The following is a 57671-nucleotide window of genomic DNA, read 5'->3' as shown; positions in this document are numbered from 1 at the left end:
ACACGTCTGCAAAGCCAGCGCTCGCTCGTCACTCTTCATCGAAACACCGATTGCCGCGTCCGCGATTTTCTCAAGCAGTTGGTCGTTGAAGCGAACCTTACTGCTAGCCGCCTTGCGGCGATAAGTGAGGACGCGATACCTAGCGATCGAAATTCCCCAAGCGGTGAAATCAGTATTGCGTTCAAATTGATCGAACTTGCGCCACATGATCGAACAGGTCTCTTGCAGTAAATCTTCGGCATCGGCCAAGTGAGGGACCAACGCCAAGATGAATCCAAGGATTCGTCTTTCCGATTGCAGGAACAATTGCATGAACACCTCTTCGCTGGCGATATCGGTTTTCAGATCTTCAGGATTATTCATGAAGACAACATCTCAAGACCACGCATCGTTCCGGTGGCGCTAGCGAATGCGTCGACTTCGAGATCGAGACGCTGAAGCATCGAAGTGTAGAGGTTGGGCAGCGGATAATTGTTGGTGCGATCGAAGGCAAGATGTTGGCCGTGCTTGAATCCGCCGCCGGCAACGACGACTGGCATGTTTTTGGTGTCGTGCGCCGAAGCGTTACCGAGATTCGAGGTGAGTAACAACATCGTGTGATCGAGCAGCGTTCCATCGCGTTCCTGTGTCTCATGAAGCCGTCGGACTAAACCGCCCCAAGATCTCATCTGGGCTTCTTCAATGATGGCTAGCTGCGCGATCTTTTCTTCATCGCGCCCGTGATGACTGAGCTGGTGATATCCCTGCTCGACGCCATCGAGCGGAATCCGTTGGCCGTTCCCGGCAGTGTGCATCGTGATGAAGCGTGTGCTATCGGTTTGCAATGCCAGAAAAATGACGTCGTGCATTGCCGTTTGCATCGCGATCGTATCCGAGTTGTCACGAACGGGAGCCGGTGCCTTTGCGTCCACTTTGGGTTTGGGACGCTCCGCCCAGCCCTGATTCACGACGAGGCGACGTTCAAGATCACGAACGCTGGTAAAGTAGGCGTCCAACTTATCGCGATCGCCTGGGCCAAGCCGACGCTGCATTGCCCTCGCTTCGTCGCCGACAAGATCCATGATGCTGCGGCCTTCGCGGATCCGCTGCTTTTGAGCGATACGGGACGCGGGTGTGTCGTCCGTGAACATTTGAGCGAAGAGTCGCTGAGGAGAGTTTTGCGGCGGAATCATCGACCCGTTCGCCGTATACGAAGTACTCGTCGTTCCGTCGGCACTTAACACCAGCGACGGGTAACGGGTCTCGCCCCCGAGTTCCCGGACCATGACTTGGTCTAACGAAATCGTGTTGCGAAAGTTCGATCCGCTGTAGGGTGCTGCCGACAAGATGCACGGCTCCGCCTTATGGCCACCGCCCACGCCCGGGTGCGAGGCTCCCGACACAATGGTGAAATGCTCACGTAGGTCCTCGATCGGCTTCAAGTATCGCGTCGTTTCGTAGTCGCGCCCGGATTTCTTTGGGAACAGAAACGGACCGTGGAATCCTAACGCGTTACTGATCCCCACGAATCGACGTGGCGGCGACTCGGCCGAAGAGGCTTCTCGGCCGAACGCCGGAACCATCGAGCTGAGCCAAGGAAGAGCCAGCGACACGCCTGCACTACCGCGGATCAGTTTGCGCCGGGATAGCGAGCTGTTCTTTGCAAAATGGGTCATGTTTCGGTCGCTACTTCTGTTGGAACAGTGAACTCTGAATAACTTCGTGTATCAGCGACCGCACGCCGTAGTTCGTGGACTCGGTGGCGGCAACGATCGCATCAAGCGTCTCGCGATCCGCAAACGTGGGTGCGGCTCCCGTCGAATAAGTTGCCAGATGCGTCGCCAAGGCCCTGGCGAGTTGCTCTGGTCGCGAGCTGACAATCTGTTTCAAGCCCTCGATACTGTCGAACGACTCTCCGCTGGCAAATTCATGACTTGGGTCGACTGGCATTCCATCCACCCACTTCTTGCCCTTGCCGCTTGAAACCGCTCGGTAACGCTCACGCCACCCGCCGATCACATCGTAGCTTTCCAATGCGAAACCTGGAGGATCAATTTTAACATGGCAGGCAGCGCAGCTATCGAGACTCTTGTGCTTATCAATCTGATCACGGATCGACGTCGCACCGCGGATGTCAGGTTCGACCGCTGACACATTCGCTGGCGGCGGAGGAATATGCTCTCCCATCACTCTCTCGAGCATCCAGACGCCGCGAATGATCGGAGACGTGGTGGTTCCATTCGCCGTTACCTTCAACACACTCGCGTGTGTGATGATGCCACCGCGTCGGCTCAGCGGACCAAGTTTCACTCGCTGCATTCCCATCCCACCTGGCCACTCGATGTCGTAGTGGCGGGCCAGCCTGCTGTTGAGGAAAGTAAAATCGGAATCCACGATGTTGCGGACAGGCAGGTCATGCTCGATCAGTCCGTGAACGAACGCGTAGGTTTCCATTGGCAGCGTATGATGAAGCACATCGTCGTACTCCGGATACAGCTTGCTGTCCGGCGTCGTGCTATTGATTTCATGCAACATCAACCATTGGTCGGTGAACTCTTCAACAAAAATCTTGGATCGAGAATCGTCAAGCAACCGATCCGTCTGACGGCGCAGCTCGGCTGGATCACTGAGCCGGCCCGCCGCAGCCCACTGCCGTAGCTCTTCGTCAGGTCCGATTCCCCACAGGAAATGACTAAGCCGATTCGCCAACGCGTAGTCGTCGAGTACACCGGGTGCTTCCTCGAAGTAGAGAAATTGTGGCGAGCAAAGGATCGTTCGGTACGCCGCTCGCAAAGCATCGAGCATGCTGCCCTCGTCCTGCAGTCGCTTCAACGCGAACTCAATCGTGGGCCTCAATTCGGCTTGCGTGACGGGTCGACGAAACGCTCGCTGGGCAAACGACTCAACCGTATTGCGTAAATCCTGTTCAGGGTTTTTCGATTCGATCTCAAATCGTTGCGGTTCGTGTTGATCATCTTCCGAGACGTCTGTCGCGATCCGGCGCAACTCTAGGTCGCCAAGCAACGCTCGCTGAACATCGGCACGATCGGCCTCAACGCGTCGTATCTCGATCCACTTGATCGAGACACCCGGCATTCCCAGCGGCTCGACGGTTCCCGCTGGATCGTCGATCATCGGCACGGGAACTTGGCGAAGACCGCGGTCATTCGGAACGACGCGCAGCATATGTCCTTCGCGAATCCAGGCTTCCAATTCGTACTCGCTGGTTTCGCCAGTCGCCTCGAAGCTTCCAACCCAATACATCGTTGAAGCCGTGGCATTGCAAACACCACTTTGGACGCTGCACCAAACGCGACCAGCATCCGGCGGGTGAACTGAACGAACCCTCATCCGGACTCGGTAGCGACCCGTCGTGGGGACGCTGGTGGCCGGCATCCGTCCATAGAAGTTCTTCCGCGTCGACCAGGAAACAATGTCTTGATGTTGAGGGCGTCCCTCCGGTTCACGATCTGTACGCTCTTCATCACGTCGTAATTGATTCCAGTCCAAGCGAACGTTCAGTGGTTCCGTTTCCGTCAGCAGTCGGTTGAATGAGGCCTCGAGCGCTGCATCGGCAGCTTGCAGGTAAGCTGCCATCGAGTGATCAGAAACCTGTTGGCTTTTAGAAACCGTGTCGAAGATTCTGGTATACGACTCCTCAGGTAGGAAATCGCGGAGCGGAATGTCGATGGCCAGCAATTCGCACACATTGCGTTCGTACTGAGAGCGTGTCAGTCGTCTTGCAGACACACGTCCCTCGGATGCAATCCGAGCAGAATCGGTTGCTTTCAATCGTTGGTGGAGACTCGCAAGGAATGGTGTGGTTTCCTCTTGGTCGAGATCCTCGTCCGGCGGCATCTCGCCCGTTCCAACGCGATCGAACACTCGCTGCCAAAGGTGAAAATTGTCGGGATCTTCGAGCGTCAGAGTGAGCGAATCCAGGTCCAGGCCACCTTCGTGCGTGCTAGCGTCGTGACACCCAGTGCAATTCAAATCTAAAAATTCCGCAATGCTTGCAGGCGGCCCGGCAGCGTTCGCATTGGCCGCCACCCCAAACAGCAGCAAGCAGCAAATACCGCGCAGCGTCGCGAATGAGAAGCTGAAGGCTTCTTTGAAGTTGGTAGGTTCAGTCACTTCAAGCGGTTTGAGCACGATTCGATGGGAACAATGAGGTGGCAGGTCAATTTTTCGACCACAATGGTCCGACGGGCAACGGTGGTTCGCCATCCGATGATAGGTAATCGCGGCAACCCGTTCATTTTGGAAGAAATTCCAAGAATAAATTCCAAACTTACGTTGGAGCTGCGATTACCACTCATCGTTGTCCCTGATGCTGATTCCCGCAAAACCTCGTTCTGCGTCGAGACAGCACGAATGCTTCCAAATTTCATGAAGGTCTGAATGGTGACGCAATCTATTCGCCTAATTGCTTCCGTCGCTTTGTTTCTGCTTGGGGGGGGAGCTGAACACCTCAGTCGCGGAGCGACCGAACATTTTGTGGATCACGATTGAGGACTGGTCACCCGATCTGTCTTGCTACGGCACGAAGGGGATCGCGACGCCAAACGTCGACAGGCTTGCTTCCCAAGGCATTCGATATGAACGGGCCTTCACGACCTCGCCCGTTTGCTCGACCTCTCGATCAGCGATGATGACGGGGTTTCATCAGAACTATATCGGTGCGCACCAACACCGAACCGAAGACAAGCAGCCGCTACCCTACGGAATTCGGCCGATCCCGCAACTGCTTGCCGACGCAGGGTACTACACCGTTTTGATGAGCTGGAAGACGGACTGCAACTTCCTGCCCGATCAAAAGGAAGAGTTGTTCATGGATGTGAAGGACTGGAAGAATCGTGACGCCAATCAACCGTTTTTCGCTCGCATCACGTTCGGCGGCACTCACCGCAAGTGGGCACGCGACCCCGAACGCCCCATTGATATAGAGGACGTTGAACTTCCGCCCTACTATCCCGACACGCCTTTCATTCGACGCGACTGGGCCAATGGGCTCGAGCAAATGCAACTGGTCGATCGTGAAGTGGGAGCGATTTTGAAACGTCTCGATGACGAGGGCCTGGCCAACAACACGATTGTGTTCTTCATCGGCGACCACGGACGCTGCCACATTCGTGGCAAGCAATTTCTGTATGACGAAGGAACTCGCATACCGATGGTCATGCGTTGGCCCGGTAAGGTTCAGCCTGGGCAGGTGAATGGCGACCTGGTGATGTCGATTGATATCTGTGCGACAGTCCTCGAAGCAGCCGGGGTGACTCCTCCGGTGCCACTTCACGGAAAGAGTCTATTCAGCGATGACGTAAAAAGTCGTCAGTACACCTTTGCCGCCCGTGACAAGATGGATACGACGCACGACGCGATGCGAAGCATCCGGTCAAAGGACCACAAGCTTATTTTGAATCTGATGCCGGAGCGGGCTTACTGCCAATTCAGTTTCTACAAAGAGGGTGCGTATCCGCCGCTGGCCGAATTAAACGTCTTGAATTTGGAAGGGAAGCTCACACCGGAACAAGCCGCGTTCATGTCACCCACGAAGCCACCTATCGAGTTGTTTGATCTGCGCGACGATCCACACGAAGTCCACAATGTCGCTGACGATCCAAAATACGCTGACGTGAAGTCGAAATTGCTCGCGGAACTCAATCGTTGGCGAGACGAAGTCATCCGTGACCAGGGAGTCTCCGAAGCATTCCGTGCCGAGAACGTCTTTCCTGCTGAACGCACAGCGGATCAAACGGTCGGTCAGTGGTCTGTCGAGCACGCAGGCGAATATGATTTCCTGGACAATGGAGTTCCTCCTTGGTACCCAACACGAACGCTTCAGCAGTGGCGAGAAGTGCGGAAGACTTGGGAGCCATGGGTGTTTCGTGATGTCAACAGCGACATGAAACGCCCTGAGATCCCGTTTACGAAAAAACCGAAAGTTCGCGAGAAGTGATTCGCGAAACTCCATCCGACTGCAAACTCATGAATGATTTCCAACATTGCCTCACCCGCCGACGATTCTTAAAAGCCGCGAGCGCAATTCAGGCTGGCTCACTGATTCCTTGGACTGCACCAACCCGTCAAGCATTGGCAGCGTCGCCCAACGAGCGACGACGATTTGCATTGATTGGGGTTGGCGGCAATGACACTCGCACGGCTCCGGTCGGTCAGACGTTTGCCGATCTGGTCGCGTTGTGCGATGTCGATTCGTCGCACCTGGCACACGGCAACGGAATTCTGTTTGAAGGTGAGTTGGAACGCATCTTTGTCAATCGAGGCAAGTTAACGGGGAAGCCGGTCGAAGAGCTGGCGGGCAATCCAGTTCCGGAAGACGCCAACGCGGCCTCTTTTGGCGATTCGACCGGAACCATCGATGAACTGTTTGACGCATGAAACCGTTGCCGGGCCAATGTGCCGAAGCCAGGAGCGATCCACGGCATTCATTTTCCCCGAACTTATCAACACCATTGTTTACCAACGCCATGAACTGCAACGATTTATTGAGAGTTCTCATTCTCGGGTTGGCTTGCTTAGCCATGTCAACAGCCGCCACGTCAACAGTCGCCGCAGAAACCATTGACGTCGCCGACCACGGCATCGTACCTGGCAGAGATGTGACGCTCGCAGTCAGGGATCTGCTGGAATCAGTGCGGGACCGCAAGGACGTCACGCTCTCATTTCCCAAGGGTGTCTATGACTTTCACCCCGACAACGCCTTCGAGAGCTACCGAGCGGTCGCCAATCACGACAACGGGCTGAAGCGGTTCGGATTTCCAATATTTGGTCGTGATTCACTGACCATCGATGGCGGCGGCTCCACGTTTCTATTTCATGGACGCATGGTGCCGTTCACCGTCGACGGTGGCAGCGAAGTCACCTTGAAAAACTTCACGATCGACTGGACTCAGTCCTTTCACGCCGAACTTCATGTCGTCGGGAGCGACGCCGCGGAGAAACGCTGCGTGGTCGAGACCGATGCCGAAGCCTATCCCTACACGATTGCGGGCGGCGAGATCCGCTTTCACCGATACGGTCAAGACGATCCCGTCGGTTCCAACATCGTCTTCGACCCTAAAACGAATTCGCCGATCTATCGAACCAACGAATATCGTTTGAATGAAAAGAAAGCGAAATTCACTGCCATCGGACCGGGTCGTTTTGCAATCGAGAAGGGCTTCAAGCAGCCACCGCCGGTGGGCAGCGTCCTGGTCGTCTACGGCGTCCACCCGACCAGTCGCCTTTGCCCTGCGATTCATGTCACCAACTCGAATGATCTGCGGATTGAAAACGTCACGGTCCACGAAGCCGGCGGAATGGGGCTGATCGTCGAACGAACCGACAACATCTCCCTCGACGGCATGGTCGTGACATCCAATGAGGAACGATTGGCGGCAACACGTGCCGATGCCACTCACTTCATCGGCTGCAAAGGAACGGTGCGGATCGAAAATTGTCTCTTCGAGCACATGCTCGACGATGGCATCAACGTTCATGGTGCGTACGTCAAAGTCATCGAGGGTCTTGGCGAGCGAAGGCTGCTGTGCGAGATCAGTCACTTTCAACAGTGGGGACTCACCTTTGCTCAACCGGGCGACAAGGTCGCCTTGTTGTCACGCGAGACGTTATTGCCTTTTCATGAAACCACGATCGAGGCTGTTCAACCGCTCAACGAACACCGCTTCGCTATCACGCTTGCCGACCTTCCCGACGAATTGCCCGACGTTGCCCTCTCAGTCGAGAATTTGACGTGGTATCCCGATCTTGTCGTTCGCAACACCACGATCCGCGAAAACCGGGCTCGCAGCATCTTGGTGACGACGAAGGGAAAGGTCCTGATTGAAGACAACCTATTCTCGTCACAGATGCACGGCATCCTGATCGAAGGCGACAATAACAAGTGGTACGAGTCAGGCGCGGTCGACGATGTCACCATTCGGCGCAATCGCTTCGAGAACATTGGCTTTTCGGTCAATCAATGCTATCCGTTGCTGGCATCGCCGCTGCTCACGTCCGAACAACGTTGGGGTGACCAAAGGTACCACCGAAACATTCACTTCACAGACAATACCATTTCTGGATTCAATGGATTGATCGCCAAAGCGGCCTCCGTGTCAGGACTCACCATCACTGGGAACCAGGTCGTTTTGAACGACGACTACCCCGGAGCGAACGAGGGGCCGTCGATTGACCTGGAGTATTGTCAAAACGTCACGATCAACAGCAATGATGCGGACGGATTCGATCGAAACCTCAGCGTCATCTCTTCCGAGAACAGCGAGGATGTGCAACTTGATGCGAACCAAGGGATCGATGCTGCATCGCCGTCTGCGGATGACAATGCCCAAGCGAAGGCGAAGAATCCGAACATCGTTTTGCTGTTCGTCGATGATTTGGGTTGGAACGACCTGGGATATCGCAACGCAAAATTTGAAACACCAAACATTGACCGATTGGCGGGCCAGTCGCTGGATTTTCAACGAGCTTACGTCGCCAGTCCAACCTGCAGTCCAAGTCGAGCGACGCTACTGACCGGGCAACATCCGGCGCGACTACAGATGGTTCGGCACATTCCGACAGGATCGAAGAACGAGGATTTCGACACGTGGGGACGCACCGATGTCGAGTACAACCACTGGGAAGGTGATCCAGCCAGGTTCCCCTGTCGCAACTGGCTGCCGCTTGAACACACAACCTATGCCGAAGCACTCCGCGAACTGGGCTACTACAACCAATTCGTCGGCAAGTGGCATTTAGGTCACGAGCCGTACCATCCTGTTCATCAAGGCTTTGACTCGCAGTTTGGAACCACAAACTTTGGCCACCCGAAGTCATACAACTCGCCATTCTTCAAAAACACCGACGTACTCACGGACGCCAAAAGCCAACATCTCACGGATGTGCTCACCGACGAATCAGTCCGGTTCCTATCCGAATACGAGCGTGATCAGCCATTCATGCTTTCGCTGTGGTACTACGGTGTCCATCGGCCACCGATTGGACGGCCCGACCTAGTCGAATATTTTTTGGACAAGGGTTACGCGGAATCAGACGCGATCTATGCAGCCCAAGTCAAAGCCGTCGACGAGTCGGTCGGCAGGATTCGAGAGGCGATTTCAAGTAAGGGAATCGAGAGGGAAACGATCCTCGTGTTCCTTTCGGATCAAGGAAGCTGGTACGAGAACCTTCCACTTCGCGGCAATAAACGAGTCGACACGCTCTGCGAAGGCGGAGTCCGCGTTCCCATGATGATTCATTGGCCTGGCAAAACGGATGCTGGCGCGAAATCCGACATACCGGTTCAATCGACCGATCTTTTCCCCACCATCGTTGAAATTGCGGGCGGCGATCCTGAATCTCACAGCGATCTTGATGGCGTTTCACTGGCCCCGCTTTTGAATGGAAAGCATTCACTGGAACGCTCGAGTCCACTGTTTGGCTACCGCGCCTACCAGGATCTTTATGCGTCCGTTCGGAAGGGCGACTGGAACATGTTGGCTTACCGAAGCGGCAAAGTAGAGCTTTACGACGTGGTGAAAGATGTCTCTGAGAAACACGACGTCGCGAGTGAAAACCAATCGGTAGTTCGCCAACTCACTGACGAGCTGATCCAATGGGAACAGAAGATGAGCGTGCAGCAATACTCAGGCGTCCAATGATCAATAAGTCGACGCTCTCTCGGTGCAACCAAGTCATGCGGACACTCGCGACGTTGCTGTTCACGCTCTCGCTGATGCCAGCGGTGTGTGCAGAAGAAACCGACTCGCCGCCGAACGTCTTGTTCATCATGGGAGTCTTGGACCAAAGTCGGCTCATCCGACGGAAGCGTGCGCCCGAGGTTTTCAAGGCATGGCTCCCGTATCCAAGGATTGATTTGTGGGATGTGATTATCAATGTTAGACTGGCACTGCCGGGAGAAACGGAGCCGAGCTCTGCAGAGGTGCTGGCTTGGCAAGGGATATCTCGGTCGCCAGCGTTTCCCTGCAAAAGCGGTACGACAATGGTGTTGTCGGTCCCTGGCGAGCGTTTGTTCGTCAGGGACGCATTTTTGAACGATCATTGGATACGAGAGCCATGCCTGGTATGTCCCCAAGTTAGCCTAAAAAACTACCAGGGGCGCATTCTGAGTGCTTTCATTGAAGGAATTCACTTTCCCTTCAATCAAGGAACTCCGATATGGCAATCGCCACCAAGAAACGTTCGTCAAAATCGTCAAAATCCAATCAGGCCCGTTACATCGGCAAGCCAGCTGGGGTGATTCAGCAGCGAGTCGAGGCGGTCGGTCCCTCTCACTTTGGTGTCGTTTCGGTCGACTGCGCCAAACGCAGATCCAAGTCTTGGACACTGTCCAAGAATCATCGAGGCCAAGAAGATCACGGTAATGTTCGTTGAGACTGTTCATCCCACCAGTTTACAAAAACCAGCTAAAATCGGCTATCTGCCACTAAATTCCGAGAAGAACCCTAATTTCTATCGCACACACTTGAGAGTCCTTTTCCCAGATGTCTGAAACACGATCAAACCGCAGTGGGCGTCACGAGAAGCACCTCGAGTTGGCCGCAGAGTTAATCCGAAAGAATCGCCGACCGTCTGACGGTACAACTACGTCGATTGCTTTTAGTAGTACTGAACCGTATTTCCAAGACGTTTGCGAACTGCTGAGCCACAGCTACAGGTTTCATCACGACGTGTCGGCGCACAATTGCCACAACATCATCCAGAGCAGCCTCTTCGAAATTGCGAAGGAATCAGACAGCAATAAAATCACACCGAAAAGCATTGACCATTGCATTGCCGCTAACGAACGGAAATACCGTCGCACACGAAGGACGCCGCACTTTCTTTTCACGCAGATATCGATAGATATTGGAACCAAGTTGCCGCAGAGGGTGAAGGTTGCTGATGGGACTGTGTGTTTTTCTGAAATCCGCCAAAAGCATGCACCGACTTCGGAGCATTATTCGCGTCAACTCAAGTCACTTGGGATTCATCAAGACCAACCGGAGTGGTACTACGCGACGATACGGGTGGATGCGAGAGACTCGGCCGAAGCAGCGTCAAAAGCTTTTCGGTCAATCAATCTTCTTAGATCGATTTGGAACTTCTCTGCACAAGCGGGCTTGCAGTCACGCCACTCGTCACCAACTCCGACGCCGATAAATCCCATCCGGCTAGGGCCACTGCAGACGTCTCACGCGGAAGCGTCAGGGCCGGTCATTCAAAATTGGTGGTACCAAAACCCATTTGTTGCGATGGACTACCCGGGACGACCGAGTTATTACACCGACGACGAAGTCGTATTTTACCGACAGCAAGAGAAGTGGTTGCTGCGAAACCTTACCAAATGTAGCTATGCCGACATCATTGAGACCAACCTCATCAACTACACGATTGCTCTGGATTCATCGCACCATTTGGAGATTTACCCCAATCTCTGGGCCGTGCTCGAAAGCCTTTCTGGCTGCGGCACTGATGGGCAAATGAACTATGATCGGCTGATAAAGCGAACCGTAAACGCTTTCGCCCATCCGAACGAAAAGAAGACAATCCTCGCTCACCTCCGGATACTTCGGAATCAGATGATTCATGACTTGCGAGGTGCAACTACGCCGCAGTCGATGTTCATGTTACTTCGTTGTGTCCATGGCCTGCTCTTCTTTTGTCTTAGAACGTGCACCCAATTCAAGAACGTCTCCGAGCTCCACACATTCCTCGATCTCCCATCGGACGGAGATAGACTTAAAACCGATATTCGCTTGAGGAAGATGAAGCTGAAGCAATTGTCTGCTGACCGCCAAAACTCCGACGCCGTCGTCGAGCACGAACATAAAAGTCGTGGTCCAGAACATATTCGCATTGAACGTGCCACCGACAGCGGTAACGTAGAGCAGACCAAAGAGTAGCTAAATCAAACGGTCTGAAAACTTTGGTGTCATTTTTATCATCACTGCTCAGCCCCTTACTTCGCACCGCCACTCACCGACTCTCGACAACCTCAATTGAGCTGACCATGTACGAGGTTTGAACATAGCGGAAAGTGCTGCATCCTTCACGTGGGTTGCAATTCACACACGGAGGCTTTTGAAAGTGGCTGAGGGACACAGCACTTTTACCCGGAATTTGACATCACTCAGTTGATGGGTGGGCCGAGATTTTGCCTTGCGGCAAAGTTCCTGGGAAGGCGCGGTGGGTAATAGCTTCGAATGCCACGCTGAGAAATCGTTGTTCCCGATGAGGTCGCCATCGTCCCTGATTCCACCCACGTTTGCCGCAGGTGCTTTCCGCTGAGGGAGGATCCACTCTCCGGCGAGCACTTCGACAACCGGAAGGTCTCGATCGAAGTATATTTGCAACAACTCGTCGCCAATTTCGGGATCGACTCACGCTTGTCCGGTTAATCGTGAGGTTGTTAGGAACTGGAGTACAGGGGGGGACGTGCTGAGGTCGGCGCGCCCAGTCAAGAACGAGGTGCGAATCGTTACGCGCGAACACCGCTGGCACTACGGTCACCCCAACGCGCACATCGTTCAATTACGCCAGCGTCGACTAACTTGCCAAAGTGCTCTGTCCCCATCCAGTTTCCGTCCCCATCCAGTTTCCTTCAAGTCGCAGTGCGTAGACAACTTGCAGAAGGAAAGGATGAAGAAGACGACGCAGGTGTGTCACCGGTTCTGGTCCGACTTGGCCTGGATTTGGCGAAGTGATGTGAACTGGTGAGCGATTGTTTTGTAGCGTGGCCGGGTGGTCCTAGTGTGTCGACTCGATGCAATGGTCCGAGGGACACAGCACTATTGCCAGGAATTGGACTTTATTCAGTTGAGAGGCGGCTCAGTTCTAGGCTTGCGGCAAAGATCTGGGAAATGCAAGCTGGGTGATTCGATATAAACTGCATGAGTGTCTGGTAGCCAAGACTCGAAGAACACTCAGTGACAGGGGCAATTTCCATTTCCTGCGAATGCCTCGCAACCGTATGCTTCTTGCGCGGAGACGATTTGGGAAACCTCGCTTTTCTTTTTGAACCTGCGAACGGTCCTGCCACCACTCATCGCCTGGCGGCAAAGTGTCGCGTACGAGTCTCGGTTGTCTGATTCGATATCAACGTGAAGTCGATTGGCAGCAACACACCCCAGTTCTCCGGGAACGTCCGATAGAACCGTGATGCCTGCCGACACCAGTTCGGCGTGTGTGAAGACGATGACGTCAATGTTCTGGCGCGGCTTCTCGCGGTTGGCGGGTAATCCTGCAATGACACTCGATAGTTCTGGGTAAGATCCGATTTGATAGAGACTGAATGCGGAGTCGTCCGGACGAAAAACAGCAGCGACGGCTGACTCAACCCGGGTATCGATTGGGTCGGTTTCGTGTCCCCAGTCGCTCTGTCTGCCCAACTTTTGAAGATACAGCGTTTGCGATCTGCCTGCTTTCGTTGCTTCATCAAGCCAGAGACCGCCTAAATCAATCGATTTTTCGTCAAACATCATCTCACACCGAGTCGTTAAGTCACCCACCCAACTCAAACGCGTTACTCGTCGAGAGCATTTTGCGTCAGTTCCGCGATAAAGCGGTCTTGCTCGGTCGTCAGCCGACGCAATGCATCATAAGCAGCCCCTGAATCGATATCTCCTAAAGCCTCTACCACGGCTTCGGCGATTCCGCGGTTGCTTTCGATTAAACACGACGTAATGAACATCAGCTTGGTTGCTTCCGCGATGTCTGCTTGTCCAACCGATCTCAATAGCACAAACCAGTAATCGTCATCGGGCTCGTAGGCGCGACTCGAATAGACCTGATTCCAGCGATCAACATCGCGAATCAAAAACGTGTGAGCGTACTCGAACAGTCTGTCGCCAAGCTGTGGCAGAATATCGATTGCGAGGTACAGGCGGTCCGGAGAATGATGGTCAACGGCGAGAGCGATTAGCTCCGTGATGAGGGACTCGCTTTGTGGGCTGAACTTCAAGTACTCGAGCAATTCGTTTCGCAATTCACGTCGTCGATCCCCGGAAGCTGCTGCATAGTGACGAAAAATCATACAGAAGCGACCATGCTCTCCTTCGAGCTCCCCATCTCGAGTCTGTTCGTCATTCATCCACTGGTCAGCTGGATCGTCGAGTACGGAAGACATCGGTTGCTTTGGCGAAAGAGAGGAAGGGATTACCGGAGTATCAATGGAATGTAGAGCAGTTGGACGAAACCTGCGTTGGGCTAAGCGGAGGGACGAGCCATGTCACGGATCAGTTGTTCGGAGACGTCGCGATCGCCAATGAACTTGTTGCCCGCCTGCCTCGCTTCGTTTGCGGTTCGAGCAGTACGGCGATGGTTCACCGCAACGGTCACGCCTTGCTCGCCACTTACAAATGTTAAATCGATTCGAGTTTGATCGCGATGCAAAACAACACCCCAGCGTAGCAACTCCGCATCGAAGCCTCTTGGAGTCCTCGCTCTGATTGCGTCAAATATGTCGTGGGTCGTTTCGGCGTTGCTATCACTTGGTGTGATCGCAAATGCAAAGCTCGAGAGAACTGCCGAGAGTGGCGTATGTGGCAACACGGCCAGAAGTCCATCGACAAGCAAACCGCAGTCAGTCGTCACCGATGCGATGACAAGTCGCTCAGCCGTAACAATCCATTCCGTTCCGTCACCGCGGAACTGCGCGCCATCGCGAGCGCCCCCACCGAGGTTACGGCGAACGTCCGAAGGGGTCCAAATGGACCTCTCCTTCAGCCACTCAGGGGAGATGATGTAAGGGTTGAAACTCCCCAGCAGAACGATCTTGGCGGATTCGATCTCGAACACGGCTTGCTGCGATTTGAAAAATTGTTAGTTCACTCAGCAATCTGTGCGGAACAACTGGCAGTTCCTGTTACCGCATTGTAGCGTGGGAAACCAAGCCCGAGTTCCCTCCCGCGTCATGAATTCTCGAAAGACCGGCCGAGACCGCTTCCCGCATTTGTCGCGAGTACTGGATCAACGTCTAGCCTGCGCTGCCAGCCTTCAATAACGAAAAAAACCGCGGTAGCGAATTTGCTAACGCGGTTTTTTGAAGAAGCGACGCGGACGGGACTCGAACCCGCAACCTCCGGATCGACAGTCCGGGGCTCTAACCAATTGAGCTACCGCGCCTTCGTATGAGGCGATGCCTTCCTGAAAAGGCGACGAGCGAAGGTGGCTTGGGTGGCTCCTTCGTTCGTGTGGGTGGAAGTATATCCGTGCTGCTGTGTCATGCAATGGGGGTCAGGGCAGAGATCCAAAATTCTCGAAATTTCATGTTTTCGCCGGGTGGGATTGTGCTGATTCTCCCGAGTCTCGTCAGGAATGATCGAGAATCGCCGTAGGTCAGCGCAGCGTCTCCTACGGTGGTTCGTTGGTCATCGAACGCCGACCCCGCAGTGGGTAGCAGGCCTCATCGTGAATGGTCTTCAACCCCATTCGGGGTCGGCTTCTGCGTTTCGTATCTGTTCCGGTGGTGTTCGCTGCGCTCCAGCCACCGGCTATTTTCTTCAACGCCTTCGGCGTAGGGAAACTTGCGGGGGATCCACAGCTCGTCGCCTTGTCCACCACAGAAAAGCTTTCGCAAAATTCGCCACTTATTGATCACGCGTCGCGTATGCGGCCGGGTAGGCCGCGCTACCGAGCGTCTGAGGGCGCTCGGCTCAATATTGTGGTGCCAGCGTCGAATGAATCGACGCAATCCGCCCGTCTATTTGACGATCGCGAGCAGGTTGCCGGCTTCGACCTGGGTGCCCGGTGGGGTGTGGATGGTTTCCACCACCCCGTCGATGGAGGCGTTGATGGTGGTTTCCATCTTCATCGCCTCGAGCACAAACAGTTTTTGACCGGCTTTGACCTTGTCACCTTCCGCCACGGCGACGGTGATCACCATGCCGGGCATCGAGGCGGCGATGTGCGTCGGGTCCTGGGCGTCGGCTTGGACGGCCGCTTTGACCTGGACGTCCAGGGACCGGTCGATGACGGCGACCTCGCGGGGTTGGCCGTTGAGTTCGAAGAACACCGTGCGACTGCCGTCGGGGTGGGGTTGGCCCACGGCGAGGTATTTGACGATCAAGCGTTTGCCGGGCTCGATGTCGACGGCGATCTCATCTCCAGGTTTTTGGCCGTAGAGGAAGTTCGTCGTGGGCAAGGGAGCGACGTCCCCGTACTTCTCGCGGTGGGCGGCGAACTCTTCGAAAACCTTAGGGTAGAGCAGATAGGTGACGGCATCCCGATCGCTCGGTTTTTCCTTGGTCAGCTCAGCGGCTTTCTCGCGGGCAGCGTCCATATCGGCTGCCGGCATGCTGGCCCCGGGGCGGTCCTTCAGCGGCGCCTCACCGGCCAAAATGGTCTTGGTGACGTCGGCGGGGAAACCTCCGGGTGGTTGGCCCATCCGGCCGCCGATCAGATCGAGCACACTGGCGGGGTAGGCGTGTTGTTTACCCGACGTCAGCACATCGCTGGCGGACATGTCGTTAGCGACCAAGAACAAGGCCATGTCGCCAACGGCTTTGCTCGTCGGCGTGACTTTGACGATATCGCCGAACAAGCGATTGACGTCGGCGTAGGCGCGGCAGACCCCTGACCAGCGATCGGCGAGCCCGAGAGCGCGGGCTTGTTGGAACAGGTTGGTGTATTGCCCGCCGGGCATTTCATGTTCGTAGAGGTCGCCCGTCGCGGGTAGCACGTCGCTTTCAAAGGGACGATAAAACTCGCGGGCGGCCTGCCAATAGGTTGCCAGGTTCGTCAGCGCCGTGGTGTCGAGCGATGATTCCCGATCGGTGTAGCGAAGGGCTTCGACGAGCGTGTTGAGGTTCACTTGGCTGGTGCCACCGGACATCGGTGCCAAAGCCGCATCAGCGATCTGCAGTCCCTCCCCGGCAGCGGCGAGCAGCGTGGAAGCTTGAATGCCAGCCGTGTCGTGCGTGTGGAGATGGATGGGGATACCGATCTCCTCGCGCAGGGCACGCATCAGCGTCACCGCGGCCGCTGGTTTGAGCAGCCCCGCCATGTCCTTGATCGCAAGCAGATGAGCGCCACCAGCCTCGAGTTTCTTCGCCAGGTCGACGTAGTACTTGAGGTTGTACTTGGTGCGCGATGGATTCTGCAGGTCGCCGGTGTAGCAAATCGAGGCTTCACAGATACCGCCTTCGGCCAAGACCGCATCCATGGCGACACGCATGTTCTCTTCCCAGTTCAACGCGTCGAAGACACGGAAGATATCCATGCCAGCCTGCACGGCTTCGCGGACGAAGACACGGACGACGTTATCGGGATAGTTCGTGTACCCCACCGCGTTGCTGGCCCGCAGCAACATTTGAGTGAGAATGTTGGGCACGGTGGCGCGGAGATCAGCGAGCCGTTGCCAAGGGGATTCTTTGAGAAACCGCATGCTGGTGTCGAACGTTGCCCCGCCCCACATCTCCAGCGAGAAGAGTTCCGGGGCCAGATGAGCGTACGCAGGGGCAATTTGCAGCATGTCGAAACTGCGAACCCGCGTGGCCAGGAGGGATTGATGCGCGTCACGCATGGTGGTGTCGGTGATCAACAGCCCTTTCTGTTGACCGATCCAGCGGGTCAATCCTTCGATACCCTCCTCGCGGAAGATGTCGGCGGTTCCACGCGGTGGCGTGGGGCGTTTTGGAAAAGCGGGGATCGGTGCGGGCTCGGTCCGCACGGCGACCGGGCGATCGGCGACGAGCGTGTTGCCGTTGACGATCGTCTCGGCCAGGAAGGTGAGCAGTTTGGTCGCCCGGTCGCGGCGGCGAGGCAAACGGAACAGCTCCGGCGTCGTGTCGATCAGTCGCGTTGTTGCTTCACCCGCCAAAAATGTCGGATGGTTGACCAGTTTCAGCAGGAAGGGGATGTTCGTTTTCACGCCTCGCACCCGGAACTCCTGCAGGACGCGGTCCATTCGCGATGCGGCCGCTGCGAGCGTCGGGGCGCGGGCGGTGACTTTCACGAGCATCGAGTCGTAGAAAGGATTGACGACCGCACCGCTATAGGCGCTACCCGCATCGAGCCGAATGCCTAAACCCGCAGCGGAGCGATAATGGCTGATCCGTCCATAATCGGGCCGGAAATCAGCGGCGGGGTCTTCGGTCGTCACGCGGCACTGCATCGCGAAGCCATTGGTGCGGATCGCCTCTTGCGACCCCAATCCCACTTCGTCGCTGCCGAGCGGATTGCCTTGGGCGATCAGGATTTGGCTGCGGACGACATCGATCCCGGTCACCTCCTCGCTCACCGTGTGCTCGACTTGGATGCGGGGATTGACTTCGATGAAGTAGAATTTGTTCTCATCGACATCGAGCAGGAACTCGACAGTGCCCGCATTCTCATAGCCTCCGCCGCCGCCCACGGCGCGTCCGATCTTCAGCGCCGCTTCGCACAGGTCGATCCGCATTTGCGGTGGCAAGTTCGGTGCGGGAGCGAGTTCGACAACTTTCTGATGGCGACGTTGGACGCTGCAGTCGCGTTCCCAGAGGTGGACGAGATTGCCGTGTCGGTCACCGAGCAATTGGACCTCGAGGTGCCTGGCCCGCTGCACAAATTTCTCTAAAAAGACCTCGTCGCTGCCGAATGCCGTCTTGGCTTCCCGCTGAGCCGTCTCGAGTGAACCAGCGAGTTCCTCCGGTTTCTGGACGACCCGCATGCCGCGTCCTCCACCGCCCTTGGACGCCTTCAGGATAATCGGATACCCCAGCTTTTCGGCGGCCTTCTCGGCTTCGTCGAGTGACGATACCGCTCCCGCCGTCCCGCTGAGCACGGGCACGCCGGCGACCTCGGCCAAACTCCGGGCACTGGTCTTGTCCCCCAAATCTCGCAGCGACCGGACGCTCGGACCGACAAACAGAATCCCGGCATCGTCGAGTGCTTGCGCGAATTCCGGATTCTCCGACAGGAAGCCATAGCCGGGATGGACCGCATCGACGTCGTGTTGTTTGCAGATGTCAACGATCGCATCGATGTTCAGGTACGAGCGGATCGGCTCTCCGGGCTGGCCAATCTGGTAGGCCTCATCCGCTTTGAACCGGTGCAGCGCATAGCGATCTTCGTGCGAGTAGATAGCAACGGTGCGAATCCCCAGTTCTGTTGCCGAGCGGAAGACACGCGTCGCAATTTCACTGCGGTTGGCCACCAGTAATTTGCGTACCGGGCGGACAGAATCGGTCGAGGCGACAGCATCAGCGGGTGCAGACATCATGCAGATCGAAAGCGGGAGGAAGAAACAGGTTCAGAGACTCACAAAGCGTAACGAATCCGAGGTCCCAGGCGAAACTCCCCAACCCGATCTCGCCCACTCGAATCCCTGAATATTCCCGCCCCGTGAAACTCGCTGAGGGCTCGCTCTTCGCACCTCCCAGGCTTCGCTCGGGACGGTGAAATCAGGACGAGAGCACCCCAAGGAAATTCAACCCGAAGCGGCTCACAACCCCAAGGTTTGGACGGTCCAGCCTAGCGTAGGACCACCGGAGGTGGCGGCGCGCCGAACTACGGCTGTTCTCTATCATCCCTGCCGGGATGCGTGCGGGTAATCATGGACTCGTCGCCTCGCCCACAACGATGGGGAAGGTTTTATCCACTGCATATTTTAGAGCAGGCTTGCGGCGGCTACCCGATGTTCCTTAACGAGTCTGGCGATCAGGTCGGACACGGAAACCCCGTCCGCTTCGGCGGCAAACGTGGGCACGATCCGGTGTCTCAGCACGGGCAGTGCGAGCGTCTGGACATCGTCCATGGTCACGTGGGTACGCCCATGCAGCAGTGCCCGGGCTTTGGAGGCGAGCACCAGCTGCTGGCTCGCTCGAGGCCCCGGGCCCCACTGAATCCACTCGCGCACCCAGGGTTTGGCATCGGCTTCACCCGGTCGCGCGTCGCGGACCAAGTCGATCACCCAGTCCTTCACGTGGTCGGGAAGCGGGACCCGGCGGACGAGCGATTGAAAGCGAACGATATCCTCGCCGCTGATCACATGTTGAACGTCGGGGAGTTCCCCCGAGGTGGTGCGATCGACGATCTCGGCCTCTTCGTCGCGGCTTGGGTAAGCGACAACGACATGGAATAAGAACCGGTCGCGTTGGGCTTCGGGCAGCGGATAGGTGCCTTCCTGTTCGATCGGGTTTTGCGTGGCGAGTACGAAGAACGGCTCTGCGAGACGGTAGGTTTGCCCGCCCGCGGTGACCTCGTGTTCCTGCATCGCTTCGAGCAGCGCCGCTTGGGTTTTCGGTGGCGTGCGGTTGATCTCGTCGGCGAGCAGCATCTGAGTGAAAATCGGCCCCTTGCGAAACACCATCTCACGCCGCCCGGTCTCGTGATCCTCTTGGATGATATCGGTACCCGTGATATCGCCTGGCATCAAATCGGGAGTGAACTGAATGCGCCGGAATTCGAGGCTCATGGACGACGCCAAGGTGCGGACCATCAGGGTCTTGGCCAGCCCCGGTACTCCCTCGAGCAGGCAATGGCCTCGCGCAAGGATGGCAATCAGCAGCTGTTCGACCACTTCGCTTTGGCCGACCACGATCCGGCTGACTTGATCCTTGACCTCGTTGACGCTTGCGATCAAGGACGCAGCAACTTCGTTGTCACTTTGCGGGAGTTGGCTGGCATCATCTTCGCGTGGGGGTGGTGTGACCATGGTGCAGCAAGGTGGGGTGTGACGGGGAGACTGCGAGAAATCAGCAGCACCGAATCAGGATGGAAAACAGCCATCCCGGTTGGTGGAATCACAGCAGAGAGTCGTTGGCTGGCTCAGTAGTCTAGCATCATCGGCCAGGCGGTGGACACGAGTGAGCGGGATCAGCCCAAGTCGTACTGTTTGATTTTCTTATAGAGTGTGTTGCGGTTCATCCCCAACCGAGCTGCCGCTTTGGTTTGCACGCCGCCACACTGCGTCAGGACCTGGGAAATGAGTTCTTTCTCGATCTGGTCGACGACCGTGGCGTGCACATTTTCGTCGTCGCCCGCTTCGGCGAGACCACGCGAGACGACGAAACGAGTCAGGGTTTTGACATCCATGCGATCGACATAGGCCGCTGGACTGACGGCCGGTTCGGCAGCGGGCTGGGCAGCGGTTGCTGATTCGCCCGCCGGCGTGTGGCCGGGTGACGGTGGTCCGGTGCCTGCCGGTTCGCCCGCTGCAAATGATTCAGTCGGTCCGCTGACGAGTGGCTCGCCGCTGGTGACGCAGGCGGGCAAAAGGTCGAGCGTCAGTTCGTCGGTATCGCTCATCACGACAGCGCGTTCGATATAGTTTTGCAGTTCCCGCACATTGCCGGGCCAGTGATAGTCCTGCAGGGCCAGCATCACTGAGGGCTCGATATGGGTGACGTAGCGATCGTTGGTCTCGTTGTAATAGTCCAAGAAAAACGAAACGAGATCGGGAATATCGTCGCGGCGGTGGCGGAGGGCAGGGATTTCGATCGGGACCACATTGAGCCGCCAATAGAGATCTTCGCGGAATCGATCGTTGTGGACCTGCCGCATCAGATCGCGGTTACTCGCAGCGATCACACGGGCGTCGGTGTGATGGGTGGCGGTATCGCCGACCCGCTCGAACTCGCGCTCCTGCAGCACACGCAGCAGTTTGACCTGCAGGGTCATGGTGGTTGAATTGATCTCATCGAGGAAGATCGAACCGCCATCGGCGGCTTCGAAACGGCCGGCCCGGTTGGCAATGGCGCCGGTGAACGAACCGCGAACGTGTCCGAACAGTTCACTCTCGAGCAGGCTTTCGCTCAGTGCGCCACAGTTCACTTTGACGAAAGGGCCACCGCTGCGTTGGCTGAGTTGATGGATCGCTGAGGCAACGAGTTCTTTCCCGGTCCCGGTCTCACCGAGGATCAAAACCGATGCATTGCTAACGGCGACCTTGCGGGTCACGCGATTGACTTCGCGCATGGCAGGCGATTGTCCAATCACGCCCGGCAACAATTGATTCCGGACACTCACGGGCAACTAGCTGGGCTGGTAGGATTGTCTTTCACCCGGTTTTTCCAACCTGACGAGAACGAATTGAATCGAGCGACAAATTATCATGAACAGCCGATTTGGGCTATGCGGTCGAATCGGGCTCGTTGCCGGCTCATTGGTGCGGCGCGTCACGAGGTCGCCGCTGCAGCCGATCGGTTGGTCGCAGCCTCACGCAATGAACAGCGTCGGGAGGATGTGGAGACGGTGGCGTCGGAGTTGATTCCCTTGTGCGATGCATTGGGGTGGATCGCCCGCCGCGGGCCAAAGGTATTGGCCGATCGCCGCGTCGGTTTGTCAGGACGCCCACTCTGGTTGTGGGGCGTCGGCAGCCGGGTCGAGCGATTGCCGTGGGGCCGTGTGCTGATCCTGGGGACTTGGAATTACCCCGTTTTTTTAAGCGGTGTGCAGCTGGCCCAGGCACTCGCAGGCGGAAATACGGTGCTGCTCAAACCCGCCCGGGGCAGTGAAGCGGTCTCGGAGGAGTTGGTCAACGCATTCTACCGGGCGGGCGTGCCGACGGACGCGCTGCAGTTGCTCGACAGTTCGACTGAGGCTGCGAAAAATGCGATCGATGACGGCGTGGAACTGGTGGTGCTGACGGGCGCGGCGAAGACTGGGCAAGCGGTCCTGCATCAGACGGCTGACTCGTTGACGCCCACGATCATGGAACTTTCGGGTGTCGATGCCGTCGTCGTCTTGCCCGCTGCGGATCCCGAGCGTCTCGTCAACGCGATCGGTTTCGGATTGCTGTTCAACAGTGGGGCAACCTGCATCGGACCTCGGCGGGTGATGTATCTGCGAGGGCGAAATCTGCCAGACGAAGATTTAAAACGCCCAGCAGAGCCGACTTGGCTGGGCGAGCTGACCGAGAAACTGCAGAGCTGCCCGCCGATGATCGTGCACCCCGCCGCTCGGGAGGCGGTGGCCGACGCGGTTGCCTCGGCGCTCGCTGCAGGCGGCGTGGACCGGATCGGACGGTTTGATGAAAGCGAAGTTCGTCGCAGTGGCCGCATGCACCCGGTGGTGTTGGCCGATGTTCCCCGCGATCACGCGATCTTGCAGACCGACCTGTTTGCTCCCGTGATGACCTTGATGGAGATGGATTCACGCGATGAGATGATTGCCGAAGTGAACGATTGCCCCTATCGCTTGGCAGCCTCCGTGTTTGGTCCGCGTCATGAGGCCGAGCAAGTGGCGGCCGAATTGCGGGTCGGTTCGGTGACAATCAACGATCTCGTCGCGCCAACGGCCGATCCACGATTGCCCTTTGGCGGGCGTGGATCGAGTGGATTCGGCGTGACGCGTGGCCCCGAAGGACTGCTGGCGATGACGACCCCTCGTGTGATTTCGACGCGATCGGGGCGACTGGCCCCTCACTTGGTATCACGCCGCGACTCCGATGCGGAATTGCTGACCGGGGTGATGCAATGGGATCACGGCGGCAATTTTCGAGCTCGAATCGCCGGTCTACGCCGACTGGCCTCTGCCGTTGGCAAGCGCCGTCGGGTAAAATAGCGAGTCATAGCAGCCCTCTTTTCGAGTAGTCTTTTCGTCTTCTTTTCCGAGTGAACCCACTTCTCATGATTGCTCCCGACCAATCTGAAGCCACTGGCGCGACAACCGCCCCGCAGCATGTGGTCGTCATCGGGGGTGGATTGGCGGGATTGTCATCGGCCTGCGTGCTGGCGGCTCGAGGCCATCGTGTCACCTTGTGCGAGAAGAACGATTGGGTCGGGGGCAAGGCGGCGGTCCTGCATACGGACGGGTATCGGTTCGACATGGGCCCGACGATCCTCACGCTCCCGAGCGTGCTGCGACGCGTCTTCGCCGAAGCGGACCGCAATCTCGATGACTACCTCGAATTGGTCCCCTTGGATCCGCAGTGGCGTTGTTTCTTTGAGGGATCCGAGGCCGCCAAAACGAGCGAGAACACGGTGCTCGACCTCGTGGCCGATGTCGACGCGATGAAACAACACCTCCGCGAGTTCACCGGGGAAGAGGTGACTGCCGACGGCTATGAAAAGTTCCTCCGCGTCAGCGAGCAGTTGCATGGTGTTTCGGATCGATTTTTCTTTTGGCGATCGATCGGCGGTTTGGCGGACACGATGGAGATGGGAGGGGCGTTCTCCGCGGCTGTGCTCAAGGACGTCATGTCCCTGCGGATGGGGCGGAGCGTGGCCTCCGTGGTGCGGTCGCATGTGCCCGAGCACCGCGTTTCCCAGATGATGGACCACTTCACCCAGTACGTGGGGTCGTCTCCCTACGCGTCGCCTGCCGTGCTCTGCGGGATTGCCCACATGCAGACCGAGGAAGGCATCTGGTATCCCGTCGGCGGCACCGGCGCCGTTCCAGAAGCTTTGGCAAAGCTCGCCGAGGAACTGGGCGTCGACATCCGCACCGGCACCGATATCCTGCGCATTGAATCGGACGCGTCCGGTGTTCGCGATGTGGTTACGGCGGGAGACGAAACGATTGCCTGCGATGCCGTGGTCAGTAATTGTGATTCGGTTCGCACCTACCGAGAGTTGTTGCGGGGAACGCCTGCGGCGAAAACCTTCCAGCGCAAGAGCGACTACGAGGCTGCCTGCAGCGGCGTGGTTTTGTATCTCGGTTTGAATCGCCGCTACGAACAACTGCTACACCACAATTTCATCTTTTCCAAAGACCCCAAAGCGGAATTCGACTCGATCTATCGCCGCGGTGAGGTTGCCCCTGATCCGACAGCGTACGTTTGCGCCCCTTCGATTTCCGAGCCAGGCGTTGCGCCCGAGGGAGGAGAGGCTTTGTATGTGCTCGTCCACACCCCCTATCTCCGCAGCGGGCATGACTGGAAAGCGATGTTGCCGGACTACCGCGACGTGATTCTCGACAAGCTCGAACGGACGGCGGGCATGGAAGGGATCCGGGACGCCATCGTGACCGAAGATGCGCTGACTCCTGAGGACATTCACAATCGCTATCGAGTGCTCAACGGTGCGATCTACGGGCTCGCCAGTCACGGCAAATTCACAGGTGCGTTCAAACCGGGCAATCGTCGAAAAGAAATTCCAGGCTTATACCTCGCGGGCGGCGCAGCCCATCCCGGCCCGGGCATGCCGATGGTGTTGATGAGCGGATGGATCGCGGCGGATTCCCTCGATCAAGACGCACGGGCTGGCCAATTCGGTACGATCACAGCGGAATCGACCGCGTGACGTCTGAACTCGCCCCCGCGCCAGCCGCTTGGTTTCAAAATGGATTTCATCGGTTCCTCGATTCCTATTTGAAACGCCACTTTCACGCGATCGCCGTTGAGCGAGAGGGATCGCGGTCCTGGGCCACGATGGATCCCGACGAGAACGTGCCCGTGATCGTATATTGCAACCATCCATCGTGGTGGGATCCGATGATCGCCCACTTCATCAATCGTCGCTTGATGTCGCCGCGTCAACTCTACGCGCCCATCGACGAGGTGGCACTGGCGAAATACAAGGTGCTGGCGAAGCTCGGTTTTTTTGGCGTTGATCTGAATTCGAATCGCGGGGCGGCTCGTTTTCTGCGATCAACTGGGGAGTTATTGCAGCGGCCCGCCTCGGCGTTATGGTTGACGCCGGAAGGGCATTTTGCTGACGCCCGAGATCACGCGGCCAACCTGATGCCGGGACTCGCCCACCTGTGTTCCAAATTGCCGCGAGGGTTAGTCGTCCCCATCGCTCTGGAGTATGTTTTTTGGGAAGAGCGGTTGCCAGAATGCTTGCTGCGAATCGGTGAGGTGGTCTCGCTCGCCGAGCACCCGGGGGATTCGAAATCAAGATGGGCCGAGCGGCTCACCGTCGGGCTGCGTGAGAACCAGAGGAAACTCTCCTCGCTCGCCATCGCCCGCTCGGCCGAACCCTTCGAGAACCTGCTGCGTGGAAAACAGGGCGCCTCCGGCGTCTACGATTGGTCACGCCGCATCCAATCATGGTTATCCCTTCGCAAGTTCGATGCTGCACATGGAGACAAATTTGGAGTTCGCTCGAGTGAATGATTGGTTCATGATCGTCATGCTCTGGGTGCTCCCTGCCGTTGCCCTGCTGCTGGCCGGTTTGGCAGCACTGATGTTTTCTGGAAACCTGCCCAGGTTTCTGAGATGGCGGGCCGGCGAGCTCAGTCCCACCGAGGAGGAACCGTCGATCTCCGTGTTGATCCCCGCCCGTAACGAAGCCGCCGGGATCAGCGACTCCGTCCAAGCCGTGCTAGCGAACACGGGCGTCGTTTTAGAAGTTGTCGTGCTCGATGACGATTCCAGTGACAGTACGGCCGAGCTCGTTCGTGAAATCGCTCAGGACGACGGACGCGTGCGGTTGCTCGACGGCGTGACGCTGCCACCGGGCTGGAACGGAAAACAACACGCCTGCTGCCGTCTCGCCGAGGCGGCCCAATTTGACTTGCTGCTATTTCTCGATGCCGATGTGCGGCTGAAGCCAACCGCGCTGCAACAGCTGACGCGGCGCAAAGCTCAGTACGCGGACCAGGGCCCCGCCAAGGGCGAACCGATCTCGCTGCTCAGCGCGTTTCCGAACCAAGAGACCGGGTCGCTGTTTGAGAAAATACTGATCCCGATGATGCACTACATCCTGCTGTGTTACCTGCCCTTCGACCGAATGCGATCGCGGACCGACCCGGGGTATGCAGCGGGGTGTGGGCAAATCTTTGTGACCGACCGGGAAGCCTACCAACGCAGCGGCACGCATGCGGCGATCCGAACATCGCGACACGATGGGCTGCAGCTGCCAAGAATCTATCGCCAAAATGGCATGCTGACGGACTGCGTCGACGGCACGGGGCTGGCCAACTGCCGGATGTACCGTGGTGCTGGAGAAGTGGTCCGAGGACTGCTCAAGAACGCCCATGAAGGCATTGCGAACTGGCGATTGCTGATGCCCTTTACCGTGCTCCTCAGCGGTGCCAACGTGCTGCCCTACGTGACGTTGGGATATGCTCTCGTTCAATATTCCGACGATAACCATGGCGTCGCGGTTTGGTTTGCTGCCCTGACCAGTTTCGCAGCGATCATCCTCAGTCATCTACCGCGGTGGGTCGCGGCGTGGAAACTACCGCAAAGTCCAACGGGCGCGTTCTTCCATCCCCTCTCCATCGTGTTGTTCCTGCTCCTTCAATGGTGGGCATTTTTCACCCACCTGTGCGGCAAACGGGTGTCCTGGCGTGGACGCGACAGCTGAACTCCACGTTGCGGCGTTCGCCCACGACTGGCGGACACCTGAGAAATTTCCACAATCCTCTCAGGAGACCTACCAGGTCAGAAAAACAGAAGAAGCAAGGGAACGTTCACCGCGGAATTTAAGCAGAACGCGGTCGATCTGATTGTCAGACAAGACTACTCGTTCAATGCCGCCTCGGAATCGTTGGGCGTCGACGCTGCCACTTTGCGTTCTTGGCACCGAAAACTAGCGTTGTCTCGGCACGACGCGGTGAAAGTGCAGGTACACTTCCCGGTCGACCACGCGCCGCACGCCCTCGACGAGGCATTTGGGCTCATTGTCGCGCTCGCCTTCGGCAATGATCTTTTCAATCGGTGTGCCAGGTGCGACCGAGAAGGTGCGTTGATTGATGGTTTGATTGCCGGCATCGAGCTCGGGGATGATGAAGTGGCAGGTCGCCCCGAACGTGAGCATGCGGGCGTTGTTGGCATCGTGGTAGGGCCGAAAACCGGGGAATCCTGGCAATAGACCATGATGGAGATTGATGATCCGCCCACCGGCGAACTGCCAACACACCTCCGCAGGAAGCACGCGCATGTAGCGGGCGAGGATCAGATAATCGATGTCCATTTTATCGAGAATCTGGACCATCGCTTCGTTGTCGGCGCCGCCTTGTCCATCGCCGATCATGCGAAATTCCGAGCCGAATTCACCGGCGAGGGGTTCGAGTTTCTTGCGATTGGAAATCACGACGGGGACATCCGCCGCGATCGTGCCATTGGCAACGGCTTGCAGGACGGCGCGCGGCGTGTCTTCCACGTAAGTGCAGGCTAGCGCGATACGGGGCCGCCTGTGCGGGCGGACATTCGGGCTCCAGACGCGGATCGACAGCCCCGTGTGGTCGCCGATCTGACGCATCTCATTTCGCAATTCTGCCAGCGAGACTTGGCCTTGGACCTCGGGCATCTCGTCGAACTGGATTCGGCAGAGCATCGCGAACAGTGATTGCTCGTCGTGGTCGTACATCTGAATCTCAGCGATCCGCGCCCCGCGACCGGTGAGATGGTGAATGATGGGATCGGCCAGGCCGGTGTGGTCAGGTCCGAGAGCGGTGATGACGACTTCCATGAGCGACGGAGCAGGTGTGGAGGACAAGGATGGCAGGAATAGGAGGCACGAAGTCCGAGAGGGTGGAATCTCGCGTGATCGCAGTGGCGACGGGAGCCGCGGCCTCGTAATGGAGGGTGGATGGCGTATCATGATAGAGGGCAATCCAGCGTTGCCTATACCATCCTTGTTGCTGGCGTTCGCCCGAGACTCATCCCATGTCAAAACCGAAAGCAAAAAAAGACCCATCGCCCGCCGCGACCCGGCAGCGGATCCGGCGCCGCGAGGATCTGCCCCAGGGCGAAAATCTGTGTGACCATTGCTCGGCCAAGTGCTGCCATTATTTCGCCTTGCCGATCGACGAACCGGTCTCACGTAAGGATTTCGATTTCGTCCGTTGGTACCTGCTGCATGACCGAGCGAGCGTATTTGTGGACGAGGAAACCTGGTATCTGTTGGTACACACGACCTGCAAACATCTGCAAGATGACAACCGTTGTGGGATCTACGAGACACGCCCTCAAATCTGCCGGGAGTACACGACCGACGAGTGCGAGTTCGAAGACGATTGGTGTTACGAACGCTATTTCGAAACCCCGGAACAGATAGACGAGTATGCCGATGCGCTCTTCGGCCCCCAGTTCGAACAGTCTGGCCGCCGGAAAGAGGACTCCCTCCGCAGTCGCCGCCCCACCGGATTGCCACTAGTCTGACCGCTGGCGATCGGTCGCTCACGAGATTCCAATGGTTCATTCAACTCAAGACGAATCCTCCTCCGCCCGGGAGATTCTTGCTCAGGTCTGGGGCTTTGACGACTTCCGCCCCTTACAGGAGGAAGCGGTCGGCGATGTGATCGCGGGCCGCGACAGCGTGGTGGTGCTACCGACGGGCGGAGGCAAATCGCTGTGCTATCAAGTCCCGGCTCTGGTCCGCGACGGGATGGCGGTGGTCGTCTCGCCACTGATCTCGCTGATGAAGGATCAAGTCGACGCGTTGCAGAGCAACGGTGTTGCGGCGGCGTTAGTCAACAGCACCCAGAGCGAGGATCAGAAACGCGAGACGGCCGCTCGGATTCGACGGGGCGAGATTCGCTTGCTCTACCTCGCACCCGAACGACTGCTCTCCCCACGCACGCTCGATTTTCTCACGTCGATCCCGATCTCATTCTTCGCCATCGACGAAGCTCACTGTGTGAGTAATTGGGGGCATGATTTTCGTCCGGAGTACCGTGGCCTGCGGGTTTTAAAACAGCGGTTTCCCGAGGCATCGGTGCACGCCTTCACTGCAACGGCGTCCGAGCGAGTGCGTGAGGACATCGCCGAACAACTCGAGCTTCGCCAACCTCAGATGTTGGTCGGCAGTTTCGACCGCCCGAACCTTACCTATCGCATGCTCCGCCGCGATAACGCGCTGCAGCAGATCATGGGCGTCGTCGAACAGCACCCCGGCGAATCCGGAATCGTGTACTGCATCACGCGAAAGGAAGTGGAGCAGACCGCTGCGGCGTTGGCGGCAAGAGGCATCTCAACCAAGCCGTACCATGCCGGCCTCGATGACGTGACCCGGCATGCCAACCAGGAAGCCTTTATTCGTGAACAGGTAGATGTGATCGTGGCCACGGTGGCCTTCGGAATGGGCATCGACAAATCGAATGTTCGATTCGTCATCCATGCCGGGATGCCCAAATCGATCGAGCACTACCAACAGGAAAGCGGCCGCGCTGGGCGCGATGGATTGGCGTCTCAGTGCATTCTCTTGTACAGCGGCGGCGACCTGATGACCTGGAAACGCATCCTCGAGATGGGCGACCGATCGAACTTTGATGAAGCGATGGCAAACGTGAATGCCATGGCGGAGCTGTGTTCCGGCGTGCAGTGCCGGCACGCAGCAATCGTGAACTACTTTGGGCAAGAGTTCGATGTTGATAATTGCAACGCCTGCGATGTCTGTTTGGGCGAACTCGATACGGTCGACGATCCGATCACCTTGTCACAGAAGATTCTCTCCAATGTGTTGCGGCTGCAGGAACGTTTTGGGGTCGCCTATAACGTCAAAGTCCTGACAGGATCCCGGGACCAAAAAATCACTCGCGCCGGTCACGATCAGCTCAGCACCCACAACCTGCTCGGCAATGAATCGGCTGCCAACGTGCGGACTTGGATCGAACAATTGGTCTCGCAGCGTTTTCTCCAACGCACCGGCGAGTACAACGTGTTGCAACTGACCCCAGCCGGACGGGAGCTACTGCACCGGCGGGGGACCGTCACTCTGACCCGCGCCGCCCCTTCCTCGGGCGGACGCTCAGCCAAATCACCGGCCGTGGATTCTTGGGAGGGCGTCGACCGGGCACTCTTCGATGCGCTGCGTGCCAAACGCAGTGAGTTGGCAACCGAGCGCGGCGTTCCCGCCTACATTGTTTTTGGAGATGCCGTGCTCCGTGACCTGGCTCGGATCCGTCCCACTTCGATCGCCCGACTAGGGGACATCCGCGGTATCGGCCAACGCAAACTCGAAGAGTATGGCGAGATTTTCTTAACAGAAATCGACGCGTATTGCCAACAGACCGATTTGTCACGCGATGTCGCTGGGGCTGATTCACCCAGTACGCCTGTCAGCACATCGTCCCCGCCGAAAAGTATCAAGGGAGCCATGGCCCAACAGGAGGCGGACGAGATGTTCGCCAAAGGGATATCGATCGACGAGGTCGCCGAAAAAATGGGACGAGCCTCGTCCACGGTGTGTGGCTACCTCAGCGAGTACCTCCGCAGCGCCGAGATTACCGACGCGTCGGCCTGGGTTTCCCCAGAGCGAATCCGGCTGATCGAAGCGGCGATCCCCGCCAGCGAGGATGGCCGGCTCAAACCGATCTTCGAAGCGGTTCAATCCCAACAAACCCTCGATCCGCCGATCAGTTGCGATGAGATCCGTATCGTTTTCACGTGTTGGCAAAACCGAGTCGACGCCTGAGGTACCTGCCCGCTTCCCCTCCAGATGCCAGCGCTTCTCCCGTCCGCCGGATTGTTTGAGCAGAAAGTCAACCCATCCGAGTCGCCCGCAATCAGCCCCGCAAATCATGAGCAGAATCCAATCGCAATCGACACAGCAAGACCGCCTCGCAGCACGTGACGTCTGGCGACTGTGTTGCCTGGTTGTCGTCGCTGTGGGGGTGTCGGGATCGAGCGCGAACGCGGTCGAGGCGATTGATAGGCAGCCGCCCAACATCGTGTTGATCATTGCCGACGACATGAACTGGGATGATTGCGGCGCCTACGGACATCCCGCCATCGCGACACCTCACATCGATCAGCTCGCCAGCGAGGGATTGCGATTTCAGCACGCGTACCTGACGACGAACTCCTGCAGCCCTTCACGGGCGAGCATCATCACCGGCAAGTACCCGCACAACACCGGCGCCGAACAGTTGCACTGGCCCATCCCAGCGGACACCTCGACGTTTGTGGGCAAGCTACAATCATCTGGCTACTACACCGCTGCGGCAGGGAAGTGGCACATGGGCGATGCCGTCCGCGACCACTTTGACCGAATCTACGAGGCGTCGACGGCAGGCTTCGTATTGCCAAGCAGTGCAGACGGCGAGCCAGCTCAGATGATCGCCAAGCAACCGAGTGGTTGCGAGGATTGGGAGCGAGCTCTGCAGGAACGCGAGCGGTCCAAACCGTTCTTCATGTGGTTGGCGTCTCTGGACCCGCACCGTGAGTATCACGACGGAGCTCTCGATCCCCCGCATCAACTCTCCGACGTGATCGTTCCACCTCATTTGCCCGACACGCCGGACGTTCGTGAGGACTTGCGTTTGTACTACGATGAGATCGGACGGCTCGATGGGTACGTTGGCAAGGTACTCGACGAGCTCGAAGCCCAGAGCGTGGCCGATGATACGATCGTCTTGTTCATCAGCGACAACGGCCGTCCTTTCCCGCGCGACAAGACGACGCTCTACGATGGCGGTATCCGTACACCGTGGATTGTGCGGTGGCCCGGTGAGATCGCTCCGGGAGGCGTCGCCGAGACGATCGTGAGTTCAGTCGATATCGCGGCAACACTGCTGCAGATTGCTGGCTTGCCTTCGGACGCGCTGTCGACCGAGGGCGAGAGCTTTGCTGCTGTACTCGCCGATCCTGCTCAATCGCACCGCCGATACGCCTTCGCCGAGGACCATTGGCACGACTACGAAGACCATGCGAGGTGCGTGGTCGATCAACAGTTCAAGCTGATTCGAAACGACTACGTGGATCTACCTTCCACGCCTTCGGCGGATGCTGGTCGCGGCCTGTCGTGGCAGGACATGCTCCAACGCCAGGCTGAAGGGACGCTCACGCCTGAACAACAGAGCTGTTTCCGTGCCCCACGCGCGAAGTGGGAACTGTATGACCTGCAGCGGGATCCCGGTGAACTGGACAACCGCATCGACGACCCCGCCTACGCGGCGATCCATTCGCGGCTGCGATCGGCTCTTCAGGAATGGTCGATACAGACCGACGACTATCTTCCGAGCAAACGCACTCCCGACGAGTTCGACCGCGTAACTGGGGAACCCGACCACAGCGTGCGAAAACGCCCCCGGCCATCGAAGCAGGAAATGTTTGGGACCAACGGCAAGTACTAAATAAAACGGATGACCACCGACTCCTTTTCGAAGTCCTACAGCGAAGTCCGGCAGCGAGTCCGCTCGCTTCGCGTGATCGGTTGGCATTCAGGGACGCCCCGCCTCGTCCACGACGGTTGATTCGATCACCCCATCGGTGACCCGGCTGCGTAACGTTTGGCCTGGCTGCATATCAGCGACCGAGCGCACGACGTCGCCATGTTCGTTCAGCGTGACACTGTAACCTCGCGCCAGTACATCGAGTGGTGACAGTGCTGAGACTGCGGCGGCGAGCTGTTGCAGACGGCTGCGTTGTTGCTCAACACGGCGCCACATCAAGCCTCGAGCCTGTTCATCGAGATCGTCCACCAGACGGCTTCGATGCTGGACCAGCTCAAAGGGATTCCGAAAGATTGGTCGCGATTCAATCCAATCGAGTCGCTGACGCGAGCCCTCGATCCGCTGGAAGAGCGACCGCCGCATCGTTGCGGCAAGAGCGCCGAGCACGTCGACGAGGACTTCTCGATCCGGCAACACACGGCTGGCGGCATCGGTGGGCGTGAGTGCACGCACGTCGGCGACGAGATCCGACAGGGTGACGTCGATTTCGTGGCCGACCGCCGAGACGGTGGGGATTCGCGATCGGGCGAGCGTTCTAACGAAGCGTTCGTCGTTGAACGACCACAGGTCCTCGAGCGACCCGCCACCTCGCGAGACGATCAGTACATCGGGTTGGGGATCGAGCTGGTGTGCGGCGGCAATTCCCGCAACGAGTGCATCGACGCTGCCCGGTCCCTGGACGCTCGCGGGAATGAGGACGATCTCGACGCCTGCGTGCCGCGAGGCCGCAGCTTGTAAAAAGTCGCGAATGGCTGCTCCCGTGGGGCTGGAGATGATCGCTACCTTCCGCGGCAGTCGCGGCAGTGGGCGTTTGCGTTCGGGCGCAAACAAACCCTCGGATTCGAGTTTGGCCTGCAATTGTGCCAGCGCCAACTGCAGGGCCCCCATGCCTTGCGGTTGACATTTGCGAACCACCATCTGCACCGAACCACGAGCCGCGTAGACTTCGATATCGCCATAGCAGAGCACACTCTGGCCATCATCGAGGTCAAACGGCAATCGTTCGGCCACGCTCCGCCACATCACGCCACGCAGTTGCGAACGCTCGTCCTTGAGCGTGAAGTACAGGTGCCCGCTGCGCGGCCGGGCGATGTCGGTGATCTCGCCCGCCACCCACATGCTCGACAGCGACGACTCAACAGCCTGTTTGATCCGCAGAGTGACCTCACTGATGCTCAGCGCGTCGTCGGCTGTGGACGCTACGGCCTTGGTCGCCGCACCACTGGATTGGGTCGCCTTCTTCGGCGCGGCTGACTTCCGTTTACCGCGTGGTTTGGATTTCGAGGCTGGCTTTACCGAGGGGGCGACCGTGTCATCGTCGCCGCCCCCGAAGTCAAAGGGGAGTTGCTGATCGCCACCGGTCATGAAGTCGACTCAGCCGATCGTCGCGAACGGCGCCGCCGTCCCGATTTGGCGAACTTGGAGCGCACGTCGGTAACCGCTTCGAGCAATCGATCCACCTCTGCCGGTGTGTTGTAGAGGTAGCAACTCGCTCGCGTGGTGGCCGTCACGCCCATCGCCTCATGCAGTGGCATCGTGCAGTGATGACCGGCTCGCACGGCCACGCCGTATCCGTCGAGGAATTGAGACACGTCGTGGGCGTGCACACCATCGATCAGGAAACTGTTGATCCCCGCCTTTTTGTCTGCGGTCGGTCCGATCACGCGAACACCATCGATGGCGCGTAGTCCAGCGTCAACACGCTGGCCGAGCACGCACTCGTGGGCATGGATACGATCCATGCCGATTGCCGAGAGGTATTTCAGTGCGGCGGCTAACCCGATCGCTTCGACAATCGGTGGCGTGCCAGCTTCGAATTTTTCGGGCAGCTCCTGGCTCGTAAAACCGTCGGTCGTGACATTGAGTATCATGCCGCCACCGCCGAGAAACGCAGGAATCTCTTCGAGCAGTTCCTGTTTTCCATAGAGCACGCCGATCCCGGTCGGTCCACAAACCTTGTGGCCGCTGAAGACGATGAAGTCGGCATCCCAGGCTTGCACGTCAATCTGTTGGTGTGGCGCGGCTTGGGCGGCATCGATCAACACGGTCGCACCATAGTCGTGTGCCATCGACGTCCACCGCTGGACCGGATACTCGCTGCCGAGCGTATTGCTGGCAGCGGCAAAGGCAAACATCTTGGGTTGGAATCGATCGAGATACTCCGCCACCACGGCGTCGGAAATCTCGAAATTCTCATCCATCGGGACAAACTCGACTCGGCACCCCGTGCGGGCAGCGAGCTGGTGCCAGGGAACGATATTGGCATGATGCTCACTGATGAGCACCAAGATCACGTCATCCGGACCAACATGGGTATCGCCCCACGAACGAGCCACTGTGTTGATGGCCGCCGTCGTACCGGCAGCGAAAATGACTTCGCATGTGGCGGGCGCGTTGATGAAGGAGGCTGTCGTTTTGCGGGCCATTTCATAGGCGCGCGTCGATTCTTCGCTGAGCGTGTGGATGCCGCGGTGAACGTTGCTGTAGTAGCGGCGATAGCAGTCATCCATTGCATCGATCACCGCCCGCGGCCGCTGCGTCGACGCGGCGTTGTCGAGATAGGCCAACGGCTGGCCACTGGCGACGTTGCGATCGAGAACGGGAAAATCTTCGCGGATCCGATCGGTATCGAGCAAACTCATTGTTCCTCCCCCAGTGACGGGCCACCGAAGGACGGATCGGTTTCGATCTCCTCATCGTTCTCGGTCACAATCGGGTCCGCATCGGTACCGACGGGACGCTTCAGCGCACCCTGCAATACCTTCCAGCTGAGCAGGCAGCACTTCTGGCGATTCGGCGTCAGGCGGGGGCCAAAGAGCTGCAGCATGTTCTCAGCCGAAAACGACTGGATCTCATCAATCGACTTGCCCTCGAGCTCTTCGAGCAGCATCGAGGCTGACGCCTGGCTGATCACGCAGCCATCGCCTTCGAACCAGGCTTGGGCCACACGTCCCTGATCGTCCAATTGCAGATCGATGTGGATTTTATCACCACAGAGCGGATTTTTTCCATCATGAGCGTGAGTCGCCGTCGCGAGGGCCCCCCGGTTATAGGGGTCTTCGTAATGGTCGAGCACGTTTTCTTGGTAAATGTCCTGGTCGTCAGGATTGTCCTGGGGGTGGGCCATTGGCGTGGAAACGTAGAAGGGCGTGGAAAAATAGGCGACAGGAGCACGCAGTGCCTGAGTCTTCGTCATCATTTCGCGTGGCGCTCCTCTCCTTCACTCTACGCAACTTGTCAAAAAAAGGAACGGCCCCCGACCCGCCGAACTGGGAAAGTGCTGCCGTTTCCCAATGATTGAATGATCTTTCGGCCATTTTCGCAGCTGATTGACGGTGGCGAACGATTACACTCCATCGCGAACCGGTAGCGACGCCCACGAAGTCGAAGCAGGAATCTTTCCCGGTTTTCGCCAACGTTGGATCGCAACGGTGGTCGACTCACTCAATGACAATCTGCTGCCCGATGAGTTCGACGAGTCTCACAGAACAGATTGCCCAGGAACCGAGGGGTTCTCAACCGATGGAAACGAGGTGATCGCGACATGAGCGGGTATCTACACGAACTCACACTTCGGCTGGCGCTCGGCGCGGCCATGCTGCCATCGAAACAGCGCGATACGCACGCGCAGTGGCTGCTCGCCCAGCAAGGGGCCGACGGTGGATTTGCCGGCCGCGAAGGGGCGAGCGATCCGTACTACACAGCCTTTGCACTGCGTTCCCTGTGGATTCTCGAACGCCTCGACGCCTCGGTGGCCGAGCGAGCGGGCCAATTCCTGCGTCAGCGATTGTCGCATCGCGACAGCGTCATTGACCTGATCTCGCTAATTTTCGGCGCCGCGATCTTGGAGATGGCCGCTGGCGAGATCGTGATCTCGGACGAGGACACGACATGGCGAGAGAATGTCGCGGGGATGCTCGGGGAACTGCGTTGTAGCGACGGCGGATTCGCGAAAACACCCGAGGGCCGGGCGGGCAGTACCTACCAAACGTTTCTATGTATCCTCTGTCACGAATTGATGGAGGTCCCTGTTGCCGACGTTGATGGTGTGATCCGTTTTCTGAATTCGCAGCGTCACGAGGATGGTGGCTACCTGGAAATTCGCGCCGCCAAACGCCCAGGCGTCAATCCCACCGCAGCAGCTATCGGGGCACTGAAGGCTCTCGGCCGCCTCGAGGTTGCAAGCGAAGTCGATACTGTCGAGTTTCTCTTAGAGATGCAGGGCGACGAGGGCGGCCTGACCGCAAACACGCGTATCCCCTTCGCCGACCTACTGAGCAGTTTCACGGGGCTGACGACGTTGGCCGACTTGGATGCCGCTGCAGGACTTTCGATTCCGCGGTTGGCCGCCTATGCGGAATCGATGCAGTCGGCAGGCTCGGGCGGCTTTGTCGGCTTCGCTCTCGATCAGACCGCTGATGTGGAGTACACCTTTTACGGCCTGGCGACGCTCTCGATGTGTGCGGGACTCTCCACCGCCTGATTGTCGGATCCAAATGAGGTTTTGGACTAGCAGCGACGATTTTGCGGATTGTATTCAATGTCCGGGCCAATCGTGCCGATTTAGTAGGACAGCGCGTTGTTGAAACGATTGCGCCCTACCCCACCGCATGGATAGCAAGCGATTTTTGAGCAGGTCTTTCGGCTGACCAGTCTCATCGATCGAGTTGCGTCGCGATTCACCGCAAGAGGCGGAAACCATGATTCTCTGGACGATCAAGCTCATACGCAGCGTGCGCAAAGCAATCGCGGGAAGGAAGCATCCTTCCCAGCTCGCTTGGGGCATTGCGCTGGGTGCCCTCGTGGGTCTGATCCCGCACGGCAACCTGTTGGCCGTGGTATTGGTGCTGCTCGTTTTGATGCTACACGTCAATCACGCCATGGTCGCATTGGTCGGCGTGATGGTCACGTTTGCAGCCCCACGTCTCGATCCGACCTTCGATGCCTTCGGTCGGTGGCTGTTCGAGCAACCCCAGGTCGCCGAGCGGCTCAGTTTGGCGTGGCAGTATCCGCTGGTGCCTTGGACGGATCTCAACAACACGATCGTGATGGGAAGCTTCGTCATTGGACTGATCTCCGTCGTGCCAATTTTCCTGATCACCTACCCGCTGCTTCGCGCCTGGGCACCTGTCGATGCCGCCGACGATGCCGCTGATGCGGACGATCCAGACGCAGGCACTGAGACGCACGCTGGGGCTGAGGCCGAGACAAACGCCGAGGCCGCGGCCCACGCCCAGACCGGCCGAGCGGCAGATCCTCATCAGGGTACCGACACGCCCGAGCAAGACGCTTCGGTGCAGCGAATTGATGCCAGTCATGCTGATAGTCGAAACAACCACATCGAGACCCCGCTAGTCGCCAGTCCAGTCGCCGCGAGCTATCAGGCTTCGCAGCCGGTGGCCCCGGAACACGTACCGGCCGAGAGCCCGTCCTCTCCAGCGACCCAGCAGAGCGTCGCGTTGGAACATCAAGACGAGCGTGATCCGTCAACGATTGCCGGGAATACAGATGCCGATTCCCGACCCGCCGGAGAGATCGTGTCGGACCAGGCCAGTTGGCGACCCGCTGGATCGGCGCCCGCCTCACGTCCCACCCGTGTCGCGATTAGTCCGGGCTCGTCAGAAGGATTCATGACGACCCAAAAGCTGGTTGCCAACCGATCCGCCCAAATACAAACAGCAGACGATTCGCAGGGATCGTCCGTCGATGACCAACACAAAATTGATGAAGCCCTCAGCTATCTGCTTCGACAGTTGCGTGATTCCAAAGACAAGGATGTAGCATGATTCGTTGGCGATTTCTATTAACGCGATTGATTGTCGCCGTTGCGATCTTAATGATCCTCACGTTGGGCCTCGGCCCGATCGCGAGTTACATCACGGTAGCGGGGCTGCAAACATCAACGGGGGCCCGGGCGGAAATTGGCGCCACCTCTGTGAATCTGTTCCCACCCTCGCTGCGATTCACGGACGTGCACGTCGCTGATCCACGCGATGGCAAAGAGATGCGAGATGCCTTCATGGCGGACTCCATCGAGCTAGCCATCGATGGCGATGCTCTTCTACGCCGTCGCTGGGTGATTCGTGAGGGCAGAATCAGTGGCCTGCAGGTTGGTTCCCAACGAGAGACCTCTGGGCATTTTGAAGAGGAACCGGAGACTCCCGAAGAGGACGCTGGGCCGTCGATGATTGGACAGATGCTCTCGCAGGCGACCAGCGGTTTGGCGGATCGTGCCGAGTCCATCGGAGAGAACCTCGAAACGGTTCAAACCGGCGAAGACATTCGCGTGCGATGGAAGTCGCAGTACGAAACGCTCGTTCAGCAGGCTCGCAGTCTCGAACAACGCGTCAAGACGATTCGCGATGCAGCCAAGGGGATAGATAACCCGCTCCGCGATTGGCCCGAGCTCGAGCGTACCCTTGCCGAAGCTCGCACCGCACGCGAGGAGCTATTGCAGGTCCGCGAAGCGATGGACAAGATGCCTGACCAATTGCGCAGCGATCTGGTGAAACTCGAAGAGGCCCGGCAAGCCGACTTGGCGAAAGTGGACGCCTATGTGCCCGGCGATCTGAGTGAATCAGAGAACTTTGGCATCGATTTGATCTCGACACAAATTCGCAGCTCGTTGACTCAGCTGCGGGGCTATCTCGACAACGGGCGAACGCTCGCCAATTACACCGTCGTCGCACCGGATACCGAGCGGGTTCGCGGGGAAAACTTCGACTTCCTCGGCGATCGCCGGCAACCGGAAATGCTGATCCAGAAATGCCAGGTCGATGGTCTGATGCGCGCCGATGGCAAGACCTATTCATTGACCGGGTTGATTGAAAACATGACGCCGCAGCCTGAATATTTGGCCAACCCCACCCGCGCCCGGTTGCTGCTCGAAGGTCCTGAGACGGTTCAGGTTGACTACATTCGCGATCGACGCCAGGGCATGACCAATGATCGCTTGACCCTGCACTGGCCGCAAATGGACGCCGACCCGATGCGGCTGGGCGACGGAAAGAACGTCGCCGTTGCCGTTAACGGGGGCCAGCGTGAAGTATGGGTGCAGCTCGATAGCCAGGGGGAACAGGTTCAAGGCCGATTGGTGAGCAAGCAAATGGGCGTCAACATGCACCTCGATGTCGATGGCGATGCGGCCAACTCGCCGGCCGTCGTCACGATGAATCAATCCCTCGCCAACATCGAAAGCATCGAAGTCGACGCGGCCTTCCGCGGCGATTGGAAGAAGTTCGATCTGGACCTGAAGACGAATCTGGGCAGCGTGTTTGGAGATGCACTGGAAGCAGCCATCGCCCAGCAACTCTCCGAGAGTAAAGCCAAACTCGCAGCCAAAGTCGACGATGCCCATCGCGAGCAAATGCTCCAGCTCCGTGAATGGATGTCCCAACAACAGAACGAAGCCCAGTCTCTGCTCGCCTCAGCGGATCGATCGATTGAAGAGATGAGCCAGAAAGTGCTCGCCGAAGTCGGTGACGCCGATAGCTATCTCGGCAAGCTGCGGACCTCGTTCGGCACGAGCCTCCGTTAGCGGCTACTGAACGATTACGGCTGATCGAAATGATCGGCCAGGGAATAGACCTGCGTATTGAGTTCCCTCATCCGTGACAACAGTGGCGAATAGGGTTCGTACTGATTGTTCAGGATTCCCTTGTTGGAATGCAGGTTTGAAGGGTCCTTGGTTTTGTCGGTAGGATCGTTGTCTTGGTATTTGAACCAGTGCCAGCCGACACAGATTTTTGACTCGATCAAATCGATGCAGAAATTCTGGTAGAACCGCCCGCGATCGGCTTGGGTCGGCACGCACCAACCCGCCCCGCTGTCATTAGTCAGCCCGGGGGCGTCCATCCCTTTGGTGTAAAATTCCGTCACGATCAACGGTTTGCCGATCGCATTGGCCAACTCCGTCGCCTTCTTCGCAGGCGACCATTTTCCGTAGAGGTTGTAACAGAACGCATCGATGTATTTTCCGAGAACGTCATACGATGTATTGGCCGAGTAGAGTCGTGGTCCCAGCAGCATGTGGTTGGCGTCAACACGGCGGATCGCTCGGGCGACCGTACCAACGTATTTCTCCATCACGAGGTCGTCGAATTCTTGACGATCCGTTTCGGTGAGATCAGTCTCCGAGGCATCGGCCCCGTGACGATTCTGTAAAAACGCCGCTGCGGCACGATAACCATGGTCGCGTTCGTTGAGTTTCAGGTATCGCGAGATCATGTTGGGTTTCAGCGGCAGCTCATTGTCGAAGAAATAACCCAGCAGATTGGGATCGTCCCGGAATTCGGGCAGGTTCTTCTCGGCATGCTGATCGCAGAACTCCTCCCACCCTGGATCGAACACGAGGATACAGTCACCGGGATAGTTGGCGTGTCCTGAACCGCGTCGGGTTCGGCCTCTACTGAACGTTGTCATGAAGTTCCAGTTGACGCAGTAGCTGACTCCATCACTGGCTTTTTGGATCGGCGTGTCCGATGTCCAGGAGCCTGTGCCAGTGAACCCATTTTCGCGAAGCAGAGCGACTGTCTGGGCTGCCCATTGCTGTTTGCTTTTAAACGCGTGATCGAAGGCTTCTTTCTGTGCCGGGCCAGTCCCGATCTTGACCGAGACAACGCCACGATTGATGTGGCGATAGCCTTCTGGGTCGATGATCCACCACCGCCCATCCAGCTGAGCTGTATAGAAAAAGCCAGTTGATTCTTCTCGTTGATCCATTCGGCTTCCGTACTGGTTGCGTTGGATCGGTTTGGCCTGAAAACCATCGAGCAGGGCAACGGTTCGTGTTGGTCGCTCACGCCAACTGTGGTGCGGCTTGGGCTTGGCCATGACCATCGTGGTCTCCGCATGGGAAGCCAATGGCATCGTCACTGCCAGCAGGACAGCGGCAGCGGTAACTCGGGACCGGAATGCGTTTTGGTAATTCATAAAACCAAGGTGGTTCGGCAGCGCAAAAAAAGGAAGGGGATACGGACATCCAAGTGAGACCCAAGGGGGCGTCGTCATGACTGGGAAGCCCTACTGGGCGACCGCAGCGATACCGTACATGTTGTATCCCAATTGGACGTCGTCGGGACGCTCGAAGGAACCGAGCACCAAATCCTGGGGTTCATCGACAACGCATTTCCAAATCGAGAAGGTTCGATCGATGCTGGCCGCCGGGCCGACGGCGAGTCGTCTGGAGTGATTGAAACGGTGTGCTGCCTCATCGAGGCCGAGGTCGATGCCTGTGTCTTGGAATTTGTCGGCGAGCCACGGCGGCACGGCAATGTTGTCGTTGAAGAACAGGTAAACCGTAGCCGGCTGGGCCACAGTGACTCGGACCTCCAGATCGTCGGCGAACTTATCGTCGTTGAAAGGCATGACGTAGTCGGCACCAATCAGATCGGTTGGGATCCCGTCTTCGCTGACGCCGTTCCATTGGTGATCTCGGTCGACAAATGCTTTGCAGTCTTCCCGCAGGCCAGCATGGACGATCCGGTAGAACATACGGCTTTCAGGGCGACGCTCGCTCAGGTTATCTCGGACCGCTGCGATGACTGGGCTTTTGGAGTGTAGCGGGGCAAGGTCGCGGACGCCTGGGAGTCGTTGATTATCGATCGATTGGATCCGACGAGATCGGCCATCGCGGCCTACCCGAGTCGCTTGGCCTTGAACGAGGTGTTCGCGTTTGGTGGAGACCGTTTGCTGGCGACGCTGATCGGCAGACCCCAGTTCAACGTCGACCTCGCCTTCGAAGACGGCAACCTCGGTTTCACCCGAGTCACTGATGGCGACACCGAACTCCGTACCCAGGTCGGTGACTCGAGCTACCGGGGTGTCGATCACAAACCCGCTGCCGTGCGGTCCCGCCTTCGCCGCGATACGACCGTAGGTACAGTACACCCGGTCCCGGTCCTGGACTTCCATCAGGCAGGGAGCCAGCAGCAACGCTTCGACGCCTGAATCAAACACGAGCTTCAACGTCCCTTCATGAATGCAAAGCTTTTGCCCAATCGATACACGGCTCAGTTCGTCGACCGCCCGGTGCTGACTGTCCCAGACCACGCCGGCACTGTGAATCAATGTCGCGACGTGGGATTGATTGGCAATGAGCGTCGGAGTAGCCGGGGTCTGTTGGCCAACAAAGACCTGCCAAATCGCCAACGAGGCTGCTAGCAAAACGACAGCGCTGACCGCGATTGCTGGGCTGAACGATCGCCCTGATTGGTGAGTGGTCCCGGCCAGGTCCGCTGAATCAAAGGCTTCCAAAACCTGTGAATTCGCCATCGACTTGGTGGGCTGAGGATGAACCAATCTCGAAGCGATGTGAGCCGTTTCCTGCATGTACTCAATGTACTCGCGCCGCACATCGGTGTCGCCGGTGACAGCGGCTGCTAATTGCTGCTGGTCGGCCTCCGTCGCTGAACCTTCGAGTTGCTTGGTAACCAGTTCGTGGACGAGGTCAAACGGTCGTGAGTCATCGGAGGTATTCATCAGGAAGATACTCCCGCGTGTTGAAGTTGGTGTTCGATGCAGAATCGGAGCGATCTGCGAATTCGCTGTACGGACTTGTAGACAGCGTCGACGCTGCACTTCATTGTGACGGCGACCTGTTCGACTTGCCGGCCCGGTTCGTAGAACCGCGACAACAGGTCGCGCTGGTGCGGCGGGCAATGTTCAAGACAATGGTCGAGTGCCTTGAGCCGCTCGTCGCCATGCGGCGATGCGAAGCCGCCCTGTTCGCTTGCGAGGCATTCGATGAGGTCATCACCAAAGATAAGCCGGCTTCGGCTGGCTTTTTTTCGCCAAGTCAGGATTTCAAAGTGAGCAACGCGAATCGCCCAGGCTGAGAAGTTGGATCCGGGTTCGAACTTGTCAAACTCCAGCCAAAGTCGGACGCTCGTTTCCTGCCAGATCTCGTCCGCATCACTCCAACTGGGCACGTTGGCAAGGATGTATCCCTGCACTGACCGCTGGTGCTGTGCAATCAGCCGGGCGAACTCAGAGTGGTCGGAATCCAATGACATGGCGTGCACCTGCTGGACGAGCGGAGTGAAGGGTTGCGCGAATGGAACACCGCCCATCGTACAAGGGCATTTCAGTCCCGGAAATGGACAGAAATCCCGGTCTGCCCAAGAAATGAAGCGACCTGCAGACTTTTCCTGGCGGAATTCACTTTTTCTTGTCCAAACGGGATAGTGGTCTGCCCTTTCCCCTTGCGCCCCGGTGTACGGCGTTTTCGAAGAGGGTGCTGGCTCCCTATGCACCTTGACGTTCCCCGACGAACGCGTCGGATCACATTTTATCCTCTTTTTTTAATAATCTTTTCCCGAAGGAACACCCTTATGCGTTCTCGACTCCGTCATCGCGGGCCGGCAGGTTTCACCCTGGTAGAATTGTTGGTTGTGATCGCCATCATCGGCGTGCTGGTTGGTTTGCTATTGCCCGCCGTGCAGGCGGCTCGCGAAGCCGCTCGCCGGATGAGCTGCAGCAATAATTTCAAGCAAATCGGTCTGGCCGTTCACAACTACCACTCCGCCTACCAACAACTGCCCATTCACGGGGCGGGGACTCACCCGACCTCTGGGAGAAATATTTGGCTAGACCGCAATGACGCCTCGAATCGGCGTCTCAGCTTTCTCGTGGGGATCCTTCCGTTCATGGAGCAGCAGGCCCTGTGGAGCCAGATCTCCAACCCCAGCACCGTTCGCACCGATGGGAACGCATCGGCGGTCCGCGGGGTGGTGGGAAACCCGTGGCCTGCGATGGGGCCAACCCCGGAAGAGATCAATTACATCCCCTGGTTCACCAATATCCCTGCCCTGCGATGCCCAAGTGACCCAGGTGTCGGATTGCCCGCACTGGGACGTACTAATTACGCTGCCAACCTGGGCGACTGCTTTCTCGATGGCCGCGACGGAGCGTTGAAGGTTCGCAATAACGAACCGGTTCCCTATCAGGCCGACTCCGCTTTCGCACAGGCAGCTCTTGCGAAGAACCGCGGCTTTTTCAAAATCCATCAAAGCAGTCGTTTCCGCGATATCCTTGATGGTCTGTCCAATACGATCTGCGCCGGAGAGATCGCAACCGACCTCGGAGACAACGATGCTCGAACGATTGGTTACGACATCGGAGGGAGCTCCGATCAAAGCAGTATTCTTCAGAACCCTGCTTTTTGCAGCGACGACACCACCCCGTTGATAAATCCTGAACGCCCTCAGTTTTGGAATCCAAGTTCCAACCTGTATGATGCGATTGCCGGTCGCGGTTTTCGCTGGGCGGACTATCTTCCTAACTTTTGCGGATTTTACACAGTGCGACCGCCGAATTCGGAAACCTGCGGGATCAGTTTGACCTCCAGTACGCTGGGGTCGACCTCGAGCCGGCATCAAGGCGGCGTTCACGTGTTGATGGGCGACGGTGCTGTGAAATTTGTTACCGAGTCCATTGACGCCGGGAATTCTCGGGCCCCAATGATCTGGTCGGGCAACAATCCAGGTGCAGCGAGCCCCTACGGATTGTGGGGAGGCCTGGGAACTCGGGCCGCCCGTGAATTAATCGAAGATTTCTAGCACAGGAAGTCTCACACGTACGTCCAACCGATGCTCGCTCAGGTTCCATCCATTTTCATTACGACTCTTTCTCTCCGGATCCTTCTACCCATGAAACGTCAGATCTCCTCTCGCCCATACGTTGGGGCGCTTGCTCTGCTCAGCCTCAGTGTCGCCCTCTGCATCCAGACTGGGTGCGGTAACTCAGACAACTCGCTGTCGCAGGACGTCTCCCAAAGTGACATCGATTCCTATCAACAGCAGCTAGAAGCGTCTCAAGCAAAAGCCAACGCAGAAGAAGGTTGATCGATGATGATAGCGGTTTTCTCTCAGTGTTTTCGGGCCTGCCGAACGATAGCCCTGCTGTTGCTGGCGATCGCCTGGCACGGTGAATGTCTCGCTGCCGATTCGGATTCCGTGTCGGCATCAGATCCAACTGGTGAGCGGCCCAACGTTTTATTCATCGCTGTCGACGACCTCAACGACTGGGTGGGCTGCCTCGGCGGCAACCCGGACGCACAGACTCCGAACATGGACGAATTTGCGAAGCAGAGTACGCTGTTTCGCAACGCCCATTGCCAGGTCGCGCTCTGCAATGCGTCGCGGACCTCGGTCATGACCGGCATGTATGCGTCAACGACAGGGGTCTACGGAAACAGCTCGAAACAGGCTCGCCCGGCCTACCGGTCGGCTGAGCAGATGCCGTTGTGGTTTCGTGAACACGGTTACCGCACGATGTGCATGGGTAAGATCTACCACAATGATCACGGCAAAAAAGCTTACTGGGATGAAGTCGGACCGAAGACTCTGCGCTGGGGACCTGAACCACCCGATGGGCGGCAGTTTGCCAACAAGTTCGGCGGTCGGGCAAAAGACTCGCTCGCTTGGGCGGCGCTGGATATCGAGCGTGGTGAGATGCCCGATGAGCAAATCGCAGCCTGGGCGAAGCAACAGTTGAACAAGGATCACCAGAAACCGTTCTTCCTGGCCCTGGGTTTCTACAAGCCACACACGCCGATGACTGCTCCGAAGCGGTACTTTGACCAGTTTGAGCGAGACAAGCTGACGATGCCTGAGGTACGCAAAAATGACTTAGACGACGTGCCGGAGATCGGGCGCCGTTGGGTTCTGGATCGCCAAGAATTGATCGCTGACGATGCCGTGGACCAGTTCAGCCCCACCTACCGTCGCGAGCTGGTGCATGCCTACCACGCCTGTGTGGCGTTGACCGACGACTGCATCGGCCAGGTGCTCTCGCACTTAAAGAACAGCTCCTACGCCAATGACACCATCGTGGTCTTGTGGTCCGACCATGGCTGGCATCTGGGTGAAAAACGTCACTGGCGGAAATGGATGCCCTGGGAAGAATCCACGCGAAGCTTTCTAGCCGTTCGCGTCCCGGGACTCTCTGCCGAAGGCGAGGTCTGCGATCGGACGGTCGGATTGATTGACATCTTTCCAACGCTCACCGAACTTTGTGAGATCGAAGCTCCCGACCAGCTGGAGGGCGAAAGTTTCCGCGACCTGTTGACCAACCCCCAGGCCACATGGACGCGGCCAGCCCTGACATCAACGAAAGCAGGCAACCACACGGTGCGGTCCGAGCGGTGGCGATACATTCGTTATCGAGACGGCTCCGAAGAACTGTACGATCATTCCGAAGATCCCAACGAATGGACCAACCTGGCCGATCAACCGGAATATCGCGAAATCAAGAATCAACATGCGCAGTGGATCGACACGCTGACCGAAGGGGAAAAAATCAAATGATGAAATCGAGAATGAACGAGCGATCGGGTTTCGGTGCTCGACTGAGTGTCGGGGTTTTCTGCTTGATCGGGCTGAGCCAATCTGCGCTCAAGGCCGCCGAGCAACCTGAACGTGAGTCCGCGCCTCCGAACGTGATCATGCTGATGAGTGATGATCAAGGGTGGGGGGATGTTGGTTTCAACGGCAATGACGATATCCACACACCGAACTTGGACGCGATGGCCGCTGGCGGTGCTCGCCTAGACCGGTTTTACGCCGCCGCTCCGCTCTGTTCACCAACGAGAGGCAGTTGCTTAACGGGACGCTATCCGTTCCGGTTCGGGATTCTGGCTGCTCACACTGGTGCCATGCGAGTGGGCGAGACGACGATTCCGGAATTGCTGAAAAAGAAGGACTATCGAACCGGCTTCTTTGGGAAGTGGCACATCGGCTGGGTCAAACCGGATGTTGTCAGTTCGCGAGGTTTCTATTCGCCGCCATCGCATCATGGGTTCGACCAGTACTTTGCAACCACGAGTGCTGTGCCCACCTGGGACCCAACCGTCACGCCCGAGGGGTGGAGCAAATGGGGCAATGAGGCTGGCGAACCATGGAAAGGTGGTTTCCCCTATGTCCAGGACGGTGAGGAGGCGACCGAGAACCTCGCTGGGGATGATAGCCGGATCATCATGGATCGAGTCATCCCGTTTATCGAATCCAACGCGGACCAACCGTTTCTGGCCACGGTGTGGTTCCACGCGCCGCACGAACCCGTGGTCGCTGGAGAGGAATACAAAAAGCGTTATTCCAAGTTTGGTCGGCTGCGTCAAAACTACTATGGCTGTATCACGGCGATGGACGAACAGATTGGTCGCCTGCGAGCGAAGCTGCGTGAACTGAATCTCGAGAAGAACACGCTCGTGTTGTTCTGCAGCGACAACGGCCCGTCGGATGGTTTAGCGAAAAAAGGCGTCGCTTCAGCGGGCCCGTTTCGTGGTCACAAACACACGATGTACGAGGGTGGCGTCTTGGTGCCAGCCTGTGTGGAATGGCCAGGTGTGATCCCGGCGGGAACCACCAGCGATGTACGCTGCTCGACCGTCGATTTCTTGCCGACGATCGCCCAGGCCTGCGGCGTTGAGTCCGCGATTAAGAGTTCGCTGCCGATCGACGGAATCGACTTGATGCCCGTGCTGACCGGTGCGGATCCGGATCCGGATCGCGACCTGTTCTTCGGATACCGCCGGCTCTATCAGGGAACCGATGGCAAGGCGATTATCTCAGGCGACTGGAAGCTGCTGCAGGAGGCCAAGAAAAGCGGCAGGCGATACCTGTTCGATCTAAGCAAAGATCCTTACGAGGAACACGACCTCACCGACGAGTTTCCCGAGCGAGCCTCGACGCTGAGCCGGAAGCTCGCCGAGATCGAAGCGAGTTGCCAACGCAGCCGAGACGGCGCAGACTACCGCTATTGAGACGCTGCCAGCGAGATTGGATCGGGCGTAGCGAAATTAGCCGTGCCGATTCGCAACGCAGACGCGATAGGTGTTGTCGTGGATGGTGAGCAGTATGGGGGCGATGCACTCTGTCAACGTAGCCGACGCTGGCACACGTGAGCAAAGAGTAGGATTGGCCTGACAGGCATTCCATTGCGCCCCGCGTGCGGAGATTTGCCACGCGGTTGGACCCAACAAACCGCTCGCATCGATACGAATGAAATCCAGATCTTCATGCGTGTCGATCCGTGAGATCTGCGGCGAAATATTTTAATGCGAAACGCTTCGTGTGGGGGGCGGGCATCGAAGTCGATTTCTTGCCGACGGCCGCCATAGGGCGCGGCTTCCGTTCGAGCCTGATGACCGAAGGGTTGAAGTTGCCCCCCCGGGCAGGTAGGTTCTGATTTGGCCAGACGATCTGGCTAGACAGTGACTTCGATCCTATCTCGAGAAGGGAAATTTCATGAGATTGACGACGACTATTTGCCTCGGTGTCCTCACCACAGCAGTGCTGATAGGCACTGCCACCAACTCAGAAGCCGGATTTGTATCTTTCGTGATCCGAGAAGACGGAGGAGGTTCTCCAACGATATTGACTACTGGTGGGCAGACGGAATTTACAATTTCCCAAGCTGGGCAGAAAGCTGCGTTGGGCTCATCGGATATCGATGGCACCAAACTGGGCGAACTGAATCGCCTCTCTATCGATCGGCACGATGATATAAGCCGATTTACGGCTGGGAGTGGCCCAGCAGTTGCGCCCTACTTGAACTTCTGGATTACCGATGGGGCGGGTAAATATGCCGTCTTGGCGAATGAGCCATCCAACGGGGCATTTCAACCACTGTATAGCGATGGATACGACTTGACCTTCGCGGACCTCGCCAACCAGACAGCCAAGGTATTTGAAGCGCCCAATGGATTTGCGTTACCAACAATGACTGGCTCGAGCTATACATTTGCCGACTTCGCAGACTACACCATCGCGCCGCCCAATGGTGTGCCAGAGTGGACTGGCCTGGGATCGGGGGCACCGATCGTGCTCTCGGGACGATCAGCTAACGAATCGTTCGGAGTGAACTGGGTATTTGGCGACTCCCTTGCCAATTATCTTTCCGGATCCAGCGAGGGTTATGTCGTTGCAAACGCCCTCGTTAGCAGTACGGTTCCTGAACCGAGTTCATTCCTGATCGCTTGTTTTGGGCTCGCGGTGGCGGGTGTTGGCCTGCGTCGCCGCCGTGCGAAATCAATCCAGGACTGACATCGGAACAACTTTTTATCGCCGGGCGTCCGCTGATGGCCGGCGATGGGCCCAAATTCCGTTCGAATTGGAGAGCATTCGGCTGATTGACATCGGTTCGGCCGCAGGCGACAACCTTGCCGTGGGCGTGTGGATATGATCGGCACGCGTTTTTGAACGCAGGACGAGATGCGAACCGATGGAATTGATTTGGGATGACGGCGGCCGTTCTGCGAGTGGTTACGTCGGATTGGCTGGCGACTGCGTCACCCGCGCGATCGCGATTGCGACGGGAACGAGTTATCGCGACGTCTACCGAGCCCTGGGTGAGATTTCCGAGATGACACCGCGAAACGGTGTTCTCACCAGTGTCGCAGGTGAATACCTGGAGACACTGGGCTGGGTCGAGTCTCCAGGCTGTGAAACGGCACTGGCCCCCGATCGGCTGCCCAAAGGGCCAGTGATCGTGCAGCTGAACGCGCCCAAGCATCGTCGCTCGGGACATTTCTGCAGCGTGATCGATCACGTCATCTATGACACGTGGAACCCCAGCGACGATGATAACTTTGTGGTCTCGGCTTATTGGACGCGGCCGGAGATTACGGGTGAGTCCACACTGCCGGTCGCCTCGCGGCTCGCCCACCGGAATGCGGAAGAGTCGCTGACGCAGAAGGAGTTTAACAAGGTTCTGCATCGCTTGCGTTCACTCGACAGCACCGCGAGCAACTCGGCCAGCACCGAAGGTGAGAAACGCAACGCCTTGCGGATGATGCAGAACTTGCTGCTACGGCATAATCTCTCGCGAGACGATATTGTTGAGCAAGACAACGTCGACAATATGCGATTCACGAACATGGCGTGTCCGGTCAATGGTCGCCGCGCCTGTGGCTGGGAAAAAGGTTTAGCGGCCTATGTTGTCAACGAGATATTTCCCTTGACGAGTTGGTATTTCGGTACCCGCGGGGCACGTACCTTGTTCTGGTTCTACGGGCCCAAGGATGATGTCGACAACTGCATCGCCCTGTTCCGGGAACTCTTGCTAACGATTGCGGCGTCGGCGCAATTGCAATACGGCGGGTACGCTCGCGGCAGTGGTGCGTCCTACGCGGAGGGGTACGTCAACGGGTTGCCTCGCTACCACACTTCGGGGCCGGGCGATCAACAAGCCAACGAGTCCGCATTGATTCATGCCCGCACCCTGGCGGTCAAACAGGCCAGTCGCGAGTGGCTGAAGCTCGAGTGTGATATCTCGATCGTCCTCAAAGGCAGTAGCGGGCGCAGCCAGCATGACCCCGATGCCGCCAGCCGAGGCAAGACACATGGTTCCAAGCATGACCTGCGAGGAGCGAGCGGTCGCAAGCGGATCGGACACTCTTCGGGCGTCCGCCGCTAGACCGGTGACGCCAGCATTGCCCTCCTACTCCGAGAGAATACCACGTGGATGAAATCGTTTACTACGACCGATACCTGCAGGAAACATGCGTTGAAAAGGTGTACGGTGACAAGGCGCTGCGGTGGACCTACGGTACGCTACCCGGCCGCATCTCGCTGAACACAGTCGTCAAGCGAGCCCTGTTTTCGCATTGGTATGGATGGCGTATGGATCAACCGAGCACGCGATCGAAGATTGCTCCGTTCATCCAAGAATACGAGCTCGATGCGTCCGAGTTCGTCCGCGACGTGGATGAATTCGCGAACTTCAACGAGTTCTTCTATCGCCAACTGCGGCCCGAGGCGCGGCCGATTGATCTCGACCCCGCGTCCGTTGTCTTTCCTGCCGACGGCCGTCATCTGTGCGTGCCAGACCTCTCGGACTGCGAAGGTTTGTTCATCAAGGGCGAGATGTTCGATTTGGCGACACTGATCGACGACGACGCGCTCACCGAGCAGTATGCGACCGGCAGTCTCCTGTTGTCACGATTATGTCCGGTCGACTACCACCGATTTCACTTTCCCGTTGCGGGCGTTCCCGGGCCGACCCGGTTGATCAACGGGCCGCTGTACTCGGTCAACCCAATCGCGCTGCGTCAGAACATCGAGATCTTGGCAACGAACAAGCGGTGTGTCACTGAATTGCAGACGTCGATGTTTGGAAAGGTATTGGTGATGGAGATTGGTGCGACGTGCGTTGGCGGCATCTGTCAGACCTATCCGGAAGGCGTGGCGATCGACAAAGGTGATGAGAAAGGCTACTTCCGTTTCGGCGGGTCCTCGACGATCGTCATCTTTCCTCCGGGGGCGATCGAGTTCGACGCGGATCTCATCGAGAATTCACAGCAGAATCGTGAACTATATGCCCGGGTGGGTGACCGCCTGGGCGGAGCGGCCGCAGCGAGTAGATGGGGTTCCCCCCACCGGGAGGCGTGATTCTGGTATTTTGCGGATTCATTCTGCACTCCTTTTTTACCGGAAACCACCATGTCAAGCGTCGCACCAACCTCCCCGCCTCCATCCCAGACTGCCAATGTGCGTCCCACCATCGACCCGCGGGATTACATCGCCCCAGGAACTGGATTCCACCAGGCCGTCGGCGGCATCCTGGCCGCACTCGGCTTTTTCCTGACGATGCTCTTCTTGATTGGAGCAACCTTTGGTATCGGGCTTGTGGTGGCGCTGATCGGACTCCTCTTATTCTTTCTCAATCAGAAGAAACATCTGGCTAAACTGCACGGCAGCGCGATCAAGGTCGGCCCGGAGCAATTCCCTGATGTCTACAATATTCTCTGCCACGCGGCGGCCCAAATGGGCATGGCTGATGTTCCCGAGGCGTATATTTACGAAGACAATACGCAGAACGCCGCGGCGGCCAAGATCAAAGGCAAACGCATCGTCTTGCTAACCGATGACATGGTTTACGGTGCACTGACCACCAAGAGTGCCAAGGTGCTGCAGTTCGTGATCGCACACGAACTCGCCCATCATTATCTCGGACACAGCGGACTGATCCGCAGCCATATCGCAATGGCTTACAAACCGCTGTCGCGACTCAACGAATTCACCTGTGACGGGGTGGCCGCAGCGATCGTCAACGACCAAAAGGCGTGTGGCAAAGCACTTGCTCTGCTCTCGGTGGGCCCGCAATTGCTGCCCAAGGTGAATGTCGATGCCCTCTTCGAGCAGGCCCAGCAGGTTGCCAGCAACAAGCTATCCAAGAAGTCCGAGGGCGCCCTCACGCACCCCTTGCTGCTGCGTCGATTCGCGCGGGTGATGGGGATTCCGATGAAGGTTTGATTGCTGGTTGGCGGACGATTCCGGCACCGTGACGGACGTTGAAAACCTATCTCAGCAGTGTCAGGACTTGATCGTGCAGTTTGCCGTTGCTCCCCACGCCATCACCACCGCGCACCGACTCCGTGCCTTTCCAATCGGAGAATCGCCCACCGGACTCGATCAAGATGGGCAGGATCGCGGCGACGTCCCAGGCGTTGCAGATCGGGTCGACCATCAGGTCGGCGCGGCCGGTTGCCACCATCAGATAGCCGTAGCCATCGCCCCAGGTGCGGCTGAGAAAACAAGCATCTTCGAGCCGTTTGTAGGCGTCGGGACTGTTGCGTTGGGCAAACGATCCCACTTCGCTGGTGACAAAGACCGCATCGGCGAGTTGGTCGCAGTCGGAAACCTTCGCCCCTGACCATTGGGCGTGACTGGGTTGGCAAAGATCGGCTCCCGATAGGTCGTCGGAGTAGTAACAACCGTGACCGATGGCAGCCACGGCGGCCTGGCCGAGGGCTGGAATGAGGATCATCCCAGCGAGCGGTTCGCCCGCATGCTCGAGCGCTAAGAGCGTCGAATACAGGGGGACTCCACAGATGAAGGATTTGGTGCCGTCGATGGGATCGACGGTCCAGCGATAATCGCTGCTGCCCGTGCGTTCAGCAAACTCTTCACCCGCGATGGTGTCATCGGGGAATCTTTTCTCGAGCAATTCACGCGTGAGTGTCTCGGCCTCGCGATCAGCGATCGTGACCGGTGAATCGTCTCCCTTGCGGTCGACCGAGAGTGAGCGATCCCGGAAGTGTTTGAGCGTGTGGTTGCCTGCCGCCAGGCCGACCTCGATCAGGGTTGAAAGTCGCTGCTCGTGATGGGACTGCCAATCGGCGAGAAGTTTTTCGTGAGATAGCATGGAGAACCTCGCAAAGGAAAAATAGGGGCCGCGTCGGTATCAAAACCGTCGTTGGCTAACGGGTGGGGGACCTACCGGAAAACGCCGGACGGCGAAGGCGGCAATCATGCCCGCGGCGAAGCCGCCTGCATGAGCCCACCACGCAACCCCCGCGATAGGTTCGCCAACGAGTGAACCGACACCGCTGTAGAGCTGGATCACGAACCAGATGCCTAGGAAAATGGGAGCCGGTACCACGATCGTCGTAAAGATCACGATCAGCGGCAATAGCGTCAAGACGCGGGCGTGCGGATACAACACCGCGTAGGCGCCCATCACACCCGCGATCGCGCCGCTGGCCCCAAGCGTCGGAATCGGACTGTGCGGATCGGTAAAATAATGCGATAGCCCGGCGAGTATCCCCGTGCCCAAATACAGTCCCGCAAAGCCGAGGTGCCCAAAACGATCTTCGACGTTATCGCCAAAGATATAGAGGAACCACATATTGCCCAGGAAATGCATCCAGCCACCATGTAAAAACATGCAGGTAATCAGTGTCATCCAAGGTGGAATCGGGGAGGGGCCAATTTCCTGCTGAACGTGGACCACCTCGATCCCCCGGGGAGTTTGCACCGCCCGCTCCTGCTCAATCACGGGGACCGCGTCGGGATCGCTCAACCGCATGGGAATCATCGCGAACTTGGCAACGATCCCCTCGCTCTCGTCATGGGAGGTCTCTTGGGCCAGGAAGGCGAGTGCGCAGAGGGCGATGACGACGTAATTGACCCACGGGATCGTACGGCTGGGGATATCATCGCGAAGCGGGATCATATTTAGTCGTCGACTTAAGTAGAACTTTTGCCGCTGCATGTGGACATATCCACTACTCCAACACAGCGTTGAATTGGCATAATCTAACGACTCAGCCTGTCTGAAACGATTCCCCTCACATCGAACTCGCACGGACCTTCCCCCTCCCATGCCAAATCCAACTCCATCGCCCGCTGAAGATTGGGCAAACCGCTTGGACCCTGTCCATCAAGCGGCAGATCTGTCCGCTGCGCTACAAGAACTCGCGACCGAGGACAGCGTATCGGGAATCACTCGGCGGTGCCTTGAACTTCTCGACCACGACGATTCGGAAGTCCGTCTGTGGACAAGCGAGTCGCTCGAGTCCGCAGTACAGCCCACGGCGGATGAAACCAAGTCCCTGAACGAGCTGCTCAGCGACTTACTCGCTCGCCAAGCCGCCGGGACGCAAGGTGCGGATGCGCCGCTGCTGGCCGACCAGCTGTACTGGACCGCTACGATGATCGGGCGGATTGGCACCGCCGCCGCTGCTGCGGACCCAGCCCTGGCGAGGCTGGAGGCACTCAGCGATGTCCCCGACGCGACCGCCTACCACGCCGCCGCGGCCCGGGCGGGACGATCCCGGGCGAAGCTGACAACATAGTGTCTAGCTGCAGCCGGCGTTATGACAGCGATCGATTCGGAGCGGTCGCCCGGCGGCGGCGAGTGGCTCGCCGCCAACTTCTCCAAACGGCGCGGATCCCAAAATACAGACTGACGGCGGCTAAGGTGCCCAACGCGTCAGCGAAAAAATCCTTCACATCGGGGGTGCGACCGCGCACGAGTGCCTGCGTTAATTCGTCGACCACGCCGTAGATGAGGCACGTCGCGATGATCCATCCCACCCGCGGCCAGACTCGTTTCGAGGTCGTGCAGTAGCAGAGCAGTGTGGCGAGAATGAAGAATGCTGTAAAATGCAGGACTTTGTCATTGATGCGTGGCATTCCGCCGGGAATAACAGGCAGGTGGGTGCCGGTAAAAATCGCGCACCAGTAAACCACCAGGATTAGAATTCCCAGTCGGAAACCAAACAGCCGAACTCCTGAAACCGATTGCATTAACCACGCTCTGCTGAAGAATGTAACTCGCCACGATGGTCACTATCGTGCGTTTGCCGCACGGCTATCAAACCTTTCCCACGAACAGGCCAAATACTGTGATACGATCTCTCCGACACTTCGCCCTGTCCACCATGACGATTGCAGCGATCTTTGCAGTCTCTGCGACGAGTGCAGTTTGCCAAGAGGGGCGACTGCGTTCCTCTGAAAACGGTGTTCAAGACGCCGCAGAAGCGGTGGTAAAGCAGAGCTTTACGCCGCTGCGAGGGTCGTGGAAGAAAGTCGTTTTCGGCGGTGAAGGGGCGGTGCACTTCAGCAAAACCGACAAGGGCGATGAGTTGGTAGAGATGCTCGCGGGGGATCCTCTGACGGGCATTCGTTGGACAGGTGACTTTCCTCAGGAGAACTATGAGCTGCGACTGCAAGCCCGCCGCATCGAGGGGTTCGACTTCTTCGCAGCCATCACGTTTCCCGTCGGCAAAGAGCATTGCTCGTTCGTGCTCGGCGGTTGGGGCGGTGGTATGGTGGGCATCAGCAGCATCGATGGCAATGACGCGTCGACCAATCAAACTACCCAGTACAAAGAATTCGAAACGAACCGGTGGTATACCATCCGGATCCGCGTCGACGACGAAGCCGTCCGCTGTTGGATTGACGAGGACGAGTACGCACTCGTCCCCCGGGGCGAGAGCGAATTGAGTATTCGAATTGAGATGGACCCCTGTTTGCCGATGGGAATCGCCAACTACATCACCCGCAGCGAGCTCAAGAGTATAGGTCTGCGTCGAATTGGGCCGGCAGCCCAGCAGGCAGCGAGCCCAACAGCCAAGCCGGCTGAAGATTCTGCCACCCCCGCCCCAATTCCCGCCCCAGAGACTGACGGCCCGACGTCCGATGCGGAGGAGAAACGGTGATTGTGAACGGGAGCGAAGGTGCACTGGATAGCCAGGACCTGATTGACTTTGATGCCCATTGGATGGGACGTGCGATTGAACTTGCCCAGGCTGCAGCGATCGATGATGAAGTGCCTGTTGGCGCTGTCATCGTGCGCCGCGGGCGGATGATCGGCGGTGCAGCGAATCAGCGGGAATCCTTGCACGACCCCACAGCGCACGCGGAGATGATTGCGATCACTCAAGCGGCAGCAGCGATCGAAGATTGGCGGCTCGAGGAATCGACCCTCTACGTCACTCTCGAGCCGTGCTTGATGTGTGCTGGCGCGATCCTACAGGCCCGCGTGCCGCGCGTGGTCTTCGGAGCAACCGATGCCAAGGCGGGTGCGGTGACGAGTTTATACCAAGTCCTCAGCGACGCGAGACTTAACCATCAGTGCCAGGTAACATCCGGCGTGATGGCGGAGCGATGCGGCGGCATGCTCACTGAATTCTTCGCCGCCAAACGTGCCTTGGGCAAGAAGTAAGCAACGCGTGATCAATCAGTGGAGAATTTAGCGAAAACCTATTCTGTGGTGGACGAGGCGACGAACTGTTGAGCCTCGCAAGTCTTCCTACGCCGGAGGCGTTGAAGAGAATAGTCGTAGGTCAGCGGATCGCCACCTCATAGGCATCAAGTTAAGCAGTACTCGAGGAGGTTTGGGTCGGCGAGCAACTCCATTGTTCCTGGTTTTGCCTTGCGTTTGGTTCTTTGGCAACGACGTCGGACGCGGGAGATGAGACG

At 57.9% G+C, this 57671-nt stretch carries 46 protein-coding genes, 1 tRNA gene and 1 pseudogene (1 of these 48 cut by a window edge); 28 read left to right on the top strand and 20 right to left on the bottom strand.

Annotation, left to right across the window (positions count from 1 at the left end; genetic code table 11):
- The 3 genes in view from CA85_RS19340 to CA85_RS19330 are tightly spaced (at most 10 nt apart) and all read right to left on the bottom strand, a layout consistent with a single transcriptional unit that may run on beyond the window.
- Positions 1-363, bottom strand: partial view of a sigma-70 family RNA polymerase sigma factor gene (locus CA85_RS19340; protein ID WP_146392997.1) — the 5' portion only. 180 nt of this gene lie to the left of the window's left edge; only the first 363 of its 543 coding nucleotides appear in the window; it begins with the start codon at positions 361-363; its stop codon lies beyond the left edge, outside the window.
- Positions 360-1655, bottom strand: a complete 1296-nt coding sequence (locus CA85_RS19335; RefSeq protein ID WP_146392996.1) for a DUF1552 domain-containing protein — start codon at positions 1653-1655, stop codon at positions 360-362. Before CA85_RS19335 ends, CA85_RS19340 begins: the two co-directional genes overlap by 4 nt.
- Positions 1656-1665: 10 nt before the next feature.
- Positions 1666-4113 carry a DUF1592 domain-containing protein gene (locus CA85_RS19330; RefSeq protein ID WP_246112980.1) on the bottom strand — a complete coding sequence of 816 codons (2448 nt, stop codon included), beginning with the start codon at positions 4111-4113 and terminating at the stop codon, positions 1666-1668.
- A gap of 292 nt (positions 4114-4405) precedes the next feature.
- Here CA85_RS19330 and CA85_RS19325 point away from each other — a divergent pair, with 292 nt between their 5' ends.
- The 5 genes from CA85_RS19325 to CA85_RS19305 all read left to right on the top strand — a co-directional run bounded on the left by CA85_RS19325 (position 4406) and on the right by CA85_RS19305 (position 11885).
- Positions 4406-5938, top strand: a complete 1533-nt coding sequence (locus tag CA85_RS19325; protein WP_146392994.1) for a sulfatase family protein — start codon at positions 4406-4408, stop codon at positions 5936-5938.
- A 29-nt stretch (positions 5939-5967) separates the two neighbouring features.
- Positions 5968-6378, top strand: coding sequence for a hypothetical protein (locus CA85_RS25085; protein ID WP_186775066.1), 411 nt, complete (start codon positions 5968-5970; stop codon positions 6376-6378).
- Between the two features lie 143 nt (positions 6379-6521).
- The gene (locus tag CA85_RS19315; protein WP_146393044.1) at positions 6522-9641 is read left to right on the top strand and encodes a sulfatase-like hydrolase/transferase; all 3120 of its coding nucleotides are present in this window, start codon (positions 6522-6524) and stop codon (positions 9639-9641) included.
- Between the two features lie 517 nt (positions 9642-10158).
- Positions 10159-10374: a hypothetical protein gene (locus CA85_RS19310; protein WP_146392993.1), complete on the top strand. Its 216-nt coding sequence runs from the start codon at positions 10159-10161 to the stop codon at positions 10372-10374.
- 110 nt (positions 10375-10484) lie between these two features.
- Positions 10485-11885, top strand: a complete 1401-nt coding sequence (locus CA85_RS19305) for a hypothetical protein (protein WP_146392992.1) — start codon at positions 10485-10487, stop codon at positions 11883-11885.
- Positions 11886-12905: 1020 nt separating this feature from the next.
- Here the strand turns inward: CA85_RS19305 and CA85_RS19300 are convergent.
- From CA85_RS19300 to CA85_RS19270, 7 genes are all read right to left on the bottom strand, one after another.
- Positions 12906-13463 (bottom strand): hypothetical protein, encoded by a 558-nt coding sequence (locus CA85_RS19300; RefSeq protein WP_146392991.1) that lies wholly within the window; start codon positions 13461-13463, stop codon positions 12906-12908.
- 41 nt (positions 13464-13504) lie between these two features.
- Entirely contained in the window at positions 13505-14107 is a 603-nt protein-coding gene (locus tag CA85_RS19295; protein WP_146392990.1) for a hypothetical protein, read from the bottom strand.
- A gap of 80 nt (positions 14108-14187) precedes the next feature.
- On the bottom strand, positions 14188-14778 hold the full coding sequence (locus CA85_RS19290; RefSeq protein ID WP_146392989.1) for a hypothetical protein: 591 nt from the start codon (positions 14776-14778) through the stop codon (positions 14188-14190).
- Between the two features lie 253 nt (positions 14779-15031).
- Positions 15032-15105 (bottom strand) — tRNA-Asp (locus tag CA85_RS19285).
- A 577-nt stretch (positions 15106-15682) separates the two neighbouring features.
- Entirely contained in the window at positions 15683-19180 is a 3498-nt protein-coding gene (locus tag CA85_RS19280) for a pyruvate carboxylase (RefSeq protein ID WP_391564907.1), read from the bottom strand.
- Between the two features lie 387 nt (positions 19181-19567).
- Complete coding sequence (locus CA85_RS19275) at positions 19568-20614, bottom strand: AAA family ATPase (RefSeq protein ID WP_146392988.1); 1047 nt, start codon at positions 20612-20614, stop codon at positions 19568-19570.
- 161 nt (positions 20615-20775) lie between these two features.
- Positions 20776-21876 (bottom strand): sigma-54 interaction domain-containing protein, encoded by a 1101-nt coding sequence (locus tag CA85_RS19270; protein ID WP_246112979.1) that lies wholly within the window; start codon positions 21874-21876, stop codon positions 20776-20778.
- A 75-nt stretch (positions 21877-21951) separates the two neighbouring features.
- Here CA85_RS19270 and CA85_RS19265 point away from each other — a divergent pair, with 75 nt between their 5' ends.
- The 5 genes and pseudogenes from CA85_RS19265 to CA85_RS26175 all read left to right on the top strand — a co-directional run.
- Complete coding sequence (locus tag CA85_RS19265; protein WP_261344719.1) at positions 21952-23463, top strand: aldehyde dehydrogenase family protein; 1512 nt, start codon at positions 21952-21954, stop codon at positions 23461-23463.
- A gap of 65 nt (positions 23464-23528) precedes the next feature.
- Positions 23529-25142, top strand: a complete 1614-nt coding sequence (locus CA85_RS19260; protein WP_146392985.1) for a phytoene desaturase family protein — start codon at positions 23529-23531, stop codon at positions 25140-25142.
- Positions 25139-25957, top strand: coding sequence for a lysophospholipid acyltransferase family protein (locus CA85_RS19255; RefSeq protein WP_146392984.1), 819 nt, complete (start codon positions 25139-25141; stop codon positions 25955-25957). The genes CA85_RS19260 and CA85_RS19255 overlap by 4 nt, the downstream gene beginning before the upstream one ends.
- A complete protein-coding gene (locus CA85_RS19250; protein WP_246112978.1) occupies positions 25923-27152 on the top strand; it encodes a glycosyltransferase family 2 protein in 1230 nt (409 codons plus the stop codon). The genes CA85_RS19255 and CA85_RS19250 overlap by 35 nt, the downstream gene beginning before the upstream one ends.
- Before the next feature lie 45 nt (positions 27153-27197).
- Positions 27198-27368: pseudogene (locus CA85_RS26175) on the top strand (transposase); the annotation flags it as partial.
- A 9-nt stretch (positions 27369-27377) separates the two neighbouring features.
- Here CA85_RS26175 and CA85_RS19240 read toward each other — a convergent pair.
- Positions 27378-28259 carry a formyltransferase family protein gene (locus tag CA85_RS19240; protein WP_146393041.1) on the bottom strand — a complete coding sequence of 294 codons (882 nt, stop codon included), beginning with the start codon at positions 28257-28259 and terminating at the stop codon, positions 27378-27380.
- A gap of 197 nt (positions 28260-28456) precedes the next feature.
- Here CA85_RS19240 and CA85_RS19235 point away from each other — a divergent pair, with 197 nt between their 5' ends.
- From CA85_RS19235 to CA85_RS19225, 3 genes are all read left to right on the top strand, one after another.
- Positions 28457-28951 (top strand): YkgJ family cysteine cluster protein, encoded by a 495-nt coding sequence (locus CA85_RS19235; protein WP_146392983.1) that lies wholly within the window; start codon positions 28457-28459, stop codon positions 28949-28951.
- 31 nt (positions 28952-28982) lie between these two features.
- Positions 28983-31205 carry a DNA helicase RecQ gene (gene recQ / locus CA85_RS19230; RefSeq protein ID WP_146392982.1) on the top strand — a complete coding sequence of 741 codons (2223 nt, stop codon included), beginning with the start codon at positions 28983-28985 and terminating at the stop codon, positions 31203-31205.
- 106 nt (positions 31206-31311) lie between these two features.
- Complete coding sequence (locus tag CA85_RS19225) at positions 31312-32865, top strand: sulfatase family protein (protein WP_146392981.1); 1554 nt, start codon at positions 31312-31314, stop codon at positions 32863-32865.
- A gap of 87 nt (positions 32866-32952) precedes the next feature.
- On the opposite strand, the gene xseA is transcribed toward CA85_RS19225, so the two are convergent.
- The 3 genes from xseA to sufU are packed head-to-tail and all read right to left on the bottom strand — an operon-like array spanning position 32953 to position 36091.
- Positions 32953-34329, bottom strand: coding sequence for an exodeoxyribonuclease VII large subunit (gene xseA / locus CA85_RS19220; protein ID WP_146392980.1), 1377 nt, complete (start codon positions 34327-34329; stop codon positions 32953-32955).
- The gene (locus tag CA85_RS19215) at positions 34326-35606 is read right to left on the bottom strand and encodes an aminotransferase class V-fold PLP-dependent enzyme (RefSeq protein ID WP_146392979.1); all 1281 of its coding nucleotides are present in this window, start codon (positions 35604-35606) and stop codon (positions 34326-34328) included. Before CA85_RS19215 ends, xseA begins: the two co-directional genes overlap by 4 nt.
- Positions 35603-36091, bottom strand: coding sequence for a Fe-S cluster assembly sulfur transfer protein SufU (sufU, locus tag CA85_RS19210; RefSeq protein ID WP_146393040.1), 489 nt, complete (start codon positions 36089-36091; stop codon positions 35603-35605). The genes CA85_RS19215 and sufU overlap by 4 nt, the downstream gene beginning before the upstream one ends.
- 208 nt (positions 36092-36299) lie before the next feature.
- Here sufU and CA85_RS19205 point away from each other — a divergent pair, with 208 nt between their 5' ends.
- The 4 genes from CA85_RS19205 to CA85_RS19190 all read left to right on the top strand — a co-directional run bounded on the left by CA85_RS19205 (position 36300) and on the right by CA85_RS19190 (position 40501).
- Complete coding sequence (locus CA85_RS19205; protein ID WP_146392978.1) at positions 36300-36512, top strand: hypothetical protein; 213 nt, start codon at positions 36300-36302, stop codon at positions 36510-36512.
- Entirely contained in the window at positions 36509-37447 is a 939-nt protein-coding gene (locus CA85_RS19200) for a prenyltransferase/squalene oxidase repeat-containing protein (RefSeq protein WP_146392977.1), read from the top strand. The genes CA85_RS19205 and CA85_RS19200 overlap by 4 nt, the downstream gene beginning before the upstream one ends.
- Before the next feature lie 184 nt (positions 37448-37631).
- Positions 37632-38750, top strand: a complete 1119-nt coding sequence (locus tag CA85_RS19195) for a TIGR03546 family protein (protein ID WP_246112976.1) — start codon at positions 37632-37634, stop codon at positions 38748-38750.
- Complete coding sequence (locus tag CA85_RS19190; RefSeq protein ID WP_146392975.1) at positions 38747-40501, top strand: TIGR03545 family protein; 1755 nt, start codon at positions 38747-38749, stop codon at positions 40499-40501. The genes CA85_RS19195 and CA85_RS19190 overlap by 4 nt, the downstream gene beginning before the upstream one ends.
- A 14-nt stretch (positions 40502-40515) precedes the next feature.
- On the opposite strand, the gene CA85_RS19185 is transcribed toward CA85_RS19190, so the two are convergent.
- The 3 genes from CA85_RS19185 to CA85_RS19175 all read right to left on the bottom strand — a co-directional run bounded on the left by CA85_RS19185 (position 40516) and on the right by CA85_RS19175 (position 43976).
- Positions 40516-41895 (bottom strand): agarase, encoded by a 1380-nt coding sequence (locus CA85_RS19185; RefSeq protein WP_146392974.1) that lies wholly within the window; start codon positions 41893-41895, stop codon positions 40516-40518.
- A 90-nt stretch (positions 41896-41985) separates the two neighbouring features.
- Positions 41986-43443 carry a FecR family protein gene (locus CA85_RS19180; RefSeq protein ID WP_246112975.1) on the bottom strand — a complete coding sequence of 486 codons (1458 nt, stop codon included), beginning with the start codon at positions 43441-43443 and terminating at the stop codon, positions 41986-41988.
- Entirely contained in the window at positions 43443-43976 is a 534-nt protein-coding gene (locus CA85_RS19175; protein ID WP_146392973.1) for a sigma-70 family RNA polymerase sigma factor, read from the bottom strand. Before CA85_RS19175 ends, CA85_RS19180 begins: the two co-directional genes overlap by 1 nt.
- Positions 43977-44294: 318 nt before the next feature.
- Here CA85_RS19175 and CA85_RS19170 point away from each other — a divergent pair, with 318 nt between their 5' ends.
- From CA85_RS19170 to CA85_RS19135, 8 genes are all read left to right on the top strand, one after another.
- Positions 44295-45521 (top strand): DUF1559 domain-containing protein, encoded by a 1227-nt coding sequence (locus tag CA85_RS19170; protein WP_146392972.1) that lies wholly within the window; start codon positions 44295-44297, stop codon positions 45519-45521.
- A gap of 90 nt (positions 45522-45611) precedes the next feature.
- Positions 45612-45806 carry a hypothetical protein gene (locus CA85_RS19165; RefSeq protein WP_146392971.1) on the top strand — a complete coding sequence of 65 codons (195 nt, stop codon included), beginning with the start codon at positions 45612-45614 and terminating at the stop codon, positions 45804-45806.
- A 3-nt stretch (positions 45807-45809) separates the two neighbouring features.
- Positions 45810-47270, top strand: a complete 1461-nt coding sequence (locus CA85_RS19160) for a sulfatase (RefSeq protein WP_246112974.1) — start codon at positions 45810-45812, stop codon at positions 47268-47270.
- A complete protein-coding gene (locus tag CA85_RS19155) occupies positions 47267-48724 on the top strand; it encodes a sulfatase-like hydrolase/transferase (RefSeq protein ID WP_246112973.1) in 1458 nt (485 codons plus the stop codon). The genes CA85_RS19160 and CA85_RS19155 overlap by 4 nt, the downstream gene beginning before the upstream one ends.
- 670 nt (positions 48725-49394) lie before the next feature.
- Positions 49395-50006 (top strand): PEP-CTERM sorting domain-containing protein, encoded by a 612-nt coding sequence (locus CA85_RS19150; RefSeq protein WP_186775058.1) that lies wholly within the window; start codon positions 49395-49397, stop codon positions 50004-50006.
- 178 nt (positions 50007-50184) lie between these two features.
- Positions 50185-51378 carry a DUF2786 domain-containing protein gene (locus CA85_RS19145; RefSeq protein WP_146392969.1) on the top strand — a complete coding sequence of 398 codons (1194 nt, stop codon included), beginning with the start codon at positions 50185-50187 and terminating at the stop codon, positions 51376-51378.
- A 44-nt stretch (positions 51379-51422) separates the two neighbouring features.
- On the top strand, positions 51423-52352 hold the full coding sequence (locus CA85_RS19140) for a phosphatidylserine decarboxylase (protein ID WP_146392968.1): 930 nt from the start codon (positions 51423-51425) through the stop codon (positions 52350-52352).
- 51 nt (positions 52353-52403) lie between these two features.
- Positions 52404-53216 (top strand): M48 family metallopeptidase, encoded by an 813-nt coding sequence (locus tag CA85_RS19135; RefSeq protein ID WP_146392967.1) that lies wholly within the window; start codon positions 52404-52406, stop codon positions 53214-53216.
- Between the two features lie 46 nt (positions 53217-53262).
- Here CA85_RS19135 and hisN read toward each other — a convergent pair whose 3' ends face one another.
- Together hisN and CA85_RS19125 are read right to left on the bottom strand one after the other, a co-directional pair.
- A complete protein-coding gene (gene hisN / locus CA85_RS19130; protein ID WP_146392966.1) occupies positions 53263-54108 on the bottom strand; it encodes a histidinol-phosphatase in 846 nt (281 codons plus the stop codon).
- A 39-nt stretch (positions 54109-54147) separates the two neighbouring features.
- On the bottom strand, positions 54148-54918 hold the full coding sequence (locus tag CA85_RS19125; RefSeq protein ID WP_146392965.1) for a rhomboid family intramembrane serine protease: 771 nt from the start codon (positions 54916-54918) through the stop codon (positions 54148-54150).
- A gap of 148 nt (positions 54919-55066) precedes the next feature.
- Here CA85_RS19125 and CA85_RS19120 point away from each other — a divergent pair, with 148 nt between their 5' ends.
- The gene (locus CA85_RS19120) at positions 55067-55540 is read left to right on the top strand and encodes a hypothetical protein (RefSeq protein ID WP_146392964.1); all 474 of its coding nucleotides are present in this window, start codon (positions 55067-55069) and stop codon (positions 55538-55540) included.
- A gap of 19 nt (positions 55541-55559) precedes the next feature.
- Here CA85_RS19120 and CA85_RS19115 read toward each other — a convergent pair whose 3' ends face one another.
- Positions 55560-55994, bottom strand: a complete 435-nt coding sequence (locus CA85_RS19115; RefSeq protein ID WP_146392963.1) for a VanZ family protein — start codon at positions 55992-55994, stop codon at positions 55560-55562.
- Positions 55995-56092: 98 nt separating this feature from the next.
- Here CA85_RS19115 and CA85_RS19110 point away from each other — a divergent pair, with 98 nt between their 5' ends.
- Together CA85_RS19110 and tadA are read left to right on the top strand one after the other, a co-directional pair.
- Entirely contained in the window at positions 56093-56908 is an 816-nt protein-coding gene (locus CA85_RS19110) for a LamG domain-containing protein (RefSeq protein WP_186775057.1), read from the top strand.
- 62 nt (positions 56909-56970) lie between these two features.
- Positions 56971-57414 (top strand): tRNA adenosine(34) deaminase TadA, encoded by a 444-nt coding sequence (tadA, locus tag CA85_RS19105; protein ID WP_146393036.1) that lies wholly within the window; start codon positions 56971-56973, stop codon positions 57412-57414.
- The last annotated feature ends 257 nt before the right edge of the window (positions 57415-57671 follow it).

This window comes from Allorhodopirellula solitaria (assembly GCF_007859855.1).
GTDB classification, from domain to species: Bacteria; Planctomycetota; Planctomycetia; order Pirellulales; family Pirellulaceae; genus Rhodopirellula; species Rhodopirellula solitaria.
The sequence above is the reverse complement of the archived record's forward strand: the minus strand, read 5'-3'. Positions and strand labels throughout refer to the sequence as shown.

Bases quoted from the DNA above. Each gene is read 5' to 3' on its own strand.
- CA85_RS19160 (WP_246112974.1), top strand. From the start codon at position 45,810: ATGATGATAGCGGTTTTCTCTCAGTGTTTTCGGGCCTGCCGAACGATA.
- sufU (WP_146393040.1), bottom strand. From the start codon at position 36,091: ATGGCCCACCCCCAGGACAATCCTGACGACCAGGACATTTACCAAGAA.
- CA85_RS19280 (WP_391564907.1), bottom strand. From the start codon at position 19,180: ATGATGTCTGCACCCGCTGATGCTGTCGCCTCGACCGATTCTGTCCGC.
- CA85_RS19145 (WP_146392969.1), top strand. From the start codon at position 50,185: ATGGAATTGATTTGGGATGACGGCGGCCGTTCTGCGAGTGGTTACGTC.
- CA85_RS19200 (WP_146392977.1), top strand. From the start codon at position 36,509: ATGAGCGGGTATCTACACGAACTCACACTTCGGCTGGCGCTCGGCGCG.
- CA85_RS19190 (WP_146392975.1), top strand. From the start codon at position 38,747: ATGATTCGTTGGCGATTTCTATTAACGCGATTGATTGTCGCCGTTGCG.
- CA85_RS19175 (WP_146392973.1), bottom strand. From the start codon at position 43,976: ATGTCATTGGATTCCGACCACTCTGAGTTCGCCCGGCTGATTGCACAG.
- CA85_RS19235 (WP_146392983.1), top strand. From the start codon at position 28,457: ATGTCAAAACCGAAAGCAAAAAAAGACCCATCGCCCGCCGCGACCCGG.
- CA85_RS19165 (WP_146392971.1), top strand. From the start codon at position 45,612: ATGAAACGTCAGATCTCCTCTCGCCCATACGTTGGGGCGCTTGCTCTG.
- CA85_RS19180 (WP_246112975.1), bottom strand. From the start codon at position 43,443: ATGAATACCTCCGATGACTCACGACCGTTTGACCTCGTCCACGAACTG.
- hisN (WP_146392966.1), bottom strand. From the start codon at position 54,108: ATGCTATCTCACGAAAAACTTCTCGCCGATTGGCAGTCCCATCACGAG.
- CA85_RS19125 (WP_146392965.1), bottom strand. From the start codon at position 54,918: ATGATCCCGCTTCGCGATGATATCCCCAGCCGTACGATCCCGTGGGTC.
- CA85_RS19115 (WP_146392963.1), bottom strand. From the start codon at position 55,994: ATGCAATCGGTTTCAGGAGTTCGGCTGTTTGGTTTCCGACTGGGAATT.
- CA85_RS19120 (WP_146392964.1), top strand. From the start codon at position 55,067: ATGCCAAATCCAACTCCATCGCCCGCTGAAGATTGGGCAAACCGCTTG.
- tadA (WP_146393036.1), top strand. From the start codon at position 56,971: ATGGGACGTGCGATTGAACTTGCCCAGGCTGCAGCGATCGATGATGAA.
- CA85_RS19295 (WP_146392990.1), bottom strand. From the start codon at position 14,107: ATGTCTTCCGTACTCGACGATCCAGCTGACCAGTGGATGAATGACGAA.
- CA85_RS19260 (WP_146392985.1), top strand. From the start codon at position 23,529: ATGATTGCTCCCGACCAATCTGAAGCCACTGGCGCGACAACCGCCCCG.
- CA85_RS19335 (WP_146392996.1), bottom strand. From the start codon at position 1,655: ATGACCCATTTTGCAAAGAACAGCTCGCTATCCCGGCGCAAACTGATC.
- CA85_RS19250 (WP_246112978.1), top strand. From the start codon at position 25,923: ATGGAGACAAATTTGGAGTTCGCTCGAGTGAATGATTGGTTCATGATC.
- CA85_RS19185 (WP_146392974.1), bottom strand. From the start codon at position 41,895: ATGAATTACCAAAACGCATTCCGGTCCCGAGTTACCGCTGCCGCTGTC.
- CA85_RS19155 (WP_246112973.1), top strand. From the start codon at position 47,267: ATGATGAAATCGAGAATGAACGAGCGATCGGGTTTCGGTGCTCGACTG.
- CA85_RS19170 (WP_146392972.1), top strand. From the start codon at position 44,295: ATGCGTTCTCGACTCCGTCATCGCGGGCCGGCAGGTTTCACCCTGGTA.
- CA85_RS19310 (WP_146392993.1), top strand. From the start codon at position 10,159: ATGGCAATCGCCACCAAGAAACGTTCGTCAAAATCGTCAAAATCCAAT.
- CA85_RS19240 (WP_146393041.1), bottom strand. From the start codon at position 28,259: ATGGAAGTCGTCATCACCGCTCTCGGACCTGACCACACCGGCCTGGCC.
- CA85_RS19300 (WP_146392991.1), bottom strand. From the start codon at position 13,463: ATGATGTTTGACGAAAAATCGATTGATTTAGGCGGTCTCTGGCTTGAT.
- CA85_RS19315 (WP_146393044.1), top strand. From the start codon at position 6,522: ATGTCAACAGCCGCCACGTCAACAGTCGCCGCAGAAACCATTGACGTC.
- CA85_RS19135 (WP_146392967.1), top strand. From the start codon at position 52,404: ATGTCAAGCGTCGCACCAACCTCCCCGCCTCCATCCCAGACTGCCAAT.
- CA85_RS19305 (WP_146392992.1), top strand. From the start codon at position 10,485: ATGTCTGAAACACGATCAAACCGCAGTGGGCGTCACGAGAAGCACCTC.
- CA85_RS19215 (WP_146392979.1), bottom strand. From the start codon at position 35,606: ATGAGTTTGCTCGATACCGATCGGATCCGCGAAGATTTTCCCGTTCTC.
- CA85_RS19225 (WP_146392981.1), top strand. From the start codon at position 31,312: ATGAGCAGAATCCAATCGCAATCGACACAGCAAGACCGCCTCGCAGCA.
- CA85_RS19275 (WP_146392988.1), bottom strand. From the start codon at position 20,614: ATGGTCACACCACCCCCACGCGAAGATGATGCCAGCCAACTCCCGCAA.
- xseA (WP_146392980.1), bottom strand. From the start codon at position 34,329: ATGACCGGTGGCGATCAGCAACTCCCCTTTGACTTCGGGGGCGGCGAC.
- CA85_RS19270 (WP_246112979.1), bottom strand. From the start codon at position 21,876: ATGCGCGAAGTCAATCGCGTGACCCGCAAGGTCGCCGTTAGCAATGCA.
- recQ (WP_146392982.1), top strand. From the start codon at position 28,983: ATGGTTCATTCAACTCAAGACGAATCCTCCTCCGCCCGGGAGATTCTT.
- CA85_RS25085 (WP_186775066.1), top strand. From the start codon at position 5,968: ATGAATGATTTCCAACATTGCCTCACCCGCCGACGATTCTTAAAAGCC.